General features: G+C 65.4%; 16 protein-coding genes (1 of these 16 running past the window's edge). 2 read left to right on the top strand and 14 right to left on the bottom strand.

Going from position 1 to position 57671, the window contains the following annotated elements:
* The 5 genes from AB0J47_RS05250 to AB0J47_RS05230 form a co-directional block, all read right to left on the bottom strand.
* Positions 1-525: the 5' portion of an ABC transporter permease gene (locus tag AB0J47_RS05250; protein ID WP_364340774.1), read on the bottom strand. It extends 336 nt beyond the left edge of the window; the window shows 525 of its 861 coding nt (coding positions 1-525); the start codon lies at positions 523-525; its stop codon lies off the left edge, out of view.
* Complete coding sequence (locus tag AB0J47_RS05245; protein WP_364340772.1) at positions 522-710, bottom strand: hypothetical protein; 189 nt, start codon at positions 708-710, stop codon at positions 522-524. Before AB0J47_RS05245 ends, AB0J47_RS05250 begins: the two co-directional genes overlap by 4 nt.
* Entirely contained in the window at positions 710-934 is a 225-nt protein-coding gene (locus AB0J47_RS05240) for a hypothetical protein (RefSeq protein ID WP_364340770.1), read from the bottom strand. The genes AB0J47_RS05245 and AB0J47_RS05240 overlap by 1 nt, the downstream gene beginning before the upstream one ends.
* Before the next feature lie 473 nt (positions 935-1407).
* Complete coding sequence (locus AB0J47_RS05235) at positions 1408-2301, bottom strand: NAD-dependent epimerase/dehydratase family protein (protein ID WP_364340768.1); 894 nt, start codon at positions 2299-2301, stop codon at positions 1408-1410.
* A 207-nt stretch (positions 2302-2508) separates the two neighbouring features.
* Positions 2509-4281, bottom strand: a complete 1773-nt coding sequence (locus tag AB0J47_RS05230) for an FAD-dependent oxidoreductase (RefSeq protein WP_364340766.1) — start codon at positions 4279-4281, stop codon at positions 2509-2511.
* 447 nt (positions 4282-4728) lie between these two features.
* On the opposite strand from AB0J47_RS05230, the gene AB0J47_RS05225 reads away from it, so the two are divergent.
* Positions 4729-5535: a carboxymuconolactone decarboxylase family protein gene (locus AB0J47_RS05225; protein WP_364340764.1), complete on the top strand. Its 807-nt coding sequence runs from the start codon at positions 4729-4731 to the stop codon at positions 5533-5535.
* Between the two features lie 65 nt (positions 5536-5600).
* Here the strand turns inward: AB0J47_RS05225 and AB0J47_RS05220 are convergent, their stop codons facing one another.
* Entirely contained in the window at positions 5601-5789 is a 189-nt protein-coding gene (locus AB0J47_RS05220) for a hypothetical protein (protein WP_364340762.1), read from the bottom strand.
* Positions 5790-6051: 262 nt separating this feature from the next.
* Here AB0J47_RS05220 and AB0J47_RS05215 point away from each other — a divergent pair, with 262 nt between their 5' ends.
* Entirely contained in the window at positions 6052-7392 is a 1341-nt protein-coding gene (locus tag AB0J47_RS05215) for a helix-turn-helix transcriptional regulator (RefSeq protein ID WP_364340760.1), read from the top strand.
* A 57-nt stretch (positions 7393-7449) separates the two neighbouring features.
* On the opposite strand, the gene AB0J47_RS05210 is transcribed toward AB0J47_RS05215, so the two are convergent.
* The 8 genes from AB0J47_RS05210 to mftA all read right to left on the bottom strand — a co-directional run bounded on the left by AB0J47_RS05210 (position 7450) and on the right by mftA (position 57208).
* Positions 7450-7668 (bottom strand): MbtH family protein, encoded by a 219-nt coding sequence (locus tag AB0J47_RS05210; RefSeq protein WP_364340758.1) that lies wholly within the window; start codon positions 7666-7668, stop codon positions 7450-7452.
* A 25-nt stretch (positions 7669-7693) separates the two neighbouring features.
* Positions 7694-32911, bottom strand: coding sequence for a non-ribosomal peptide synthase/polyketide synthase (locus AB0J47_RS05205; protein WP_364340756.1), 25218 nt, complete (start codon positions 32909-32911; stop codon positions 7694-7696).
* Positions 32911-50553, bottom strand: coding sequence for a non-ribosomal peptide synthase/polyketide synthase (locus AB0J47_RS05200; RefSeq protein ID WP_364340754.1), 17643 nt, complete (start codon positions 50551-50553; stop codon positions 32911-32913). Before AB0J47_RS05200 ends, AB0J47_RS05205 begins: the two co-directional genes overlap by 1 nt.
* Positions 50554-50984: 431 nt before the next feature.
* Complete coding sequence (locus AB0J47_RS05195; protein WP_364340752.1) at positions 50985-52340, bottom strand: GAF domain-containing protein; 1356 nt, start codon at positions 52338-52340, stop codon at positions 50985-50987.
* A gap of 126 nt (positions 52341-52466) precedes the next feature.
* Positions 52467-53897, bottom strand: coding sequence for a mycofactocin system GMC family oxidoreductase MftG (mftG, locus tag AB0J47_RS05190; protein ID WP_364340750.1), 1431 nt, complete (start codon positions 53895-53897; stop codon positions 52467-52469).
* A 42-nt stretch (positions 53898-53939) separates the two neighbouring features.
* The gene (gene mftF, locus AB0J47_RS05185) at positions 53940-55340 is read right to left on the bottom strand and encodes a mycofactocin biosynthesis glycosyltransferase MftF (RefSeq protein ID WP_364340748.1); all 1401 of its coding nucleotides are present in this window, start codon (positions 55338-55340) and stop codon (positions 53940-53942) included.
* Positions 55341-55571: 231 nt separating this feature from the next.
* Positions 55572-57119 carry a mycofactocin radical SAM maturase gene (mftC, locus tag AB0J47_RS05180; RefSeq protein WP_364341341.1) on the bottom strand — a complete coding sequence of 516 codons (1548 nt, stop codon included), beginning with the start codon at positions 57117-57119 and terminating at the stop codon, positions 55572-55574.
* Between the two features lie 14 nt (positions 57120-57133).
* Entirely contained in the window at positions 57134-57208 is a 75-nt protein-coding gene (gene mftA, locus AB0J47_RS05175; protein ID WP_245720762.1) for a mycofactocin precursor MftA, read from the bottom strand.
* Positions 57209-57671 lie beyond the last annotated feature (463 nt).

The following is a 57671-nucleotide window of genomic DNA, read 5'->3' as shown; positions in this document are numbered from 1 at the left end:
GACCAGAATCGCGGCCAGCAGTCGCGGCGCGACCAGTCGGCGCACCGGATCGACACCCATCACCATCATCGCGTCGATCTCCTCGCGAATGGTGCGAGAGCCGAGATCGGCGCAGATGGCCGAACCGACCGCACCCGCGATCATCAGCGAAGTGACAAGTGGCGCACCCTGGCGGATGATGCCCAAACCACTGACCGCGCCGATAAAGCTCGTCGCGCCAACCTGATTCACCAGCGCACCGACCTGGATCGAGACGACAACCGCCACCGGAATCGCGACGAATACCGTCGGCGCCGCGGAAACGCTTGCCATGAAAGCGCACTGCTTGATGAACTCGTGGAATGGGAAGCGGCGCACAAACATCGCGCGCAGCATCTCGACGAAAGCATCGCGCATGAGCCGAACCTGGCGACCCAAGGTTTCCAACGAGCGCTGTGGATGCCGTTGCCACAGTCCCTTCAGGTCCTCCACGGCCCGCTCTAGATCTGTTGGCTCAGTGGAACTTTCAGTGGCCCGGGTGCTCATGCCGACTCGCTGAGTTGATGCTGCAGCAGGACGAGGAGATACCCGACCACGGCGATACCGGCGACGGCGGTGCTGAGCACTGCGAGCCAGAGCCCGATCCGCAGCACCGGATTGACTTTCATGCGCCCCCCGAGGATCTTGACGCCGATCACCAAGATGTCGATGAGCCAGACCAAGATCATCATCAGGTCATGCACACATTCGAGAAGGTGAGCACCGGCCAGCACACGATCGAGCCGAGGAAGGATATGACCACGTCGATGCCTTGCATGCGGTGCAAATGGCTGGTGTGGGTCAGCGTCCAGATGAGTCCGACGAGCCCGTATGGAATGGCGAGAATGATGATGGTGCCGAGGAATTCGGAGACCTTCATCTCGTAGCTGAATATTCGATCCAGCTTCTTGAGCATGCGCCTATGTCCTTTCCCCCGCCGCCTGAGCGGCACAGCCGGACACGCGCCGGGCGAGGCATCGCTGCGGTGCGAGTGCGGCCGATCACGCTGCGATCGGTCGGGTATGAGTGCGTATGTTACGCACAATTCCTTCGGATACGGAAGAACTTGAGAACACTTAGTTCGATGAATCTCAAGAGAGAACCCAGTACAACCAGCTATACTTTGCTCGTATCGTTGAGAATCTTCAGTAACATAACTGATGGCCAGCCTACTATCGGCCGGTTTGATGGCAGGAGCGTTCGATGACGAGCAATGCGGCAATCCAGGCCACCCACCACAGCGACACCAACGAACCGATGGCCGATCTGCGCCACATCCGCAAGAACGTGCTCCGAGACGTCGAGCCGAGTCGAAACACGATTGCGGACAGTCGAGCAGTACCACCATTCGCCTCGGCTCGACGGACGCCCGCCACTTCGAGACAAGACTTAGCCGGAGTAGGCGTGCCACATCTGGTCGACGATCGCCGCGATATCGGAATGCTTTGGTACCCAACCTAATTGGTGCAGCGCCTTGGCTGGATCAGCGACCAGCGAACTCGGCTCCGGCACCGCGGGGCGATGAGTGAGCGCCACACGTCGTCCCGATACATTTTCGACAGCGGCAACCACCTGGCGGACGCTCGTGCCCCGACCGCTACCGATGACATATCGCTCGGTCGCGCCCGGCGGTGGCAGGTGTTCGAGCCCGGCCACGAACGCATTCGCGGCATCGGCCACGTGCACATAGTCGCGGACCGTCGTGCCGTCACCGTTGACCTCCAACGGTTCATTCCGTGCCGCAGCGCCGAGCACCCTCGGGATGAGTCGGGTGGGGTCCGGATCGCGACCGCCCGCCACATTCGTCAGCCGAAGAACGACAGTGGCGCCATGGTGCGCTTCGACGGCTGATTCGGCCGCCAGCTTGCTGCTTGCGTAGGGGTGCGGCGGGCTATCGGACAGATCCTCGGTGATCGGTCGGCCGCTCACATCGCCGTAGATCGCGCCGGTCGAGGCGAATACGAGCCGGGGCACCTCGACGGCCGCCATGGCATCGAGCAGGGTGATGGTCCCGACGGTATTGACTCCGAAGTACCGGAGGGGGTCGGTCATCGACTCCCGCACCCGGGTCAGCCCGGCCAGATGACACACCGCATCCACGCCGTCGACAGCCCGTCGAAGTGCGATCGGGTCGAGCAAGTCGGCAATGCGAATCGCGCTGGCATGCACGATGTCCGGTCGCTGCGCGCGCACCATGCCGACAGCCTCGTGCCCGGCCTCGGTCAAGGCCGAAACGACAGCTCTGCCGAGGTAACCCGCCGCTCCCGTGACAAGTACGCGCATGGCGCGAGCCTACGAAAGGCCGCCACAGCGACCGTCACCGGCGGCGAATCATCACGGTCGCACCCACCACGGCGCTGTGGTGCAGCACATCATTCGCGGCCGCTGCAGTGGGTGTTGTTCTGGTGGGCCGAGGTTGGCGCGTCGCGAGCGTGGCCGAGAAGGTGGGCGTCGACGCACACGAACGTTCCGCTGTGGATGGAAGGTCGGCTACCGGATCGGGTAGCGACGGTCGATGAGGTCGAACATGTTGGGCTGGCCCGCTTTGTAGAGTTCGCGGTCGATTAGTTTGAGTGGCTCCCAGAGGGGCATGGTGTAGCGAGGTGTGACGGTGGCCAGCCCGGCCGACGAGCCGGAGGCGTGCAGGACGGCGTTGGCGGCAAGGCGGCCGCCTTCATTCGCGCCCTCCATACAGGCGACATTCATACCGGTCTTGATCCAGTCGCCTGCGAGGAAGAGGTTGTCGATCGCGGTAGCGGCGTCGGGGCGGTCGGACCACGAGCCCGGGTTCTGGATGAAGATAGCGTCGTCGTAGGCGATTTCGGGCGTGCCCGCGTCGGTGAGGGCCGGGTCGATCATCCAGGAGTGCAGCATATCGTCGGCGAGCTGGATCTCGCCGTCGTCGTTGACGTGTGCCTTGATCTGCGCCCAGGTTTCGCGGGCGATCTCCTCGGGGGTGCACTGCTTGGCGGTCTTGCGGTTGAAGGTGCCCGGCTCTTCCCATTCGGAGATGATGGCGGACAGCACGTCCTGGACCGCACCGTCACCGTAGGTGGTCAGCGGCCGTCGCCAGAATTGGGCCTCGCTGATCGAGGTCAGGCCCCAGGGCGCGTCGTTGTAGCCGACGTGGCCATTGGCCAGGTCCACGCGTTTGCGCAGGAAGAATTGGATACCGACCATCCAGGCGGCCTGCAGGTTTCGGATGCGCTCGAGGTTCGGATCGGCCGCCGCCATACCGTCGGTGAGCACGTCGGGAAACTTGTCGAGCGGGATCGCGGAGAGGTAGTAGTCGGCCTCCACCCGGTGACGCGCGCCGCCCTGGTCGGTGACAGTGGCCGAGGTGAGGTGTGCGCCATCGCTGTCGAAGCCCGAAAGACGCTGGCCCAGTTCGAAAGTCACGCCGATCGAGCGCAGATAGTCGATCCACGGATTGATCCACGCCTCGCTGGTCGGCCCGTTGAGCACGCGGTCATTGCCCTTGCCGTCACTGTCGTTATTGAGGTTCAGCAGCGACCACACGTACTCCTCGCCTACCAGACCGATCGAATGTGCGCTGCAGTTACGGGATTTGGTGGCGACGAGCTCGCGGATGAAGCCGTCGCCGAGGAAGCGGTTGTATTCCCGAGACGAGTTGTCCAGGCGCGCGAAATCGGTCCAGGTCATCCGCTCCCACTGCCCCAACTTGCGCTCGGTGCTACTGGAGACGTAGACGGCCATGCGCTCCGCGGCGAAGACCGCCTCGGACAGCGGCAGCCGGAACAGCGATTCGAAGACCGACGCGACGGAGTCGATGAATCCCTTCGGGGTCATGGGGAATTGGGACAACGGCAGCGGGAACGGCAGCGGGACGGTGAGATTGTGCCGGTCCATGCCCGCGATCATTGCCGCATTGAGGCGGACCAGGTTGTCCCACACGCCGTTCGCGTTGCCGGGAAAGGGGATTCGGCGCAGCGTATCGGGCAGATTGTGATAGAAGCCGAAGAAGCTGCGGAATCCGTGTTCGCCGGGTAGGTCGTCGGCATAGATGCTGCGGGTTTTGCCGCCGAAGGTGCCGAGCTTTTCGTACACCGTGACCGCGAAGCCGCGTTCGGCGAGTTCGTGTGCGGCGGTCAGGCCTGCGGGACCCGCACCGAAGATCGCCACTGATCGCCCCGGCTGGGCGCCGGCCCGACCGCCGGTAGGCGCCAATGTCATGGCGGCGGCGACACCCCCGGCCATGGCGGCGTTCTTCATGAATGTTCGTCGCGACTGCTTGGTCCGCATGCTGAATCTCCCGACCATCCGGCCTGCCACGTCCACGTGAGCCGCGCACAGGCGCCCTGCGATGTCGCAAGATGTTACTGACTATTCTTCACTCAAGTGGATGTTTCGGCGATGTGGTGTGCACCAATTTCGTGCCCATATATTCCAAGATCACCCGTTCACGACGGCCGCAACGAGCGGGCACGATGTTTCTAACGATTCTCCACATAGACCAAGCGCGTGCGAGAGTATCGTCGTCAGATCGGGACTGGCCTGCGGCGATCGAGGTCGCGCACATCGAGTGAACACCGCACATAGGTTGCGACTTGTGCGAGCAGGTCGCCAGCTGTGCGACAGCCTTGCCGAGCTAGGGCTTCACACCGCGGTGCGTCACGATCCCGAGGCACAGCACAGTCGCTACGGGTCAAAGCTTGCGTTGGAGCACACTCCAACTTTTAGAGTTCGGGCATGACCAACACACAGGCCTCTAGCAGCAATGATCGTTTCGAGCGCGGACTGGAACTGCTTCGGCAGGTCGGTGGGCAGGAGCGGCCCGCGGTGCTGGACAGTCTCGCGGATATCGCACCGGACCTGGGGCGGCTGACCGTCGAATTCGGGTATGGCGACATACTGTCGCGGCCGGGGCTGACGTTGCGGCAGCGGCAGTTGGCGACGGTGTCGGCGCTGGCTGCGATGGGAAATGCCGCCCCGCAGTTGCGGTTCCACATCGACGGGGCGCTGAATGTGGGGTGCACGCGGGAGGAAATCGTGGAGACGCTGATCCATGTCAGCGTGTATGCGGGATTCCCTGCCGCGCTGAACGGGCTCGGTGCGGCGCGCGAAGTGTTCGACGCCCGTACCGATCTCCCCACACCGGCCGACCCGGCGCCGGCACCGACGGGTGACCGGTTCGAGCGCGGGAGCGCCAAACTCGCCGAGATCGACGGGCACGCGGGCGAACAGGTCATCGCATCCCTGCGCGATATCGCACCGGATCTGGGGCGCTACATCATCGAGTACTGCTTCGGCGATATCTACTCGCGTCCCGGCCTGGACCTGAAGACCCGTGAAATGGTCACTGTCGCAATGTGCACCGCACTCGGCACCGCGGCGCCGCAACTGGGCGTGCACATCCACGGCCTGCTGAATGTCGGCGGTACCGAGACCGAGGTCGTCGAAATCATCACGCAGATGGCGGGTTATGCCGGTTTCCCGGCCGCCCTCAACGGAATCACCGTGGCACGCAACATTTTCGCCGAGCGGACACAGCACTGAGCACTCGAACCCGTTGCGGCGCTGCGTAACCGAGCGCCGCACCAAGCCCCTCGTCAAGGTAGTGGCTACTTATCGGCGGCGTACCGGAAGCAGTATGCGGAGGCGGCCAGATACTGTCGGCAGTGGGCACCGTGCCCGGCGTGCACGGACAGAATGAAGCGCGCTCGGTCATAGGTCAGTCCCACCGGCTCTTGATTGCAGTCGCGGCTCTGCACGAGCCACAATTCCCGCATATCCGAATGCAAAACGTCCATTGTTCACCTCCACCGAAGAGATAAGTGCACCCAGCACCGGCGGCCCCACCGGAACCCGCCGTCAACGCTGTGGATCGCCGACAGCGTCGGGACCGTGCGTCGGGCTCCGTCAGAGCCGGCACCCCCGAAAGGGTTTGGGGCACAAAACCGGTGCCGGGTACCGCTTCAGCGTGCACGTTGCGATTCGGTGGATAACAGAGCCGAATGCGATAAATGCGAGTAATTTTCGATTGAATCAGCCTGGTACAAGGGAGCGGGACCTATGGTTGAGGTCGACTGGACCGGCGAAGACGTACTCGCTCTTCGCGTGGCGATGAAGCGAAGTCGCTATGAGTTCGCGCGCCTGGTGGGCGTCACCCCGCGCACCGTGATCTTGTGGGAGAACGGCCGGACAACCCGGATGCATGCCGCAAGCAGGCGTTTGCTCGATCGAGTGCTATCGGAGGCCGATTCGGTTGTCGTCGCGCGATTCGAGCGGGCGATCGCGGGCCCGACGGCGGCCCGCGATACCGAAGATACGAGCGTGGCGCTCGATCGGATACAGCTCGGTAGGGACATCGGGCTCGACAAGGAAGTCGAGGATGACGACGTGAGAAGGCGATTGTTATTGGCCTGCATCGGCGCTGGCGTGGCCGGTCAGGCGGCTGAGATGGTCGCGAGCGAACCGGAGAAGATGCTCGCCACCCTGGATGCGGGTTCGATGAGCGAACGGCGGCTCGGCCTGCTCGAGCAATCCGTCGAGGCGCTCGGCGCCCGCGTGGTGCAGGTCCCGCCGCACGAGTTGCTGCATAGCACGCTCGACCAATTCCGGGCGGTCCGCGGCTGTCTCGCGGAGCGACAGGCGACCCATCATCAAATCCGACTGGTCCGTACCGCCGGGCGCCTGGCGAATGTGGTCGGTGAAATTCTGTTCAATGAGGGACATTTCGGTCAGGCCCGATTGTGGTACACCACCGCAATTCATGCCGCCCAGGACATCGGAGATCGCTATTCCGAGGACATCGCACTGGCAGGATTGGCGTATTTACCGACCTATAGCGATAATCCAAAGGAAGTTTTGAACCTACTCGCCCCGCGTCTCGAAGAAAATCCGGGCCACGGTCCGGCGGCGGCCTGGCTGTGGGGAATGGCGGCCCGCGCGCACGCCAGCCTCGGCAATTTCGACGGCTTCGTCCGCTGCATCTCCAGATCGGAGCAGGCGCTGGAAAATATGCCCGCGGAACAACTCTCGATCGGCATCTTTTCCTTCCGCCCGGAGAAGCTCGCTTTCTATCAGGCCATCGGCTACTCCCGCTTGGGCCGCGCCGAGCAGACCGCCCTGGCATCCGAGCGAGCTATCGGACTCTACGACCCCAGCGAGACCATGGAACCCGCGCTGGTCCGCTTCGAACACGCCACCGCCCTGCTCGCCTCGGGCGAGGTGGACGAGGCGTGCGCGGTGGCGACCTGCGCGATCACCAATGGCCACACCTACGTCGGCCTCACTGTCACCAAGCGCGCCAAACAATTCGATACCGCGCTGTCAGGTTTCCGAGGTCGTGCCGTCGCTGATTGGCGCGAGCAGGCCCGGATGGTCGTCGATACTGCACGCACCCGGGCATGAGGGGGCAGGGCGCACCGGTCGGCAGGGGGGATGTACGAACCGGCGCGCCCTACCTATTCAGTTGGCATCGGGTTGCATCGCGGTAATCAGCGAATTCGGACGCATATCCAGCCAGTGGGATTCGACGTATTGCAGGCAGGACCGGCGCGCGGCCGCGCCGTAGGCGACCGTCCAGCCGCCGGGGACGGCGGCGAAGATCGGCCACAGGGAGTGCTGGCCCTCGGCATTGATCAGGACGTAGAACTGGGCGTCATCGTCGTCGAAGGGGTTGGTCATTGATCGGCCTTCCTGGTGGGAGCATTCAGGCCCGCTCGGCGTGCGCCATGACATTGGTCAGGACGTGGCCGATGCGGGCGAGGGCGGATTCGGAGGTCATGCGCCAGTGCGTGGCCTGAACGGCGTGGTTGTGCACGGTGCCGTCGACTGCGTCGGACCAGCTGGCCGCGCCGGTGGCCCCGGTCGGGTCGTCGAGTGCGGCGGTGAAGTAGACGAGATTGCCTTTATAGGGCCGTGGGCGGTAGCGGGTGATGAGCTCCAGTGCGTGCGTGCCCGCGTCCAGCAGACGGTCGAGCCGGTCGAATCCGAAGGATGCGAACGGTTCCGGGAGTTCTGCGATACGGCGGGCGAGCTGGGTGCGATCGAGTTCGGTGTCGATATCCTCGGCTTGTTCGCCGAGCAGGCCGCCGAGCAGATCCGCCACCGGAACGCTTGCCGTACCGTCCACCGTTGTGTGCAGCGGGCTGTCCATCATGGCCAGCAGCGCGACATGTTGGCCCTGGTCCCGCAATTGGTTCGCGACGGCATGTGCGAGTACACCGCCGAGTGACCAGCCGAGCAGATGGTAGGGGCCCTCGGGCTGTACCGCGCGGATTTCGCGGACATAGTGTCCCGCCCAGTTCTCGATGGAATCCGGCAGCGCCGCCACCGAATTCAGCACCGGCGACTGGATGCCGTAGATGCCGCGTTCGGAATCAATATGTGCGGCCAGGCCCGCGAACGACCACGCGACACCGCCGACGGGGTGGATGCAGAACACTGGTTCGCGAGATCCGCCGGGGCGCAAGGGCAGTAGGACATCGAAGGCGGCTTGCGCGTCGACGCGGCCGCGGCCGCAGTGGTGCAGTTCCAGTTGGGTGATCAAGTCCGCAGGTGTCGGCGCGGCGAACAGCCACACCACCGGGATCTGTTCGGCGAGTGCGATACTCAGCTGGGTCGCCAGTCGCGTGGCCAGCAGAGAATTGCCGCCGCGTTCGAAGAAGTTGTCGTCCATGCCGATTCGCTCGACCGCCAGCGCTTCGGCGAAGACGGCGCAGACCAGCAGCTCCAACTCTGTTTCCGGAGCGCGGAATTCCCGTATGCCCAACTCGGGCTCCGGGAGTGCGGTCCGGTCGAGCTTGCCGTTGGTGTTGAGTGGCAGGGCATTCAGTTGGATCAGCACGGACGGAACCATGTAGCTCGGCAGCGTCTCGGTCAGGGCGGATCGCAGCGCATTCGGATCGATCGCCTCGGTGGCGGTGAAATACCCGACCAGCAGGTCGCCGCGATGGGCGATGACGACGGCCTCGGCGACCGCCGGACGTGCGCGCAGCGCATGCTCGATTTCGGCGAGTTCGATTCGGTAGCCGCGTATCTTCACCTGAAAGTCGCGGCGCTCGACGTACTCGAGGTTGCCGTCCGCACCCCAGCGGACCATATCGCCGGTTCGATACATCCGGGTGCCATATGCGCCGAATGGGTTGGCCACGAACCGCTCCGCGCTCAGGTCGGACCTGCCGTGGTAGCCGCGGGCCAGCTGCGCGCCGCTCAGGTACAGCTCACCGGTCACTCCCGCCGGCACCGGATGCAGTCGGTCGTCGAGCACATAGACCTGGTTTCCGGGTTCCGGTGTGCCGATCGGGACCACCGTCTGGCGGATACCGGCCTCGGTGCGGAATCGGGTCACCGAGACCGCTGCCTCGGTGGGCCCGTACAGGTTGTCGATGCGGGCGGCGGTGCGGGCGCCGATCCGGTCGACGGACGCGGCGGGCAGTGCCTCGCCGATGACGAGTAGTCGCCGCAGCGATCTCGGCAGTCGCTGATCACCGCTGACCTCGGCCAACATGGCCAGCAGCGATGGCACCAGCGTCAGCGTGGTGACCGAGGCGCGTCGGATCAGATCCACCACGCCGGCCGGGTCACGTTGTGCGCCTTGCGGTGCCAGTACTACTCGCGCACCGGTGCGCAAGGCCCACCAGAACTCCCAGACCGAGAGATCGAAGGCCGCCGAGGTCATCAGTAGCGCCGCGTCATCGGCGTGCAGTTCGTATTCCGTTTGCAGCCAATCCAATTGGTGCGCGACCGCCGAGTGCGTGACGGCGACGCCCTTGGGCGTTCCCGTCGACCCCGAGGTGAAGATGACATATGCCGTGTGCGCTGGAGTGAGTGTGGACAGCCGCTCCTCAGCACGAATCGGACTGTTGTCGAGAACGCCTGCGGCAACCGAGATATCCAGCACCGAATGGTGGTCCGCCATCGATTCGGGCAGCACCGGCCGTTGCGCCGAGGTCAGCACCAGTGCCGGGTCGGCGGCGGCGAGTACGCTCGTGGTCCGGTCGAGCGGGTGGGTCGGATCGAGCGGAACATACGCACCGCCCGCTGTCACCACCGCGTACATGGCGACGAGTAGGTCGACACTGCGCGCAATGGCCAGAGCCACCAGCGAATCCGGGCCGATGCCACGGCCGATGAGGGCACGGGCGAGCCGATTCACCCGCGCGGCCAATTGGCCATAGGTGACAGTTACGGCGTCATCGACGATTGCCACCGCATCGGGCGTCTCGACGACCTGTGCTTCGAAGGCGGCAATGAGGGTGGCCGGAGCGAATTCGTGTTCGATCCGGTTCCAGGACAACAGCATCCGATCGCGTTCGGCGGTGTCCAGTAGCGGCAGATCACCGACCGGCAACTGTGGTTCGGCACAGATGGCGGACAGCAGACGCTGCAGTCGACCGGCGAAGCCGGCGACCGTGGCTTCGTCGAACAGCGCGGTCGCGTAGGTGATCGATGCGGCCATGCCTGCCGCATTCCCATCCGGGTGGTAGCGATCTGTGACGACCAGATGCAGGTCGAATTGCGCGACCTCGGAGTCGAAATCGACTGCGGTGGCAGTCAATCCGTCCAGTACGAATTCCGCCTCGGCCTGGTTGTGGAAGGAGAAGCCGACCTGGAACAGCGGATGCCGCGCGGTCGAGCGCTCCGGATTCAGCACCTCGACCAGCCGCTCGAAGGGTACGTCGGCATTGGAGAAGGCGGCGACATCCGCGGCGCGTACCCCATCCAGGAGTTCGATGAAGCCGGTGGCCGCGTCCACCTGGGTACGCAGCACCAAGGTATTGACGAACATACCGACAACATCGTCGAGTTCGGCCGCACCACGACCCGCGACGGGAGTACCGACGGCGATATCGGCGGTGCCGGAAAGGCGGGCCAGCAACACCGCGAAAGCGGCGTGCACGACCATGAACAGTGTCGCTCCGCTGTTCCGGCCCAACTCCGCCAGCCTCGCCTGCAGGTCGGCGTCGATGCTGAAATCGACATGGCGGCCGCGGGTGGAGACCATGGCAGGTCTCGGGCGGTCAGTCGGGAGGGTGAGTTGTGCGGACAGGCCCGTGAGGGCTTCGATCCAGAATCCGAGTTGCTGGGAGATCAGCGAATCCGGATCGTCCTCGCTCCCGAGCAGATCCCGTTGCCAGCGGCTGTAATCCGCGTATTGCACCGGCAGTGGGATCCATTCCGGCGGCATGCCGTGCCGACGTGCGGCGTAGGCGGTCATCACGTCACGTGCCAGCGGAACCAATGACGAGCCGTCCGCTGCGATGTGGTGGACGACCACTACCAGCACATATTCGCCGAGGCCTGTCGGACCTGCCACCGGACAGAACAACCTGGCGCGCAAGGGAACCGAGTCGGTCACATCGAATCCGCCGGCTACGAAATCTGCGACCGCCGAGGTCAGATCGTCGACGGGCACCGGAATCGGGGCGAGCACCGGCGCGCCCGCATCGGCCATCGGCAATACCACCTGTACCGGGCCGCTTTCGTGCTGCGGGTATACCGTGCGCAGCACCTCGTGGCGTTCGACCACGTCGGTGATGGCCGCATTGAGTGCGGCGATATCGAGATCACCGATGAGCCGCACTGCCAGTGGGATGTTGTATGCGGTCGACTGACGGTCGAGGCGGTTGAGGAACCACATGCGCTGCTGTGCCAGCGAGAGCGGTATCGGATCGGTGTCGGTGCGTCGAGTCAAGGCCGCACGTGCACGCGTCGCAGTGGTGTCGAGGGCAGCGGCCAAGGCCGATACGGTCGAGTTCTCGAAGACGAGTCGCACCCCGACCGTCGTGTCCGATCGAGCGCCCAACCGCGCGACCAATTGTGTTGCGGTCAAGGAATTTCCGCCGACAGCGAAGAAATCGTCATCGAGGCCGACGACGGCCAGGCCGAGCACCTCGGCGAAGACCTCGGCCACGATTCGCTCGGCGGCCGTCTCGGGCGCACGGAAGGTCGCGGTACGGAACTCTGGTGCGGGCAGTGCCTTGCGGTCCAGCTTGCCGACCGGGGTCAGCGGGATTTCGTCGAGCACCATGATGGCGGCGGGCACCATATAGGCGGCCAGTGAGCGCGCCGCGAAGGCCGTGAGCTCAGCGGTGTCGATCGCTCCGTTCGCGACGACATACGCGACCAGCGAAACCGAGCCCGTGGCATCGGTTTGCCCGATGGTCACGGCGAATTCGACGCTCTCATGGGCCGAGAGGACCGCGTCGATCTCACCGAGTTCGATACGCATACCGCGCACCTTCACCTGATGGTCGGCCCTTCCGACGTACTGGATAGCGCCGGATACGGTCCAGCGCACCAGATCACCGGTCCGGTAGAGCCGCCCGCCCGCCACCCCGTAGGGATCGGCGACAAAACGATCCGCCGAAAGTCCCGGCCGCGCGTGGTAACCGCGCGCCAGGCCTGGTCCGCGCAAGTACAGTTCGCCGGTCACCCCATCCGGGACGGGTTGCAATCGGGTATCGAGCACCACCGCGGACATGCCGTGAATGGTGCTGCCCAGATCGAATTCGCCGGGCCGCAGCGGTGCGCTGATATTGGTGATGATCGTAGTCTCGGTCGGGCCGTAGGTGTTGTGGAATGCCCGCCCGGTTCCCCAGCGTCGCAACACATCCGGGCCGTACGACTCGCCACCGACGGTCAGGTGGGTGAGTTCGGGCAGTTCGTTCGAATCCAGCGTCCGCAGCACGGCCGGGGTGATGAAGGCGTGGGTCACCCGCCGATTCCGGATGAGCGCGGTCAATTCCGCGCCACCGTAGACACCTGCGGGTGCGATCACCAGTGCGGCGCCTGTGGGTAGGGCGAGCAAGAGTTCGAGCATGGAGGCGTCGAAACTGGGCGATGCCACATGCAGGACGCGGGATGTCGCGTTGACCTGGTAGCGATCCCGCTGCGCACGCGCCACTCCCGCGAGTCCGCCGTGGGTGGCAACTACGCCCTTCGGGGTGCCGGTGGAACCGGAGGTGTAGATCATCCACGCGGGATTGGCCACGCGCACGGGACGCGTCAGCTCATCGGGCGCGAGAGGTGCCGCGCTCGAATGCCGTATGCGGGCCGCCGTGGCAGGTGCGTCGAGTGCCAGCCATTCGGCGGTCGCGGGCAATACCGAGCGCCATGCGGTGAGCGTAAGACCGACCGTGGCACCGGAATCCGACAGCATGTGGGCGATTCGATCTGCCGGGTAGGTCGGGTCTACGGGTACGAAGGCGGCTCCGGTCTTGGCCACCGCCCAGACCACGAGGATGGATTCGGCGGAACGCGGGATGGCCACGGCGACGAAGTCTTCGGCACCGATACCGTGTCCGATCAGCATTCTGGCCAGGCGGGACGAGTGCTCGTCCAGTGCGCGGTAGGTCAATTCATGGTCATCCGAAATCAGGGCTAGCGCATCGGGATTCATCGCGACGGCCGCAGTCATCAGCTCTGCGAGGGTGCGCGGCGGAACCGGTTCATCGCCGCGCCTGCCGAGCAGTTCGGTACGTTCGGCCGGAGTGAGCACATCGATGGTGCCGATCGGCGCGGACGGATCCGCGGTGAGTGCGCCGAGGACACGACCGAACCGGCGCAGCAGCCCGGCGGCGGTAGCCTCGTCGAAAAGATCTGTCGCGTAGTCGAGTTCGATCGGCAGGCGACCTTCGGCGTCGAGTTCTGCCGCCACGGTGAACTGGAGATCGAAGCGCGCCGCCGGCTCGTCGAATTCGACGGCAGTCAGTTCCAAGCCCGCCAGCGTGAACTCTGCCGCACCGGCATTCAGATAGCTCAGCGCGACGGTGAACAGCGGGTGTTTGGACTGCGATCGTGCGATGCCCAGTTCATCGACGACGCGCTCGAACGGGACCGTCGCATGGGCGAATGCGGCCAGATCGTTTGTTCTGGTCTCGTCGAGCAGATCGATGAACGAGCAGGCCGGATCCGGATGGGTGCGCAGCACCAAGGTGTTCACGAACATGCCGACCAGGTCGTCCAATGCCGCCGCGCCGCGACCCGCTATCGGGGTGCCGATGGCGATATCGGCGGAACCCGACAGCCGGGACAGCAATACCGCAAGTGCTGCGTGCACCACCATGAAAGGTGTTGCATTGTGGGCCGCGGCGATTTCGTGGATACCGACCCCACTGCCAATGCGGGCACGCACCGTGCCGCCACGCTCGGACGCGATGGCGGGACGTGGCCGATCGGTGGGTAATGCCAGTTCTTCCGGCAGATCCCGCAGCGCTTCGGTCCAGTACGTGAGCTGTTCGGCCGCGACCGAATCCAGCTCGGCCGTCTGCCAGAGCGCGTAATCGGCGTACTGTGCGGCGAGTTCCGGCCAGACCGGGGGCCCGCCGACAACCCGGGACAGGTAGGCCGACAACAGGTCTCGCAGCAGCGGCCGCATCGAATGGCCGTCCGCCGCGATGTGGTGCAGCGCGGCGACGAGCACGTGGCTCGCCGCGTTTTCCCGCAGCAGAATCGCGCGCACCGGCACCTCAGTGGTGACATCGAAACCAGCACTGAGGAATTCGGCTATGCGCTCGTCCACCGAGCTGGGGGTCTCGACCACCAGGGATACCGGTGCCGGTTCGGCAGGCAGGATCACCTGGTGCCCGATGCCATTCGCATCGGCCGGGTATACCGTGCGCAGCGCCTCGTGACGCGCGATCACATCCGTGAACGCGGCACACAGTGCCGCCTCGTCCAACTCGCCGCCGATGCGCACCGCGACCGGGATATTGTGGGCCGCCGAGTCCGGGTCGAGCCGGTTGAGGAACCACATGCCGCGCTGCACCGGTGCCAGCGGAACGCGCTCGGGGCGTGGACCGGCGATCAGCGGTACGACCTGGTCGCCCGCTTGGGCGGCCAGGCGTGCCGCAAAGGCATGCACGGTGGGGGCCTCGAACAGCAACCGCACAGGCACACGACCGATCCGCTCGCCGAGCCGCGCCAGGACCCGGGTGGCGATCAGTGAATTGCCGCCCAGGTCGAAGAAGTTGTCGTCGGCACCGATCGGCGACCGTGCCAGTACCGCCTCGAATGCCTCGGCCACCAACCTTTCGGCCGGAGTGACCGGCGCACGATAGGCGACGCGGTCGAATACCGGCTCCGGCAGTGCCTTTCGGTCCAATTTGCCGGAGGTATTGAGCGGGAAGGCGGCCAGCACGACAATCGCCGACGGAACCATGTATGACGGCAAAGCATCCATCGCGGCCGCCAAAACTGTAGCGCGTAGGTCGCTTTCACCCTGTGCATCACTGACGACGTAGCCGACGAGTTGATCGCCGGTATGCGTGGCGACCATGCTGGCGGCGGCCTGCGAAACACCTGGCACGGCCGCGAGTACGCCCTCGATCTCGCTGAGCTCGATGCGCTGGCCGCGGAACTTCACTTGGAAGTCGGTGCGGCCCAGGTACACGAGTTCCGGGGTCACGCCACTGGTATCCCAGCGAACCAGATCGCCGGTGCGGTACATGCGCTCACCCGCAGGTCCGAATGGGTTCGCCACGAAGCGATCCGCCGTCAAATCAGGCCTGCCGTGATAGCCACGGGCGAGTTGGGTGCCCGCGAGATATAACTCCCCCGCGACGCCGGGCAGCGTCGGTCGCAGCCGGGAATCCAGCACGTATACCCGGCTGTTCCATTCCGGATTGCCGATGGGCATGACGGTGCGCTCGATTTCGCCCGTGACATCGCGGTAGGTGATGCTCACCGCGGCCTCGGTCGGGCCGTACAGGTTGTGCAGGCGCGCGGAACTCAGTGCGCCGAAGGCCCGGACGGTCTCGGCGGGCAGTGCCTCTCCGATGATGAATACCGTGTGCAATGTGTCGAGATCGGCCGTTTCGGCCTGTCCCGCGAACTCACTCAACATCGACGGCACGAAATCGGTGACGGTTATGCCGTATTCGGCGATCACCTCGGCGAGGTATCCAGGTTCGCGGTGGCCGTCCGGGGTGGCCAGCACCAGCGTCGCACCGATGCGCAGCGGCAGGAAGTAACCCCACAGCGAGACATCGAAGGTGGTCGCCGTCTTCTGCAGGTAAACATCGTCGGCGGTCAGCCGGTATTCCGACTGCATCCAGGTCATCTGGTTCACGATCGCGGCGTGGGAAACACTGACGCCCTTGGGTTTTCCGGTCGAGCCAGAGGTGAAGATCACGTAGGCCGGGTTCTGCGGATGGATCGGCGCGCTCCGCTCGTTCGCCGCGATCGGATCGTCGGCATGGTGAGCCAGCGCGATGGTATCGACACACACTGTCGCACCGGCATATCCGAAGTCCTGACGATCACGCTCGGTGGTGAGCAGTGCGATAGGTGCGGCGGTGTCGATGATGTGGGCGATGCGCTGTGCCGGATGGTCCGGGTCGATCGGGACATAGGCGCCACCCGCCTTGAGCACCGCGTATATCGCGACCACCAATTCGCTCGAACGTCGAATCGCCAATGCCACCAATGACTCCGGACCGACACCGGTCGCGATCAGATGCCGGGCAAGCCGGTTGGTTCTGCGGTCCAATTCGCCATAGGTCATGGTGGTCGCGTCGAAGACCAAGGCAATATCGTCCGGTGTCGCGGCAGCCTGCTGCTCGAATTCGTCGAGCAGCATTTCCGCGACGAATGCGGTGTGCGCGGAGTCGTTCCACGCGGTCACCACCCGTTCCAGCTCACCGGTCGCGAATAGATCGATATCGCCGACCACCTGTTCGGGATCGCCGATCACCGCACCGAGCAGCCGGACGAAGCGCGCGGCGAAGGTCGCGATGGTCGACTCGTCGAAGAGGTCGGTGGCATAGGTGAAGCGCAATGCATCGTCGCCGACAGTCAGTTGCAGATCGAAACGTGTTGTGTCGTAGTCGATCTCGTATTCAGCGATGGCGATACCCGCCAGCTCCACCGTTACGGGTGCGAGATTCTGGAAGAACAGCGCGATTTGGAACAGCGGATGCCGTGCCTGCGATCGCGGCGGATCCAACACCTCCACCAGCCGCTCGAACGGCACATCGGCATGGGCGAAGGCGTCCAGGTCACCATCGCGGACGCGGCGCAGCACGGCGGCGAAGGAGTCCGAGCCCGCCACCTCGGTGCGCAGCACCAGCGTGTTGACGAACATTCCGACGAGATCGTCGAGCTCGGCGGCACCGCGGCCCGCGATCGGCGCGCCGATGGCGATGTCGGCCATGCCGGACAGTCGAGCGAGCAAGACGGCCAGTGCGGCGTGGACGACCATGAACGGGCTGACGTCATATCGCACGGCGATGGTGGCAATGCCGTCGCGTATCGCGGCGTCGAGTCCGATGGTGGTGCTCGCGGCGGCGTGGCTGGCAATGGCGGGACGTGGCCGATCCGAGGGCAGATCGAGCTGAGCGGGCATCCCGCGCAGTACGCGGCTCCAATAACGCAGTTGCCGTGCGGCCAACGATTCCGGATCGTCCTCGGCTCCGAGGATCTCCCGTTGCCACAGGGCGTAATCCGCGTACTGCACCCGGAGGTCCGTCCACGTCGGTTCGACATCGGCGGCACGTGCCGCGTATGCGGTGGCGATATCGTCGGCCAGTGGGGCCATCGAGAAGCCATCCGCCGCGATGTGATGTACCACGACGGCGAGTAGGTATTCGCGATCCGACAGCGTGGCCAGACCGACGCGCAGCGGTATTTCAGTGGTGACATCGAAAGGCGTGGCAACCAGGTCCACGAGGGCCGATGAATCCAGCGCGACGATTTCGGGCACGTGCGCCGCGTCCAGAATCCGCTGGTAGCCGACGCCATCGACATCCGGGTATACGGTGCGCAGGGTTTCATGCCTGGCGACCACGTCGGCCAACGCGGCGGCGAGCGCATCGGTGTCGATATCACCGGTGAGCCGGATCGCGACCGGAATATTGTTGACCGTTTCGCCGGGATCGAAGCGGTTGAGAAACCACATTCGTTGCTGTGCCGGCGAGAGCGGAATCAGGTCCGGGCGTTGACGCGCGGTGAGCTCCGGGCGAGCTCCGGTGCCGGTCAGCCGAGCAGCGCGGGTCGCCATTCCAGCGACTGTCGGTGCCTCGAACACCATCCGCACGGGGACTTCGGCATCCAGTGCAGCACCGAGCCGCGCGGCCAATTGAGTGGCGATCAGTGAGTTTGCGCCGAGTGCGAAGAAGTTGTCGTCGGCACCGATTCCTTCGATGTCGAGCAGTTCACCCATGATCTCGGCGACGGCTTGTTCGGTCTCGGTAGTGGGGGCACGGTAGGTGACGGTCTCGAAGACGGGTGTGGGCAGCGCCGTGCGATCGAGCTTGCCGGCGGCATTGAGCGGGAAGGCGTCCAGCACGACGAAGGCCGACGGCACCATATATGCAGGTAGTACGGCATCCAGTTCGGCGCGCACGGCATCGATATCGACCGAGGGGTCGGCCACCAGATAGGCCACCAACTGATCGCCGAGCCGCTCGTCGGTACGCACCACAACGACGGCCTGATCGACGACATCCTGTGCGGTGAGCGCGGATTCGATCTCGCCGAGTTCGATGCGCAACCCGCGCAGCTTTACCTGGAAGTCGGTGCGGGCCAGGTACTCCAGCTCACCGTTCGTATTCCAGCGGACAAGATCACCGGTGCGGTACATCCGCTCCCCCACGCCGCGGAGCGGATTCGCGACGAAACGTTCAGCCGTCAGCTCCGGACGACGCACATAGCCGAGTGCCAACTGCTCACCCGCAAGGTACAACTCACCGGCCACACCCACCGGCACCAGGCGCATCCGTGCATCCAGCACCAGCAATCGGGTATTGAATACCGGCTTGCCGATCGGCACCGACTCCACATCGGCATCGGTCACCTCGTGGAAGGTGACATCGACCGCTGCCTCGGTCGGCCCGTACAGATTGTGCACGCGGGCACCGGTCAGCTCACGGGCCCGCCGCGCGGTTGACGCAGGCAACGCCTCACCTGAAGCGAATAGCGCTCGCAGCGTGACACATTCGCGCGCATGCGGTTGCGCAAGGAAGACCGCGAGCATCGAGGGCACGAAATGCGCGACCGTGATTGCTTCATCGACGATCAAGCGCGCCAAATAGGCCGGATCTCGATGACCATCTGGCCGCGCGAGTACCAGCCGCGCGCCGATCCACAACGGCCAGAAGAACTCCCAGACCGAGACATCGAAGGTCACCGGGGTCTTCTGCAATATCGCGTCGTCGGCGTGGAGCTCGTAGTGGGTCTGCATCCACACCAGCCGGTTGACAATCGCGGCATGCGATACCGCGACGCCCTTCGGACGGCCGGTCGAACCAGAGGTGAAGATGACATACGCGGTGTGGCCGGGCAACAGCACACCGAGCCGATCCATCGTGGTCAGCGGCGCGGGCGAATATCTCGTCAGCTCCAGACGATCGATTCGAACCTGCCGTGCTGCGACAGTTTCCAGATCAGCACCGGAGGTCAGCACCCACATCGGCCGCGCTGTCTCGAGTACATAAGCGATCCGGTCGGCCGGATGGTCGGGATCCAGCGGCAGGTACGCCCCACCGGCAACAGTGATCGCGTACATCCCGACCACCAAGTCGAGCGAGCGCCGCATGCCGAGCGCGACCACCGAATCCGGGCCTACGCCATGACCGACCAGCCATCGCGCAAGCCGATGTACCCGGCTTGCGAACTCGGCATATGTCAGCGTCGCGTAGCGACTCGATGAGAGGTGGGGGTCGGGCGACGGGTGGACCGGACTGCGCCCCTCGAATGTCACCGCGATTGCGTCGGGCGTCCGCAGCACCTGTTCTTCGAACAGCGAAACGAGAGTCTGCGAGCCGTCTAACGCGAACGAGGTGTCGTTCCATCGATCGAGCAGGGACAGCTCGTTGCGATCCAGCAGCTCGATATCGCCGACACGTATGGCGGGATCGGCCACGACCGCCGCGAGAAGGCGCACGAAGCGCGCCGCGAACGATTCGATCGTCGCCCGGTCGAACAAATCCGTCGCGTAGCGCATGGCCGCACGCATCGCGGTACCGTCGCCCTCAGCGAGTTCCAGCGCGAGGTCGAACTGCGCGACCTGGTTATCGATCGGATATGCGGCTACCTCGAGGCCTGGTAGGCGCAGCACCGTATCGTCGCGGTGCTCGAAGGTGAGCAATATCTGCACAATCGGCGAATGAGCCTGTGAACGAATCGGATTCAGCTCATCGACCAGCCGCTCGAACGGCAAGTCGGCATGCGCGAAGGCCCGTACGTCGGTGGCACGAACCTGCCGGAGCAATTCGGTGAAGGTCGCCTCGGCCGCCACCTCGGTGCGCAACACCAGGGTGTTGACGAACATGCCGACCAGATCGTCCAGCGCCGCCTCGGCCCGGCCCGCGACGGGGGTGCCGATCGCGATATCGTCCACCCGGGCCAGGCGGGCCAGCAATGCCGCGTAGGCGGCGTGCACCACCATGAACGACGACACCCCGTGTTCGCGTGCCAGACCGGCGATCGCGGCCGTCAGCTCCGAGGTGATGGCGAACTCGACCGCGGCGCCACGACCGGATGCCACGGCGGGGCGCGGCCGATCGGTGGGCAATTCCAGCACCGGGGCGAGTCCGTCGAGTTCGGTGCGCCAATGCTCGATCTGGCGGGCCAGTACGGAGTCCGGATCGTCGGCCGAGCCGAGCACCTCGTGCTGCCACAGTGTGAAGTCCGCGTACTGGACCGGCAGTGGCTGCCACTGCGGTGCTACACCTTCGGTGCGCGCGCTGTATGCCACCATCAGATCCCGCGCTAGCGGACCCGTTGAGACACCGTCGGCGCCGATATGGTGCACCACAACGACCAGCACATGATCGTTGGGAGCGACCCGGAACAGCTCGGCACGCACCGGTATCCGACTGCGCAGATCGAACCCGACGCCCGCGAAGCCGACAACCCCTGCGGCAAGATCGGATTCGGTGATCTCGACCCGTCGCAGCTCCAATTCGAGCGATTCGGTCACCACCTGCGCGGGACCGAGGTGGTCCGCAGGGAACACGGTGCGCAGCGACTCGTGCCGAGCGACGACGTCGCCCAGCGCGGCGCGCAAGGCGGCTTCGTCCAACGTACCGGTCAGGCGAATAGTGATCGGAATGTTGTATACGGCCGAATCCGGATCGAGCCGGTTCAGCAGCCACATCCGAGTTTGCGCCAGTGACAACGGAATACGGTCCGGACGATCCCGTGCCACCAGCGCCGGCCGCACGACATCAGCGCACGTCACCCGCAGAGCCAATTCGGCAACGGTCGGTGCTTCGAAGATCTCACGCACGCTCAGCGCACTACCGAAGGCAGCGTTCGCCCGTGCGACCAGCCGCATGGCCAATAGTGAATTGCCACCGCGCACAAAGAAATCGTCATCCGCGCCGATCCGCGGCCCGGCGATCAGATCGGCCATCAATGCGGCGAGCACCGATTCGGTGCCTTCCTGCGGTGCACGGAATTTCGTTGCCGCACCGGCGACTTCGACCGCTGGCAGCGCCGCGCGATCGAGTTTGCCGACCGTGGTGAGCGGCATCTCGTCGAGCACAACCAGGTGCGCGGGCACCATGTATCCGGGCAGATGCTCACGCACCTGCGTGAGTACCGAATCCGGAGACAATTCCGCCCCACTGATGTAGCCGACCAGGCAGTCGTAGCCGGAGGTGTCGCGGGTCGATATCACCGCGGCATTCGTCACGCCCGCGACCGCGGCCAGGACTGACTCGATCTCCCCGAGTTCGATGCGCTGACCACGCAGCTTGATCTGGAAGTCGTTGCGGCCCAGGTAGATCAAGTCGCCGACGCGGTTCCAGCGCACCAGGTCGCCGGTGCGATACATCAACCGCCCGGGCACACCGAACGGATCGGCCACGAAGCGCTCGGCGGTCAGTCCGGCGCGTCCGTGGTAGCCGCGGGCCAGTTGGTCGCCAGCGAGATACAGCTCACCCGTGACACCGATCGGAACCGGCCGCAGCCGTGTGTCCAGGACATAGGCGCGGGTGTTCCAGCACGGACGTCCGATGGCGACATCACCGCCGTCGGCGTCGGTGAATTCGTGATAGATCGCCGATATCGCCGCCTCGGTCGGGCCGTAAGCGTTGTGCACCGCGCCACCGACATGTGCGCGGATTGCCGCGAGCAGGTCCGGGGTGAGCGCCTCACCACCGCAGTGCAGATGGCGAAAGGAGCGCAGCGCATCACCCATCCCCTCACCGATGAGTGCCGCGAGTACCGACGGCACGTATTCGGCGATGGTGATGCCGTGTTCGCGTAGCAGCCCGGCAAAATACGCGAGGTCGAGATGGCCACTCGGGCGGGCGATTACCAGCGGCGCACCGACGGCGATCGGCAGGAAGCACTCCCACACCGAGACATCGAAGGTCAGCGGGGCACGCTGCAGGATGCGGTCGGCCGCGGTGACGCCGTAGCGGAATTCGAGCCAGCGCAGCTGATTCATGATGGCGCGGTGGGTCACCGCGACGCCCTTCGGCCGCCCGGTCGAGCCGGAGGTGAACAGCACATACGCCGTGTTCTCGCGGTGTAGCGGTGCTCTAGCGATCGGCGGGGCGTCGAAACCGCTGAGGTCGGTGAGATCGACCACGCGGACGTCACCGACGTCGGGCAGTTCCGCGCCGCCTACGGTCAACACCAGAGCCGGTGCGGCACTGTCGATCACCTGCGCGATCCGGTCGGCCGGGTGGGTCGGATCCAATGGCAGGTAGGCTCCGCCCGCGCGCACGATCGCGAATATGGCCACGAGCATGTCGATCGATCGCAGCGCGGCGAGACCGACGATGGCTTCCGCGCCGACGCCCACCGAAATGAGCCAGCGCGCAATGTGGTTCACCCTGGCTTCGAGTTCCGCGTAGGTCACCGAGTTGCCTTCGAAGATCACCGCAACCGCATCGGGTGTCGCAGCCACGCGGGCCGACAGCAGATCGTCGAGGGTCTCGGAAGGCAGTAGCCGGGCGGTGGCATTGCGATCCGACAGCAGCAGTCCGCGTTCGGCCACCGACATCAGCTCGACATTGCCGACGAGAGTGCGCACGTCATGGACCATGGCGCGCAATACCCGCTCGAACCCCGCCAGGAACCCGTCAACGGTTGCCTTGTCGAAAAGGTCCAGCGCGTAGTGCAAATGCACATCAATGCCGTCAGCCGCACCGTCGCCGTCGTAACGGTCGGTCAGGGTCCAGTCCAGATCCAGCTGGATCGGCGCGGGGCCGATATCGAGCGCGGCAATATTCAAACGGTGCAGTTGGAAATCCGGCTTGGACTGGTTCTGCAAGGTCATCGCCACCTGATACAGCGGCGCATGTGCCTGCGAGCGAACGGGATTCACCACATCGACGAGCTGTTCGAAGGGCACGGCGGCGTGCTCGAAGGCGGCCAGATCCGCTGTGCGGACCGTGGCCAAGAGCTCACCGAGCGTAGCGTCGGCGCGAACCTCGGTCCGCAGCACCAAGGTATTGACGAACATGCCGACGAGTTCGTCCAGGGCTTCGTCGCCGCGACCGGCGACCGGCGTACCGATGACGATATCGTCGCTCGCGCTCAGGCGACTCAGCAGTACCGCGAGCGCGGCGTGCAGCACCATGAACGAGGTCACACGATGCGCGGCCGCCAACTGCTGGATGCCCTGGTGCAATACCCGATCCAGATGGCCGGTAATGGCACCACCTCGGTTGGAGGCGATCGCGGGCCGCGACCGGTCCGCGGGCAGCGTCAACACCTCGGGAACGCCCGCGAGCCGACCGGTCCAGTACCGCAGCTGATGGGCCAGCAGCGAACTCTTGTCGTCGGCGCGGCCCAATGCATTGCGCTGCCAGATCGCGAAGTCCGCGTACTGCACGGTCAGCGGACTCCACGAAGGCGCGACATCCGCGCAGCGGGCGACGTAGGCAGTAGCCAGATCCCTGGTCAGCGGCGCGAACGACCAGCCGTCGGCGGCGATGTGGTGCACCACGAACAGCAGTACGTACACCTGCTGACGGGACCTGATGCCGGAGTCACCGTCGTCGAGCCGCAGAAGTCGGACGCGCAGCGGAACTTCGGTCGTGACATCGAATCCGGTCTGGGCCGCCGTGGCGATGAGTTCGGGCAACTCCGCTGTCGACACCGCACGAGCGACGAGTTCCACCAACCTGGTCCGTGCGGGCAGTACGACCTGTGTTGCGGCCCCGTCGTGTTCGGGATAGATGGTGCGCAGTGTCTCGTGCTTGGCTATTACATCGGCGATCGCACGTTCCAGCGCGGGCACATTCAGCACCCCGGTGAGGCGCAGCGCGAACGGAATATTGTATCCACCGCTCGTGGCGTCGAATCGGTTCAGGAACCACATGCGCTGCTGGGCGATCGACAGCGGAATCGGCTCGGTGCGATCCTGAACCGTCAATGGCGGCAAGGCCGGAGGTGTCGACTCCTGTTCGACCGTGATTCGACGCGCCAACTCGCGCACGGTCGAGGCGTCGAAGATGGTGCGCACGGGTACGTCCGCGCCGGTCGCTTTGGCCAGCCGGGCCGCGAGTTGCGTGGCGATGAGGGAATTGCCGCCGAGGGCGAAGAAGTCGTCATCCGTGCCGACCGGGTCGACGCCGAGCAGCACGGTGAATGTCTCGGCGACAAGGGTTTCCGCGAGATCGCTCGGCGCACGGTATTCGATATCGGTAAAAGCCGGTGCGGGCAAGGCTTTTCGGTCCAGCTTGCCGGAGGCAGTGATCGGGAATTCATCCAACACGACAAATACCGACGGAACCATATAGGCGGGCAGTCGACGCGCGAGCACGGCTCGAACGCCGTCGGTATCGAGTTCACCGTCCGCCATCAGGTAGGCGACCAGTCGGCCACCGTGATCGTCTCGAACCAGGACGACGGCCTGAGCGATTCCGGCAACCGACAGCAATGCCGATTCGATCTCACCGAGTTCGATCCGCAGGCCGCGGACCTTCACTTGGAAGTCGGTACGGCCGAGGAATTCCAGCACACCCCGCTCCCGCCAGACGACCAGGTCGCCGGTGCGATACATCCGGGTACCAGCCGGACCGAATGGATCGGCCACGAATCGCTCACCGGTCAGATCGGCCCGACCGAGGTAGCCGCGAGCCAACTGCGCTCCGGCCAGATACAGCTCCCCGGGCACACCGACAGGCGCCTGACGCAACCGCGCATCCAGCACATACGCACGGGTATTCCAGATCGGCCCGCCCATCGGCAGCGCACCGCTATCGGCATCCGTCACCTCGTATGCACTGACCTCGACTGCCGTCTCCGTGGGCCCATACATGTTGTGCACACACGCGCCGGTGACAGCCCGCGCTCGCTGCGCGATTGTCACGGGCAGCGCCTCACCCGAGCAGAACACGTGCCGCAGTGTGGGCACGTCGATATCCTCCGCGACGAAGACCGCAAGCATGGACGGCACGAAGTGCGCGATCGTAATCGACTCGCGCCGAATCAGCTCCGCCAGATACACCGGATCCTGATGACCATCCGCACGAGCCAGCACCAGCCGGGCACCGACCTGCAACGGCCAGAAGAATTCCGGCACCGAAACATCGAAGGTCACCGGCGTCTTCTGCAGCAGCGCATCGGTGCCGTCGAGCGCGACATGCGCAGACTGCATCCACAACAACCGGTTCACAATGCCGCGGTGGCTCATCGCGACCCCCTTGGGCCGACCGGTGGAGCCCGAGGTGAAGATGACATAGGCAGTATTGGCTGCCCGCAGCGGCGCGCGCCGATCGGCGTCGGTAATCGGCGCGGCCGAATACTGGGAAAGGTCGAGCCGATCGATACGGACCTGCGTGGCCGCGATATCCAAATCCATGCCTGCGGTCAGCACACAGAGCACAGCAGCGGTATCGAGAATGTGGCCGGTGCGTTGGGCCGGATGATCCGGATCCAGTGGTACATAGCCACCGCCCGCCACGATAATCGCATACGTGCCGACCACCAGATCGACGGAACGGCGCATACCCAGTGCGACAAGGGAATCCGGTCCGACGCCCTGTTCGATGAGCCATCGCGCCAGCCGGTTCACCCGTCCGGCGAATTCGGCATAGGACAGCGTTGTGCCCTCGAAGGTAAGCGCCGGTGCTTGTGGGGTACGAGTGACCTGCGCGTCGAATAACGAAGCAAGCGTCGCGGTTTCGTCAATTGCGTGTCCGGTTTCATTCCAGCGGTCCAACAGAGACCGCTCGTCGGCGGCCAATAGCTCGATATCGCCGATCCGGATCTGTGGCGCACCCGACACGGTGGCGAGTAGGCGCCGGAAGCGGGTGACGAACGCGGCCACGGTCGACGCATCGAATAGATCGGTGGCATAGCGCAGACTCCCGGTGAGCCCGTGATCACCAGCACGTTCGTGCACAACCATGTGCAGATCGAATTTCGCCGTGGGATCAGGTGATTCGAGTGGTTCCACCGCCAGCCACGGCACCTCGAGTGCCCGACTGCCCGCGACGATCCGCGGTGCCGTACCGAAGCTGAACATCACCTGAAACAGCGGGTGCGCGCCGGTGCTCCGGTCCACCGCCATGGCGTCGACAAGCCGCTCGAACGGCAGATCGGCATTGGCGAAGGCCGCGAGATCGCGAGCACGCACGCCCGCAAGGAGTTCGGCGAAGGTAGCCACGGCATCGATCGGGGTCCGCAGTACCACGGTGTTCACGAACATGCCGATGAGCGCGTCGAGTTGACGTTCGCCGCGACCGCCGACGGGTGAGCCGATCGCCACGTCACCGGTGCCGCTCAGCCTGGCGATCGTCGCCGCGAAGGCCGCGTGCAGCACCATGAAAAGAGTTGCGCCGCAGCGATGTGCGAGTACCCGAAGGGCGGCGGCCAACTCCGGCTCGATCTCGAAATCCACTGCGGCACCGCGATTGGAGGGCAGCGCCGGACGGGGCCGGTCGGTCGGTAGTGCGAGCAGGGTCGGCATGCCGTCGAGGGCGGCGCGCCAGAATCGCAACTGCTGATATGCCGGATCGCCCGGCTGCTCCTCAGAGCCGAGCAGTTCGCGATGCCAGAGACTGTAATCCGCGTATTGCACCGGCAGCTCGCGCCAATCCGGCCTCCGGCTCGTCAATCTGGCGAGATAGGCGTGCACCAGATCGGTGATCAGCGGCGTCATCGATAGCGCGTCGGCGGCGATATGGTGGACGACGAAGACCAGCACGTATTCGTCACCGGATATGCCGCGCCGGTCGTCGACCCGATCGACGCTCAATAACGCTATGCGCGACGGGAGTTCGGTTGTCACATCGAATCCGGCGGTCGTGATCGCGATAATGGCAGCGGTCAGATCGGCACGTTCGACTGGTACCGGATTGAGGGTCAGGCCGATATCTGCTGGGCGAAGAATCGACTGGCATGGACCGGATTCGCTGTCCGGGTAGATGGTGCGCAGAGATTCGTGTCTGGACAGCACATCGAGTACCGCACGCTCGAGCGCGCTGACATCGAGTCGGCCGGTGAGCCGGAGCACGACCGGGAGGTTGTAAACGCTCGCGCCGCCGTCCTGGGTTTCGATCCGGTTGAGAAACCACAGCCGCTGCTGGGCGGGCGAGAGCGGAATGCGCGCAGGACGCTCGCGGCGCACCAGCGGCCGTGCGGGCGCACCCGCCCTGCTGCGTGCGTCGACGGCGGCGGCGAATCCCTCGACCGTGGAGGCATCGAATAGCGCGCGTACCGGGATGCGCGTGCCGATGGCCTCCCCTGTCCGCGCGGTGACCTGGGTGGCGTCCAGCGAACTGCCGCCGAGCGCGAAGAAGTCGTCGTCGAGGCCGATGCGTTCCACCCGCAGTACCTCGGCGAATACTGCGGCGACCAGCCGTTGTGCCGCATTGGTCGGTGCACGGAAACTCTGCTGCCGCAGCACCGGCACCGGCAGCGCCGTGCGGTCCAGCTTGCCGCTGGTGTTGAGCGGGAATTCGGTCAGCTCGACCAGCGTGGTCGGCACCATATATCCGGGCAGACGCCGGGCAAGCCCGGCCTTGACGGCATCCAGATCCAAAGCACTGCCTGGCGTACGAATCACGTATCCCGCGAGATAGTCGCCATCGATCAGCCGCACCGCGGCCTGACTCACCTCCGGCACCGCGAGTAGCGCGGACTCGATCTCGGCGAGCTCGATGCGTTGGCCACGGAACTTCACCTGGAAGTCCATCCGGCCCAGGTAGACGAGTTCCCCATCGGCGCTCCAGCGCACCAGATCCCCGGTGCGATACATCCGCGCACCCGCTCTGCCGAAAGGGTTGGCCACGAAACGATCCGCGGTCAGGTCGACCCGGCCGTGATAGCCGCGAGCCAGCTGGTCACCGGCCAAATACAATTCGCCGGATACCCCGATCGGCACCGGATGCAGTCGCGCATCCAGCACATAGACCTGGGAATTCCACTCCGGCTCGCCGATCGGCACCAGCTCGTCGTCGACCGTGACCTCGCGATAGGTGATGGATACCGCCGCCTCGGTCGGGCCGTACAAGTTGTGCAGCGCGGCATCGCTCACCGCATGGAATGCCGCGACGGTCTCCGGCGGCAACGCCTCCCCGATGACGAAAACATCGCGCAGCGAATCGAGTTCGCTCGCATCGGCATGGGCGGCGAATACCGCGAGCATCGATGGCACGAAGTCGGTCAGTGTGACGCCATGGCTGGCAATGGTTTCCGCGAGGTAGCGCGGATCGCGGTGGCCATCGGGGGCGGCGAGTAGCAGGGTCGCGCCCGCGCGCAGCGACAGGAAGTAGCCCCACAGCGAAACGTCGAAGGTGGTCGCGGTCTTCTGCAGATAGACATCGCCGACGCGCGGCCGATATTCGGCGTGCATCCAGGCGAGTTGGTTGGCAATGGCGCGGTGCTCGACCGATACGCCCTTCGGTCGGCCCGTCGAGCCGGAGGTGAAGATTACATAGGCGGGGTGCTCGGGCCGCAGCAACGCACGGCGCTCGCGATCGGCGATCTTCGCCGCCGAGTACTCGGATAGGTCCAGTTCGTCGATATGGTGCAGGTGCACGCTCGGGGGCACGGTCGCGGGGAGAATGAAACCGGTACCGCGGGTGCTGAGGACCGAATGCGGCCGAGCGGTATCGAGGATGTGCCAGATGCGTTCGGCCGGATGCTCGGGATCCACCGGCACGTAGGCGCCACCGGTGCGCAGCACCGCGTACATCGCGACCACCAACTCGATCGAGCGCGGCATCGCGAGCACCACCAGCGATTCCGGGCCGACGCCGGTGCTGATCAGCAGGCGCGCGAGGCGATTGGCTTGCTCGGACAGTTCGGTGTAGGTGAGTTCGGTGGTCTCGGAAACCAGGGCAACGACGTTCGGTGTGCGGCGCACTTGGCTGTCGAGGCCTTCGTGCAGAAACCGATCGGCGACCTTGTGCCCGCTGGCGTTCCAGCTGGCCGTGACGTAATCGAGTTCGCCCGCGTCGAGGAGTTCGATATCGCCGACCGCGATATCCGGATCGGCGGTCGCCGCGCGCAGCACCCGGAGAAACTTGACACCGAAGTCACGCACGGTCGCGGTGTCGAACAAGTCAGTGGCGTAGGTGAATTCGGCGCGGTAGCCGCAGTCGGTATCGGAAAGTGTCAGCTGCAGATCGAATTTGGCGAAGCCGGGATCGAAATCGACCAGCTCCGCGTCCAGGCTGGGCATCGTCAATGCGACCGGCCCGATGTTCTGCATGAACAGCGCGACCTGAAACAGCGGATGCCTGCCCTGGGAACGCGCCGGATTCACCACCTCGACCAGCCGCTCGAAAGGAATATCGCTGTGCGCGAAGGCATTCAGATCGCGCTCACGCGCATAGGCGATGAGGTCGGCGAAACTCAGCTCGCACCGCACCTCGGTACGCAGCACAAGCGTATTGACGAACATGCCGACGAGATCGTCCAGGGCACGATCGCCACGGCCGGCGACCGGTGTGCCGATGGCGATATCGCAGGTGCCCGACAGCCGCGCGAGCAGGACCGCGAGTGCGGCATGGAGCACCATGAAGGGCGTGGCGCGGCTGCGGGCGGCAACCCGGTCGATCGCTTCACGTAGCTCGGCGTCGATGGCGAACTCATGAGTCGCCCCGCGGTAGGACGCGACCGCGGGGCGGGGCCGATCGGTGGGCAGATCCAGCTGTGCGGGCAGATCGGCCAATTCAGCGGCCCAGAACCCGAGCTGGCGGGCGGCCACCGATTCCGGATCGGCCTCGTCGCCGAGCACCTGCCGCTGCCACAGCGCGTAGTCCGCGTACTGCACCGGCAGTGGCGGCCAGTCCGGTCGGCGTCCGGCGCGACGGGCCGCATAGGCGGTGACGAGATCACGCATCAGCGGGCCCATCGAGACACCGTCGGCGGCGATATGGTGCACCACCAGGACCAACGTGTGGTCCTCGGGTCCGCTGCGCAGCAACCGCACCCGGACCGGGATCTCCTCGGCGACATCGAATCCCTGTACCGCGCTGGCCAATACAGCGGCGGCGAGTTCGGTCTCGGGCATATCGCTCGGCGACAGGTCGAACACGGCATGCACCGGACGCACCACCTGAGCCGGACCGTCGGCGGTCTGCGGGTACACCGTGCGCAGAATCTCGTGCCTGACAACGAGATCGGTGATCGCCGCGGACAGGGCGGTGACTTCGAGTGCACCGCGTAGCCGAAGTGCGACCGGGATATTGTCCACAGCGGCGGTATCGAAGACGTACGCGGATTCGGTGTGCGTGCCGAACCGGTTGAGAAACCACATGCGCCGCTGCGCCGGAGACAGCGGAATGTGCCGCGGTCGTGCGGCTGCCGTGAGGGCCGGTCGTGCGGCTCCGGTCCGTGCCAGCCCGGCCAGTGCCGCTACCGTCGGGCGGTCGAAAAAATCGCGGACGTCGACGGTAATGCCGAGCGCGGCCCCGATTCGGGCAATGGCGCGGGTGGCAATGAGCGAGTTGCCGCCGAGCGCGAAGAAATCGTCGTCGGCGCCCACCCGATCCGTCTGCAGCAGTTCGCCGAAGATCTCGGCGACGGCCACCTCCGTCTCGGTCGATGGTTCCCGGTATGCGGCCGATCCGAATACCGGTTGCGGCAGTGCGCGCCGATCGAGCTTCCCATTGGCATTGATCGGCATTTCGTCGAGGACGACCACCAGTGACGGCACCATGTAGTCCGGTAGGTGCCGGCGCGTGGATTCCAGCACGCTGGCCGGATCGACGGTGACGCCGCGGTCGGCCACCACGTATCCGACCAGGTGATCGCCGCCCGCATGCCGATGCAGCAGCACCGCGGCCTGCGCGACGTGCTCATTGCGCAGCAGCGCCGCCTCGACCTCGCCGAGTTCGATCCGCAGCCCACGCAGCTTGACCTGGAAGTCGATGCGACCCAGATATTCCAGTTCGTCCGGGCCGCCGTCACCATCGGTGCGCCAGCGGACCAGGTCACCGGTGCGATACATGCGGTCACCAGGTGCGCCCTCGGGATTGGCCACGAAGCGGTCGGCAGTCAGGCCCGGACGGGCCACATAGCCGCGGGCCAACTGCACACCGGCGAGATACAGCTCACCGACGACGCCACTGGCCACCGGCCGCAGATTGTCGTCCAATACCAGCAATTCGGTGTCATCGGCGGGCGCGCCGATGGGCACGGTCGTGCTGTCGGCGGCGGTGACTTCGTGCGCGGTGACATCGACGGCGGCCTCGGTGGGGCCGTACAGGTTGTGCAGTGTCGCGCCACTGATATCGCGGAAGGCGGCCGCGGTAGCCGCGGGTAGCGCCTCGCCGGAGGCGAATACCCGACGTAGCGTCCGTGCCGCACTTTCGATCTCCGGTTCGGCCACGAATACCGCGAGCATCGAGGGCACGAAATGCGCGACGGTGACACCACGTTCGGCGATCGTGCGCGCCAGATATGCCGGATCACGATGACCATCCGGTGCCGCGATCACCAGCCGCGCACCGACCTGCAACGGCCAGAAGAACTCCCACACCGAGACGTCGAAGGTGAACGGCGTCTTCTGCAGCACCACATCATTGCCGCGTAGTCGATACAGCCGCTGTCGCCACCGCAGGTTGGCCATGATCGAACGATGTGATACCGCAACACCTTTCGGGCGGCCGGTCGATCCGGAGGTGAATATGACGTAGGCAGTATTGTCCGCCGACAGCCGCGGCCGGTCATCGATCGACGCTTCTTCCGCTACAGTGTCGAACTCGTCGATTCGCAGTACCGGGATATTCGGTCCGAGTTCCGGCTGATCGTGGGTCGTGGTGAGAACCAGGACCGGTGCGGCGACCTCGAGCACGTAACCGATGCGTTCGGCTGGATGCTCCGGATCGATCGGCACATACGCACCGCCCGCCTTGAGGATCGCGTACATGCCGACCAGCAGGTCGAACGAGCGCCGCACGGCAAGCCCCACCAGGCTGTCCGGGCCGACACCCAGGTCGACCAGCCGCCGGGCAAGGGCGTTCACCCGGCCGTCGAACTCCGCATACGTCAGCGTCGCGTAGCGACTCGATGAGGGGTGGTGGTCGGGCGACGGGTGGGCCGGCGTCGCACCCGCGTATTCGAGGGCAATCGCGTCCGGCGTCCGGCGCACTTGCTCCTCGAATTCGCTGACCAGGGTCTCGATCGGTGCGAATATCGACGGCAGCACATGGGCCGCCGCCGCCAACGCATCATCGAGCAGTTGCTCCAGCACAGTGCCGAGTGCACCGTCTCCGGACTCCAGCAGGGCGGGCAGTTGACTCGAGACGACGACCGATACCAGTGCGTCAGCACCGAGACCGCCACCCATCGCCTCGTCCAGCACCATGATCTCGGTGGCCAGCACACCGTAGGTGATGGTGGTCCGGTCGTACCGCAAGGCGACCCGCTCCGGGTCCAATTCGGCGACCTTATCGATCAGAATGGGTAAATCGTCGAGTCCGTACGCTCGGCGCAGTGCCGAATGATCGTAGGCGGCAATACGATTGCCGAGTTTGCTGGATGCGACCGATTCTGCCTGGGACATCAGCTGATTCCTTCCGAATCGATTTCCGAACCAGAGTTGGCGAGTACGGCCCGCGCCTCGGTGCGCAGGGTCCGCAGGACTGTGGCGAGACCACTGCCGCCGAGGGCGACCAAAAGGCCGGGTACCAGCCCGGCGAGGGCAACATTGATGAGCGCTTCCGGTTTCGCGGTCGCGCCCATGGCCTTGGCGACCGTCGCGAGTTTGGCGGCCAATTCGCCGAAGGTCACCGTATGTACGTCGTGAGTGAAAGCGACGGCACCGGAACTGATTTCGGCGGCGGCGGTGATCAGCGTGGGCAGGGACGCCTGTTCGTCACGTGGCTGTTCACCGCGAATGTCTATGGCGCGGATGATGGTGGCGGGGTCTTGCGCGATTACCTCGAATATGCAAAGTAGCCGCTCGGCGAACAGTCGGACCGTCGCGGCATCGAAAATGTCGGTCGCGTAACCGAATCGCATATCCAATCCGGCCAGGTCGCCGGCGGCATCGAACAACTCGATGCCGGTGAGCTGCAGATCGTATTTGGCCTCGACCAGCGCCAGATCGAGCACCTCGACCCCGAGCCCGGGCAGCGCCACTCGGCCGGACGGCATGTTCTGGAAGGTGAACATCACCTGGAACAGCGGCGTATAGGAACTGGACCTGGTCCGGCCCACAGCATCGACAACCCGCTCGAACGGCACGTCGGCATGTGACAGCGCCGCGATATCGCGATCCCTGGCCTGCCGAAGCAGATCCGCGAAGCGGGCGCGCGCATCGATCTCGGTGCGCAGCACAACGGTATTGACGAACATGCCGATCAGATCGTCGAGCGCGCGTTCGCCGCGTCCCGCGACCGGTGCGCCGATGGCGATATCGGGTGTGCCCGACAGCTTGGCGAGCAGGACCGCGAACGCACTGTGGATCAGGGTGAACAACGTAGTGCCGTGCGCGCGGGCGACCGCTTCCATCCGCCCGGCAAGTACTGCGTCGACCTCGAAACCAACGGTGGCACCACGCATATCCCGGCGCGCCGGACGCGGTCTATCGGTCGGCAATGGAAGTACCTCGGGCAGGCCCGCCAATTCCGTCGTCCAATAGCCGAGTTGCCGTGACAGCAGACTGCTCGGATCGTGGTCGGAGCCGAGCACCGCGCGTTGCCACACGCTGTAATCGGCGTACTGGATCGACAACGGCTCCCAGTCGGGCGCATTGCCCGCGGTCCGGCTGACGTAGGCACGCATGAGATCCCGCGTCATCGGTGCGACCGAATAGCCGTCGGCGCTGATGTGGTGCAGCACCACGACAAGCACGTGCTCATCGTGGTCGGTGCGGAACAATACGGCGCGGACCGGTGGTGCTGCGGTGATATCGAAACCGGCGGCGACGAATTCAGCGATGCGTGCGTCGATTTCATCCTGTGCCAACAGGATCGGTTGCAGGTCGACATCGGCAACGTCCAGCACTTGCTGCACCGGCTCGGGTTCGGCATCCGGGTACCGGGTACGCAGGGTTTCGTGGCGTTCGATCACGTCCTGGATGGCCGCGCGCAGGACAGCGATATCCAGTGCACCGGTCAGACGCAGCGCTGCGGGGATGTTGTAGGCCGAGGAATCGGGAGCCAGCCGATTGACCACCCACATCCGCTGCTGTGCCAGCGATAGCGGGGCGGGTGTGGTACCGCGACGTCGGGTAAGCGCGGGCCTGGCGTCGCCGAGTTCGGCCAGTCGCGCGGCGAGCAACCCGACAGTCGGCGCGTCGAAGACCGCGGCCACCGGGGCCCGCACTCCGAGTGCGGAACCCAGCTGCGCCGCAAGCCGGGTCGCCAGCAGCGAATTGCCCCCGAGCGCGAAGAAATCGGTATCCAGCCCGACCGATTTCTCGGCCGCCCCGATTACCTCGACAAAGGTGGCCGCGACCAATCGCTCCAACTCACTGGTCGGCGCGCGGAAAGCAGCCGTGGCGAATACCGGCTCGGGCAATGCGGCCCGATCGACCTTGCCATTGGCATTGAGCGGCAACGACTCCAGCACCACAATCGCGGCGGGCAGCATGTAGGTGGGCAGCTCGGTAGCCACCGCAGTACGCAACGCACCGGCCAAATCCGCCGTCGAGTCCGGCACCGCGACATAGGCGACGAGCCGAGCTCCGGCGTGATCGTCATCGCGCGCCACCGCGACCGCGGCCCGCACCTCGGGCAGCCGCAGCAGCGCGGCCTCCACCTCGCCGAGCTCGATCCGGAAGCCGCCGATCTTGACCTGGAAGTCCGCCCGCTCCAGGTATTCCAGCACGCCCTCCGAACGCCAGCGGACGATGTCGCCGGTCCGGTACATCGTGGCACCCATGGCGAAGGGATTCGCGACGAAACGGTCGGCGGTCAGCGCGGGCCTGCGTTGATAGCCGCGCGCCAATTGCGCACCGGCCAGATACAACTCGCCGGGCACACCCACCGGCACCGGCTGCAACCGTGCATCGAGCACGTAGACCCGACTGTTCCAGACGGGTGCGCCGATCGGGACGAGATGGATCGGGTCCGCGTCGACTTCGAAGGCCGTGATCGATACGGCCGCCTCGGTCGGGCCGTACAGGTTGAACAGTCGCACGCCGGCCCGACGGCGGAATTCGATCGCGGTGGCCAAAGGCAGCGCCTCACCGATGGCGAGCACCTGCCGCAGTGAATTCGGCAGCGGCGCATCCGATACCGCGAGCAGCATGCCGACCAGTGACGGTACGGCGTGCAGCACCGTCACCCCATATCGTTCGATCAGGTCCAGCAGTCGGTCGGGGTCGCGCTCAGTGCCGGGCTCGGTCACCACCAGGCGACCGCCGGTCGTCAGGACCGACCAGAACTCCCACACCGACAGGTCGAAGGTCGCCGGAGTCTCGAGCAGCGCGCACTCGCTCGGCCCGAGCGCGAATCGGTCACGCAGCCAGGCCAATTGGTTGACGATCGCCGCATGCGAAACGGTGACGCCCTTGGGTAGTCCGGTCGACCCGGATGTGAAGATCACATATGCCGGATGCTCGGGCCGCAACGGTCGGGCACGTTCGTCGTCCGCGATCGGAGTTGCGGCGTAGTTCGTCAGGTCGAGGTGATCCACTTCCATCGCGGAAAGCGGTGTTTCGATTGGCAAGCCATCGCGTGAGGTAGTGAGCACACACACGGGCGCGGCAGTCTCGAAGACATACGCGATCCGGTCAGCCGGATGGTCCGGGGCGATGGGCACATAGGCGCCCCCGGCACGTACCACCGCGTACATGGCGACGACCAACTCGACCGAGCGCCGCATGGCGAGCACGACGGTCGCCTCCGGCCCGACCCCGTCCGCGATCAACTTGCGCGCCAACCTGTTGACCGCAGCGTCGAATTCGGCATAGGTGAGCACTGATTCGGTGGCCGCATCGATCAACGCAACGCCCTCAGGGGACAGCGCCACCTGGGCGTCGATGAGATCCGCCAACGTCGCCGAAGCAACCGAATGCGCGGTCCGATTCCACTCTTCGAGCAACCGCGCACGCTCCGCGCCCAGCAGATCCAACGCACCGACAGCCGTATCCGACTGAGCGACAACAATTTCCAGCAGCCGCAAAAGCTGCTCACTGAACCGCTGGGCACTGGTGCGCTCGAACAGGTCCGTTGCGTAGCCGAGCGCGATATCGATACCCTCAGGCGCGCCATCCGCACCATAGTGATCGACAGCGAACAAGTGCAGATCGAATTGCGCTACCCCACTGTCGAATTCGAGCTCACTCACTTCGAGCCCCGGCAGCTTCAGTTCACCGCGCTCGTGATTCTGGAACGAAAGTCCGACCTGGAACAGCGGATGCCGCGCTGTCGATCGTTCCGGGTTCAGCACCTCGACCAGGCGCTCGAACGGCACATCCGCATGCGAGAATGCGGCAATATCGGCCGCCCTGGCCCGCCCGAGCAGCGCATCGAAACTGTCTGCGCCATCGACCCGAGTCCGCAACACCAGCGTGTTCACGAACATGCCGATCACATGGTCGAGTTCCGCATCGCCGCGACCCGCGATCGGCGTCCCGACCGCGATATCCGAACTGCCGGACAGCCGAGCGAGCAGCGCGGCGAATGCGGCATGGACAACCATGAACAGCGTTGCGCCACTGCGTCGTCCGAGCGCGACGAGCGCGCTGTGCAATCGCGCGTCGATTGCGAACTCCACCTTCGCGCCACGCAAACTCTGCCGGGCGGGCCGCGGGTAATCGGTCGGCAGGGACAGCTGATCAGGCAGTCCATCAAGCGTCCGGGTCCAGTACGCGATCTGCTGTGCCGACAGCGATTCGGGATCGTCCTCGCTGCCGAGCAGTTCACGCTGCCACAGTGCGTAATCCGCGTACTGCATGGCGGGCGGCGTCCAACCGGGTGCGCTGTCATCCAAGCGTGCGCGGTAAGCCAACATCAGATCACGGACAAACGGCGCGAGCGAGGATCCGTCGGCGGCAATGTGATGCAGCACCGCCGCCAATACGAACTCCGCGCGCCCCCCGATCCGGAACAGCCGCATCCGGACCGGGATATCGACGGTCACGTCGAAGGTAGTGGCGGCCAGCTCCCGAACGCGTTCCGACAGGGTGTCTTCGGCAATATCGATCGGATACAGCGACGGAATCGCCTGCGCGACGGGCACGATCAGCTGAGTCGCCGCACCGTCGATCTCCGGGAATCGAGTCCGCAGCGACTCGTGGCGACCGATCAGATCCGCGACCGCGGCTTGTAGCGCCGCGATATCCAATGCGCCGGTGAGCCGCAGCGCCACCGGAATGTTGTAGGCAATCGAGTGCTGATCGAACCGGTTGAGCAACCACATCCGCTGCTGTGCCGGGGAAAGCGGAATCCGGCCCGGACGTGCCCCCGCCACCAGTGCGGGCCTGGGCGCAGCCGGATCGCTCGTGCCGACCGCTGCGGCGAGGTCGGCGACCCGCGGCGATTCGAACAGCGCACGCACCCCAACGGTGCGCCCGAGCGCCGCGCCGATGCGGGCCGCGGCCTTCGCGGCCAGCAGGGAAGAACCGCCGAGGGCGAAGAAGTCGTCATCCGCACCGACCAGACCGCCCTCGGCCATCCCGAGCACATCCGCGAAGACGCCCGCGACAATCTCCTCGACGACCGTCCCCGGCTTGCGGTAGGTCGACGCCTCGAACTCCGGTGCGGGCAGCGCGGCCCGATCCAGCTTCCCGTTGACGGTCAAGGGAATTCGTTGCACCCCCACGATCGCGGCTGGCACCATATGCTCGGGTAACCGCCGCGCGAGTTGTTGTCGCAGGTCAGCGGCATCGATCCCAGCGAAGCCGACCACATAGGCGACAATGCGCGGCTCATCCACCAGATCGCTGCGCACGACCACCGCCACCTCGCGCACCGTTGCGCTCGCGTCCAGTAGCGCTGCCTCGATCTCTCCCAACTCGATGCGGAACCCGCGCAGGTTCACCTGCTGGTCGGCCCGGCCCAGATACTCCAACTCACCGTCGACGGTCCACCGTGCGAGGTCACCGGTCCGATACGCCAGGGCACCGTCCCCGGCGTACGGATCGGCAACGAACCGGCTCGCGGTGAGCGCGGGCCGTCCGAGATAGCCGCGGGCCAACTGACCACCCGAAACGTAGATCTCGCCGGGCACGCCGACCGGCACCGGCCGCAGCCGCGCATCGAGCACCCGCACGACCAATCCGGGTATGGCCCCACCGATCACACTCGCCGAACCGGTACCGACCTCGATCGGCCGGTAGGACACATGCACGGTGGTCTCGGTGATGCCGTACATATTCACCAGTCGCGGCGAGCGCGGATACCTGGCGAACCAGGCGCCGAGCCGCTGCGGTTCCAGCGCCTCGCCGCCGAAAATCACATAGCGCAAGCTGAGTTCGGCGGGCGGCGGGGCAATCAGTTGATAGAAGGCCGACGGTGTCTGGTTCAACACCGTCACCCGTTCCTCGGCAAGCAGTTCCAGGAACTGCTCCGGTGAGCGCGAGGTGTAGTAGTCGACCACCACGAGCGTGCCACCATGCAGCAGTGCACCCCATAGCTCCCAGACCGAGAAGTCGAAGGCGTAGGAGTGGAACAGCGTCCAGACATCCGAGGGTCCGAACTCGAAGTGGCACTGGGTGTTATCCAGCAGGCGCAACACATTGCGGTGCGGGACGACCACGCCCTTCGGTTGCCCGGTGGATCCGGAGGTATAGATGACGTAAGCCGTATGCGCCGGATTCAGCGGCCTACGTCGCTCCGCCTGGCTGATAGCGGTCGAACGCTGATTCCCGGCCGCGATATCGATTACCGGCCCGCCGAACCAGCCGGGTGCCAATCCGGTTCCGGCGCTGGTTATCGCACAGATCGGGCGGGCATCATCGAGTACGTATTCGATCCGATCGGCCGGATAATTCGGATCGATCGGCAGATATCCGCCACCCGCCTTGATCACCGCGACCAATGCGACGACGAGTTCCACCGACCGCGGCAGCGCCACCGCCACCAGCGCGTCGGGTCCGACCCCGGCCGCGATGAGCCGCCGCGCCAGCCGATTCGACCAGGCGTCGAGTTCGGCATAGGTCAACGATCGGGCGTCTGCGCGGACCGCGACGGCCGTCGGATCGATCGCGACGGCCAGCGCGAACCTCTCGGCGAGCGTGACCGTCGCGGTGACATAAGCCCTTGTCGGAGTGGACCATTCGTGCAGCGCGCGGTGCTGTTCCTCAGCGCTGAGCAGTTGAATATCCCCGACCACCACCGTGGCATCCGCGGCGATGGCGGCCAGCACCTGCGTGAACCGACGACCCAAAATCGCGATTGTGCCCGCATCGAAAAGGTCGGTCGCATAGGTGATCTCGATGTCCATGCCATCGGCACGGCCACCGGCGTCATCGGATTCGACCACCGTGAACTGCAGATCGAATTTGGCTGCCGCCGCATCGAATTCGACCGGGCGCACCACGAGATCGGGTAGTTCGAGCGACGCAAGCTTGAAGTTCTGAAAGGTCAACGCCACCTGGAACAGCGGATTCCGATTCTGCGCCCGCGCCGGCGCAATGACCTCGACCAGCCGCTCGAACGGCACATCCGCATGCGACAGCGCCTCGATATCCTGTGCGCGAACGGTATCCAGCACCGTCTCGAAGCGCGCCCTGGTGTCGATGTGAGTGCGCAGTACCAGGGTGTTGACGAACATCCCGACCAGCCCATCGAGCGCTGCGTCACCGCGACCGGCGACCGGCGTGCCGATTGCGATGTCCGCACTGACCGACAATCGGGACAACAACACCGCGAGCGCCGCATGCACTGTGCTGAACAGCGTCGTTTCCCGCTTGCGGGCCAGTTCGCGCAGTTCACTGTGCAGATCGGAGTCGATGCGGAGCCGGTGGGTGTCGCCGCGATATGACGAGACTGCAGGTCGCGGCCGATCGGTGGGCAGCTCCAACTGTTCGGGCAGACCCGCCAGCGCACACCGCCAGAAGGCGAGCTGCCGGTGCGCCTGCGACTCCGGATCGGCTTCATCGCCCAGCGTCTCGGCCTGCCAGAGTGTGTAGTCGGCGTATTGCACGGGCAATGCCGGCCATGCGGGCGCGGTGCCGGCACGGCGCGCGGCGTAGGCGGTCATGAGATCGCTGGCGAGCGGTCCGAGCGAGAAGCCGTCCGCCGAAATATGGTGCAGCACAAGCGCAAGCACGTGTTCGTTGCCAGCCGTGAACAGTCGGGCCCGCAGTGGCACCGTCGTGGTCAGATCGAAGGTGGTCGCCGCGAATGCGGAAAGGTTCGGTTCGAGTTCCGCCTCGGTGACAAGCTCGGGCCGCAAAGCCGCAATAGCCTGCGCCGCGGGGATGATCACTTGCACCGCGCCATCGAGGCTTTCCGGGTAGATCGTCCGTAGCGTCTCGTGCCGAGCGACCACATCCGCCAGCGCGGCGGACAATGCCGCCACATCGAGATCGCCGGTGAGCCGCAGCGCCACCGGAATGTTGTCCACGGCATCGCCCGAATCGTCGGCAAGGAATCGGTTGAGGAACCACATACGCTGCTGAGCCGGTGAAAGCGGAATCCGCGCTGGGCGCGAGCGCGGGCTCAACGCGACATATCCGCGCCCCTCATGCGCCTCGGTCGCGGTCGCCAATGCCACAACCGTGGCTGCCTCGAACAGCATTCGCACCGGCAGCCGCATATCCAGCGCCGCGCCCAAACGGGCCACGACCTGCGTGGCATTCAGTGAGTTTCCACCGAGGGCGAAGAAGTCGTCGTCCAGCCCGACCAGTTCGACATTCAGCACTTCAGCGAAGGTCCGCGCAACGATTTCCTGGGTCGCCGTGACAGGGGCGCGGAAAACAGCAGCCTCGAATACGGGCGCCGGCAAGGCCTTCCGATCCAACTTTCCGGAGGCATTCAGCGGAAAGTCATCGAGTACGACAAACGCCGCCGGCACCATATACGCGGGCAGTTGCATGCTCAGAGCAGATTTCAGGGCATCGGAATCGACCTGCGTTTCCGCGACGACGTATGCGACCAGTTGCTGCTCATCCCGCAGCACAACCACCGCCTGCGCAATCGAATCCATCGCGGTCAGCGCGCTTTCGATATCACCGAGCTCGATCCGCAGACCACGCAGCTTGACCTGGAAATCCGTGCGACCCGAATACTCGAGCACCCCATCCGCACGCCAGGTCACGAGATCCCCGGTGCGATACATCCGCGCACCATCGCCGAACGGATTCGCAACGAACCGATCACTCGTCAGATCCGGTCGTCCGATATATCCGCGCGCCAATTGCGCACCGGCCAGATACAACTCGCCCGCAACCCCCACCGGCACCGGACGCAACCGCGCATCGAGCACATAGACCTGGGTGTTGAATACCGGCCCACCAATCGGCACGGTATCCACATCCGCATCGGTGACCTCGTGGCCGGTGACATCCACCGCTGCCTCGGTCGGACCGTACAGATTGTGTACTGCCGCACCGGTCAGCTCACGCAATCTATGAGCAGGCTTGGGGGCCAATGCCTCCCCTGACACGAATACCATCCGCAGCGAATCACACTCAGCCACAGCCGGTTCCGCGACGAACACCACCAACATCGACGGCACGAAATGCGCGACGCTGACCCGCTCGCGACGAATAACCCGCGCCAGATACGCCGGATCACGATGCCCATCCGGCCGCGCCACCACCAACCGCGCCCCGACCTGCAATGGCCAGAAGAACTCCCAAACCGACACATCGAAGGTGGCGGGCGTCTTCTGCAGCACCACATCAGCACCGGTCAGCGCGTAGGTTTCGCGCATCCACACCAGACGATTGACGATCGCCGCATGCGAAACCGCGACCCCCTTCGGCCGCCCCGTCGATCCGGAGGTGAAGATCACGTACGCGGTGTTGCCCGGCACCAAGGGGCCGAGCCGATCGTCGTCGGTTAGGGGCGCATCCGAGTAATCGGAGGTGTCGAACAGATCCACGTCGAGCACCGCCCACGCACGGTCGGTGCCTAGATCCAGCCCATCCTCCGAGCGGGTCAGCACACACCCCGGGCGCGCCATCCGCAGCGAATGGCCGACACGCTCGGCCGGATGCTCCGGATCCACCGGAACATACGCACCGCCCGCCGTGAGCACCGCGTAAATCGCCACGACCAGATCCACCGACCGCCGCATACCGATGGCCACCGTGGTCTCCGGACCAACCCCGATGGACACCAGCAGCCGCGCGAGCCGATTCACCCGACCCGCGAATTCCGCATACGTCAGCGTCGCGGAGCGACTCGATGGGGGGTGGTGGTCGGGCGACGGGTGGGCCAGCGACTCGCCCTCGAAGGTGACCGCAGGGGCATCCGGAGTCCGCGCGACCTGCGCCTCGAACAGCGATACCAACGTTGCATCGACATCCACCGGATGTGTTGTCGCATTCCAGGCGTCGAGGATCAGCGCGCGCTCATCGTCGGCGAGCAGATCGATATCACCGATCCGCACGTGTGGATCGGCGACCGCATCGAGCACGCGCTGCAGTCGAGTCGCGAACGAAGCGACCGTCCGCGCATCGAACAGGTCGGTGGCGTACTCGAAAGTTGCTGCCATATCGGCTGCGTCCGCCGACAGCGTCAGTTGCAGATCGAATTTCGCTGTTCGCGTATCGATATCGAGCATCGAGGCGGCTAGACCGGCCAACTCCAGGCTGGTCTGCGCGGTGTTCTGGAAGTCGAGCATGACCTGGAACAGCGGATGCCGTGCCGCGGAACGCTCCGGATGCAAAACCTCCACGAGCCGCTCGAACGGCACATCGGCATGTGCGAGGGCGCGCAGATCACCGTCGCGAACCGCCGCGATCAGCTCGGCGAAAGTCAGTTCGGGCCGCACATCGGTCCGCAGCACAAGGGTGTTGACGAACATGCCGACGAGCCCGTCCAGCGCGGCCGCACCGCGCCCGGCGACCGGAGTCCCGATCGCAATATCCTGCTGCCCAGCGAGTTTCGCCAACAGCGTGGCGAATGCCGCATGCAGCACCATGAACAGGGAGGCGTTCGCGCCCTCGGCCACATCACGCAGCCGATGATGGGTCGCGGCATCGATAGTGAAGGCATAGCGCGCACCACGCCCCGACGCGACCGCCGGACGGGGCCGATCCCCCGGCAGTGTCAACACATCCGGCAGATCGGCCAATTCGTTCGACCAATACCGGATCTGTTCGGCGATCAGAGATTCCGGATCCTCCTGCGCACCGAGCGTTTCCCGCTGCCACAGTGTGTAATCGGCGTACTGCACCGGCAGCGGCACCCAGTTCGGCTCCGAACCCACGCGACGTGCGGCATACGCGACCATCAGATCCCGAGTTAGCGGCGCGATGGACCAACCGTCCGCACTGATGTGATGGATGGATACAACCAGCACATGCTCGGTCCCAGTGCGCAGCAGCGTGAGCCGAACCGGCGCCTCACGGTCGATCGCGAAAGGCATCGCCGCCAACGCTCGAATCCGATCAGCCAATTCCGTGGCATCAACCGGTTCCGGCGCCAGCGAAACCGCATCCACCGGCAGCACTTCCTGACGCGGAACACCGTCAACCGCTGGATACCTCGTGCGCAGCGCCTCATGCCTGGCGATGACATCGGCAACCGCATCGGTCAACGCACCGAGATCGAGCGCGCCGATCAGTCGCACCGCAGCAGTCAGATTATTCGCAACCGAGGCGGCATCGAACTGATTGAGGAACCACATCCGCTGCTGCGCATAGGAAAGCGGCACCACATCGGGGCGGGTCTGGGCGACCAACGCCCGTCGCGCAGACCCTGAACCGGGCAGATGCGCGGCCAAGGCGACCACCGTCGAATGCTCGAACAACAGCCGCACCGGAATATCGGCATCGACCACCGTCCCGATCCGCGCCGCAATCTGCGTGGCCACCAGGGAGTTTCCGCCGAGCGCGAAGAAGTCATCGTCCAGCCCGACCCGATCGAGACCGAGCACCGCCGCGAATACCTCGGCAACCGCATGCTCGGTAGGGGTGACAGGCGCACGAAATTTTCCGGCGGTCGGCACCGGATCCGGCAATGCCTTGCGATCCAACTTGCCCGAGCTGGTCAGCGGCATTTCCGCCAGTCCGACATAGGCCGTCGGCACCATGTAGGAGGGCAGCACAGCGCGCAGCCGCTCCCGGAGCACCTCGGCCAGTTCTGTCTCCGGAATTGCAGCGACCACATAGGCGACCAGCAGCTCACCCGCGGCATGCGAAAATACCCGCACAGCCGCGGAACGCACATCGTCGTTAGCGACGAGCACCGCCTCGATCTCACCGAGCTCGATCCGCTGCCCCCGCAGCTTGACTTGAAAGTCACCGCGCCCCAGGTATTCCAGATCCCCGGCCCGATTGCGTCGCACCAGATCACCGGTCCGATACATCCGGGCACCGGCCGGGCCATACGGATCGGCCACGAACCGCTCGGCGGTCAATTCCGTCCGCCCGTGGTACCCGCGCGCCACCTGAACGCCGGAGAGATATAGCTCGCCGACGACCAGGTCCGGCACCGGCCGCAACCGGGCGTCGAGCACCAGCAACTGACTCGAACGAACCGGCCGACCGATCGGCACCGGCCCTGACATGCCGGCATCGACGGCCGCATAAGTGGCGTGCACCGTGAATTCAGTTGGGCCGTATAAGTTGTGCAGTTCGGCTCGGCACACCGCGGCAAAGCTCGCCGCGGCTTCACCGGTCATCGCCTCACCCGCTACGAAAACCGCACGCAACGAGGCGATCTCGGCAATACCGGTGGCATCGGCGAATACCGACAGCATCGATGGCACGAACGAGGTCATCGTCACGCGGTGCGCCGCGATGGTCGCCGCAAGATAAGCACTGTCCCGATGCCCGTCATGCGCGGCGACGACCACGCGCCCACCGCGCGCCAATGGCGCGAACAGCTCCCACACCGACACATCGAAGGTCGACGGAGTCTTGAACAGAACCACATCGTCCGCGCCGATGCCGTATTCGTCGGCAATCCAGTCGATCTGATTGACCACCGAGGCATGCTGCACCGCAACACCTTTCGGCGCGCCGGTGGATCCGGAGGTGAAGATGACGTACGCCGTATTCGTCGCGCGCAAAGGACTCAGCCGGTCCGAATCCAGCACGGGCGCATCCGAATAGCCGGAGCAATCCAGTGCATCCGCCACCCGGACCGAAGGCCCGGTCGACCACCCGTCACCCGCCCGAGTCAGCACACAGACCGGCTGAGCCGAGGAAACGACCTGTGCCCGCCGCGCCGCTGGTTGATCCGGATCCACCGGCACATACCCGCCACCCGCGGTCAATACCGCATAGGCCGCGACAACGAAGTCCGCCGACCGCCGCATACCGAGCACGACCAGCGTCTCGGGCCCGACCCCGGCGGCGATCAGCCGCCGAGCAAGCCGATTCACCCGCCGCGAGAACTCCGCATACGTCAGCGCGCTATCCCCGTCGACCACCGCGACGGCCTCGGGCGTCCGCCGTACCTGCGTCTCGAATGAGGCCAGCAGTGTCGCAACACGACTCGACGACTCCGCGACTCCGCACTCGATCGCACGCTGCCGTCCCGCCATATCCAGCAGCGGCAGATCCCCCACCGCTAGCTCGGCATCGACAACAATCGCCCGTAGCAACCGAACCAACCACTGCGCGTAGTCCGCGATAGTGGATTTGTCGAATAGATCTGTGGCGTAGGTGAACTCCGCCCGAACCCCCGCCGATGCCGGACCTTCCCCGAGTCCGGCACCGGCGAAGCCTTCGGTGACCGTGAGCTGGAGATCGAATTTGGTCACTCCGGTGTCCAGCCTACTGGTGCAGGCCGACAAATCGGGGAGTTCGAACGCGATGTCCGCGGCATTGTCGAAAGCGAGCAATACCTGGAACATCGGATGCCGCGCCTGCGAGCGCGGTGGGTTAATGGCATCGACCAGCTGCTCGAATGGCAATTCGGCATGACCGAAGGCGGCGAGATCGGTCTCGCGCACCCTCGCGAGCAGCGCCGAGAAGGGCGCGGCGGTATCGACTACGGTTCGCAACACCAGGGTGTTGACGAACATGCCGATGAGATCGTCCAGCGCCCGTTCACCACGTCCGGCCACCGGCGTGCCGATCACGATGTCGTCGCTGCCCGACAGCCGCGAAAGCAGCACGGCGAGCGTGGCATGCAACACCATGAAGTTCGAAACACCCTGGGCACGAGCGAGTTGCACGACTCCGGCGTGCACCTCGCTCGGAATTTCGAATCCGAAGACCGCACCGCGTCCGGATGCGACGGCGGGCCGGGACCGATCGGCGGGCAGCTCGATCAGATCGGGCGCACCGGCGAGCGTGGCGGTCCAGAACTCCAGTTGCCGGGCCAGCGCAGCGTTCGGATCGGACGCGGAGCCGAGCAATTCATGCTGCCAGAGACTGTAATCCACGTACTGCACTGACAGCGGTAACCATTCCGGCACAACACCCGAATGCCGGAATCCGTACGCGGACATCACATCTCGTGCCAATACCCGCATCGAAAAGCCGTCCGCGGCAATGTGATGCAGCACCAGTGCCAGCGCACAGCTCTCGTCATCGACCAGGAAGATCCGTGCCCGAATGGGTATTTCGCGCCCCAGGTCGAATCCGAGCGCCGCGAACCGAGCCAGCTCTTCGTCCAGTTCGGCCACACCGATCGATTCCGGCTCCCCCACGACGACAACCTCGTCCGTGGACAGCACGACCTGCTGGGCCGCCACGCCGTCCGATACCGCGGGAAAGATCGTGCGCAGCACCTCATGCCGATCGACCAGATCGGCCAAGGCCAGCCGCAGCGCCGAAATATCGACCGAACCGCGCAACCGCACCACGAACGGCATGTTGTAACCGGCACTGGAAGTCTCGAACCGATTGAGGAACCAGATCCGCTGCTGCGCCGGAGATAGCGGAACCAGCGGCGGCCGGTGTCGCGCCCGCAGCTGCGCGAGCACCGGCACGCCACTGGATCCACCCGCCCGCTCGATGAGTTCGGCGAGTGCGGACACCGTGGTAGCGGTGAACAATTCGCGAACCCCGAGCCGACAGCCCAGTTCGGCGCCCAAACGCGCCGCGACCTGGGTGGCCACCAAACTATTGCCGCCGAGGGCGAAGAAATCGTCATCGCGCCCGAGGTGATCGTGTCCGAGTACCGCCCCGAATACCCGCGCGACCACAGCTTCTACCGGTGTCGTGACCGCGGTGTATTCGACCCGCTCAGGCGTGGGCAGCGCGGCACGATCCAATTTGCCGGAGGCATTCACCGGCAGCGCGTCCATCACCACGAACGCGGCAGGCACCATATACGCGGGCAACGCGCGCAACGCCGCGGTGCGCAGTTGGCCAGCAGACACGGTGCCGGGCTCGGACTCGACCACATAGCCGACCAACTGTTCGCCCACCCCGGCGTCATCGCGCACCACGACCACCGCGCGCACCACCGAATCGACGGTTCCGAGCACGGCTTCGATCTCACCGAGTTCGATCCGCAGCCCGCGCAACTTCACCTGAAAATCGGTGCGGCCCAGGTACTCCAGCTCACCGTGCGTAGTCCAGCGCACCAGATCACCGGTGCGATACATCCGGGTAGCCGACCCGAATGGATCCGCGACGAACCGATCGGCGGTGAGCCCGGGGCGGCCGATATAGCCACGGGCGAGCTGTACCCCCGACAGATACAGCTCACCCGCAGCCCCGACCGGTACCGGCCGCAGCCGCGAATCGAGCACATAGAGCCGGGTATTGAAGACCGGCGCGCCGATCGGCACCGAGAGGGTATCGGTATCGGTCACTTCATGGAAGGTGACGTCGACCGCCGCCTCCGTGGGACCGTACAGGTTGTGCAGCCGCACACCGGTCAGCACCCGCAGCCGCTGTGCCAGCGCGGCGGGCAGCGCCTCTCCGGACGCGAAGACCCTTCTCAGTGCCGTACGTCCGGTGCACTCCGACTGTGCCAGAAACACTTCCAGCATCGACGGCACGAAATGTGCTGTTGTCACATTATATTCGGTGATCACCGCCCGCAGATAGGCCGGATCGCGATGACCGTCGTGCTCGGCGAGCACCAGCCGCGCCCCGATCTGCAACGGCCAGAAGAACTCCCACACCGACACATCGAAGGTAGCGGGCGTCTTCTGCAGTACAACATCATCGGCCGACAGCCGATACTGCTGTTGCATCCACACCAGCCGGTTGACGATCGCCTCGTGGGTGACGACCACCCCCTTCGGCCGCCCGGTCGACCCCGAGGTGAAGATCACGTACGCGGGCTGACTCGGCCGCAGCGCGGCGGTACGTTCCCGATCCCAGACCGGACCATCCGCATAATCGGCGAGATCCAGCCCATCGAGACGGATCACCGGCACTCCGGCAAGGTCGGTGGCCTCAGTCGTCAGCACGCATGCCGGTCGCGCGGTCGCCAGAATGTGCGCGGTCCGCTCGGCCGGATGATCCGGATCCAGCGGCACATACGCCGCCCCCGCGGCAAGCACGCCATACATCGCGATCACCAGCTCCGGCGACCGACGGATGTTGAGCGCGATCAGCGTCTCAGGTCCGACGCCGAGGTCAATCAAATGCCGTGCCAGCCGATTACTGCGCGCCGCGAGTTCTCGATACGTCAGGTCCGGCACACCCGCGAACTGCACCGCGACCGTATCCGGCGTCCGCGCGACTTGCGCCTCGAACATCGAAACCAGTGTCGGCGCACCGGCGAGCGCCGCGGGCACATCGAAGCCGGTCGCATTCCAGATCCGGGTGCTGACCTCGAGTTCCAGTTCGGTCGCCACGGCCACCGCCGACATCGGCGTATCGACCTCGGTGGCCAGCAACCGCTCCAGATACCGCACGAACCGCGTCTGATGGCGCGCGATGTCATCGGCCGCATAGAGATTCGGATTCGCCTCGAAATCGACGTGCACGCTGTCGCGCTCGCCGTAATAGACATTGAGGCTCATATCCTCCACCGGCCCGGTGGACAGTACGTGGTACCGGCCGACCGCATCGCCCAGCGTCAACTCGCTGCCGAACAGCATGATGTTGGCCAGCGGACCGAACAGCGCACGGCGCGCTGGCCGCCCGTCGTGCTCGGCGTCGCGGCGGATGTCCTCGTGCCGATACCGCTGGTGCCGCAGCGCACCCGCCACCTCCACGCGGGTGGCCCGCAGCAGATCCCCCCAGGTGCCGTCGACCGCGAGCCGCAGCGGCACGATATTCGACAGCATTCCGGCCGACTGCCGCATGAGCGCGGTGGTGCGCGCCGTCACCGGCAGACTCAGTACCGCCTCGTCCCGATCGGTGAACCGCCCGAGATATCCGGCGAAGGCCGCGAGCAGCACCACCGCGATCGTCGAATCTTGGTTCGCAGCAAGCGAATTCATCCGATCGATCAGCGCGTCCGGCAATACCCGGCGCGCGATCAGATTGGTCGCCGAACGCGGTGCGCTCCGCCCGTCCAGGCTGGTCGCAGCGTCGAGCCCGGCGACCCGTTCAGCCCAGTGCGCACGGTCGGTTTCGAAGCGAGAGCTATCCCGGTAGGCGCGTTCACTGTCGACCAACTCGGTCAGCGCACCCGGCTGGACCGCCTGCGGGTCGTTGCCGAGCACGCTGGCGGTATACAGCTGCGCCACCCGCTGGGTATTGGTCAGCGCGCCGAATCCGTCGAGCACGATGTGATGCGCCCGCAGATACCAGAAACACCGCTGGTCAGCGACGCGCAGCACGGCACCGGCGAACAGCGGATCGGTCAGCATATCGACCGGCGCGCTCGCATCCGCGCGCATCCATTCGTGTGCCGCGGCCACCGGATCGGCATATTCGCGCAGGTCGATCACCTGGATATCGACGGAATTCGCGGGATCGACGCACTGGTACGGCATGCCGTCGGATTCACCGAGGCGCACCAGCACCGATTCGTATTCCCGCGCCGCGATGACCGTCACTTCCTGCAGGATCGCGGGATCCAGCACGCCCGGCACATCGACGTATTGGGCCACATTGATCGGCACGTCGGGATCGAGCAACTGCGCATACCAGACCCCCAGCTGCGCCGGTGCGAGCGGAAACGGCTGGTTGTCCGAAGCCTCCGGTAAGCAGTCACTCGCCGGGCGCGCGGCCTCGTCCGGTCGCGCCCCACCCAACTCCGTACCGTGCACCAGAGCCTCCTTGTTCGGCGTAAAACAGCTGGCCGAACGATTTCGGGCAGCACGAATAAGCCGCTGCGGCAACGCTGTTCAGTGTTGTCACATGGCTTCGACGCCACCACAAGACGATTCGGCGAATGCGCGGGGCAGGACGACACCCGCGCGGGATCGAAACAGATTGCGCCCCGCTCGCGCCTAGCTCTTGATCGCTCCTCCAACGTCGCTGCCGCGGTGCGGGCGCCGCGGCGGTGTCAGCTACATCACACGGATGTGATCCGCATTGCGAAGACTAGGCGCTTCGTTAATAAAAAGGAACTTTTTGCACTAAAAAAAGTTGGTCGGCCGTCCAGTGCGCTCAACTGGGCCTACGCAGCTGGGCAAAGCTGTGTTCGCGACCACAATTCGATCGCGAATGTGAGCCACAGCACTTTCGGATCTGCAGACTATGAGCGCGAACGTTGCATCCGCGTTGCATCGGCGCCCAGCCGCCGATCGAGCACCCGAATCTTGGCCTCGATCTGCGCATAAAGCGGCGAATCGCGATCTATGGTCGCCCGATAGGCGACCCAGGACGCGGCATCGTCGCGCCCCTCCGCACATGCGGTCCACCGACGCAGCACCGCGGCCTCACCGGAACCGAGCACCGCGGCACGCAGCCGGACCCGAAGTTCATCGCGGATATCAATAATTCCCGGCGCCGTCGAGCGCGGTAGCACCGGACCCGCGTACAGCCGTAATGCGGTATCGACATCGCCGGAATCGAGCGCCGCACCCAGCGCCTCGATATCGGTTGCGATATGCACCCGCAACCGATAAGGGCGCGAACCGAATACGTCCGGCCCGACCACCGCGCGCAACCGCGACATGGCGGCGCGGATGGTGCCGTTATCCAGGTCCGTGTCATCGAGCAGCAGTGCGAGATGATCCGCGCCCAGTCCCTCCGGATGTTCGGCGAGCAGCAGCAGTATCTCTGCGTGCCGCTGCGACAACGGAACTCGATCACCGGCGACGGTCAGTAGTGGCTGTCCCAACCCGAGTACATCCAGACCCAATCGAGCCGCCGCGACTTCACCGGTCGAACTCCCCGCCCCGCGCTGACCCGCGCGCATCGCGGTGAGCAGCAGATCCATTTCGGCGGCAGTCGAGGTCGCCTTCACCAATGCCAGAATCTCCGGCTTGGCCACCCGCACGCCCCCGGCGATCATCAGCACCCCGACCAACCTGCCGTCAGGATCGTGCACCGGCGCTGCGGCACCGGTGATCTGATGCATCCGGTGCAGAAAGTGTTCGGGCCCATGGATCCACGCGGCCCGGCCGGTGCGAACCACGAGGCCCACGGCATTCGTGCCGATGCGCCGTTCGCTCAGATCATCGCCCGCGCGCAGCCCGATTTCGGCCGCGGCATCGATCTGATCGGGATTGCCGTGCACCCACAGCACGCGGCCGAACTGATCGGCGACCGCGACGATCAAACTCGTTCTGGCCGTGTCCTGTACGAGCAATTTGTCGATCAGCGGCATCAATGTGGCAATCGGGTGCGCGTCGCGGTAGCGCTGCAGATCCGCACCGCGCAGCCCGCGCCCGTCGAGCGGATCCATCGGATCGACGCCGCCGCGCACACTGCGCAACCAGGATTCGAGCACAACGGGACGCAGCAGACCGGCAAGCTGCGACAGCTGCTCGCCACCCGCGCTAAGATATCCGTGTGCTTGTGCGGCATAGGCTTCCAGTGCGCCGAGCTGAGTGCCGGGTTCGACGCTGTGCCGTGGGGGCCGCCCACCTGCAAGATTGCTGACCATTTGCCTTTCTTTCCGCCCCGAACTGTACCGGCGCTCATAACCCGGGTAAGGGCGGTTGCCTTCGTTTGTCCGCCAGCTCACACCACGTTCAGACCTCGTACAAATGTGACCTACCCATCTTCCAGATCACTGGCTGAGGTATTCGGCGGCGCGTTCGGCAATCAGTACAGTCGTCGCCTGCGGACCGCGACTCAGCGGCACCGGAACAACGGAAAGATCCACCACGGACAAACCGGTCGTGCCGTGCACGCGGCATTGCTCATCGACCACCGCACGCTCATCATCGGCACGGCCCATTCGGCAGGTGCCCGACAGATGTTGCGAAGTAGCCAGATTCGCGTACTGCCACCCGTCGTCCGGTATCGATTCCGGCGTGCGCACCATCGGTATCGCATGCAATATCTCGCGCGCCGTGCCAACCCCTTCCTGTAATCGAAACCGATCCGCGGCCTCCGATAAGTAGCGGTAATCGATGTGCGGCGGCACAGTCGGATCGGCGGAGCGGAGTCGGAGCACGCCTTGGGAACGTGGGCGCATGAGCGCCACACCCAAACGTCGGGTATACGGGGTAAACGTTACGGCGTACGGACGGATTTCGACATCCTCGAGTTCCAGCACATATTCCAGCGGGATGCCCTCGGCAGTCGGGTCCGACGGCTCGAAGCGGTAGTCGATGCCGATCTCCGGATGATCGCTGAACCCTGCGCCGACGGGCGCGGGACGCACCACCGGAATATCCAGCGCCCGAAGCTGTTCTGGATCGCCGATACCCGAGCGCAGCAGCAGCGCGGCGGATTCGATTGCGCCCGCACACAACACGATCCGACCCGCATCGAGCGCGCCCGCCTTGCCGTCGTGCACGTAGTCCACCCCGATGGCGCGCGTGCCGTGGAAACGGATGCGGGTCACCAGCGTCGCAGCGGTCACCGTGAGATTCGGGCGCGCGAGGGCGGGCGCAAGATAGGCCGACCCGGTGTCGACCCGCCTGCCGTGCTCGATATTGCACGGCACCGGCCCGAAACCATCGGCCGAACCCGCGTCGGGCAGTGCGTTCAGATCAGGTATCAGCGCAAGGCCGAGTGCCGTGCAGGCCGAGGCGAATTCGCAGCTCAGGGGTGCAGGCGCAGTGGCACGACGCACCGGTATCGGGCCCGTCGCGCCGTGTCCCGGCTGATCGCCGAAATCATGGTCGCGCTCGAGTCGGCGATAGGCGGGCAGGACCGCATCGAAGGACCAGCCGTCGAGTTCCTTGCTCCACGCGGCGAAATCCGCGGCCGTCGCCCGCACGAAGTAGCCGCCGTTGACCGCACCCGATCCGCCGATCACCTTGCCGCGCACGATATTCCCGGTAACCGCACCAGCCAATGTCACGGGATACCGCCACACCCACGGTGATTCGGGTCCGATCGGCATCCGAGTCGCATCGAGCAGCGTCGCCGAATCGGTCGACACCGGACCCGCTTCCACCAGCCGCACCCGATGGTCCGGATCCGCGCTCAGTCGGGCCGCCAGTACACACCCGGCCGTACCACCACCGATGATCAGTGTGTCGATCATCTACATCAGCTCATCGGGTGGTACAGCCATTACACGTTCGATTCAGCTCCGGGGCGTACTCGGCTTGAGCGATTCCAGGCTGCGCGCGCGGAATGCGCCGAGCCACAGGCCCGTTCCGTAGGCGAGATCGTCCATCCGCTTGTAGGCCACGTAGCGGAACGGGTCGAGCCCGCCCGCGTCACGATGGGTGAACCAGTCGGCCAGACCATCCGCGACCGCCATGGTGACCGCGATGCGCCGGACCCGCCGGGACAGAATCATCGCCAACATGGTGACCGGCCAATAGTGCCGACACATTGCCGAGGCCAGTCGCCAGATACCCGCGAAATAGCCGCGTGCCAGATAGATCGCAGCGATCCGGGTCGGGTTGTCCAGTCCGATGAACACCCGGCGTAGTCGGGCCAGCGCGGTCACCAAGGTGATGAGTCCGCCGAGCAATCCCCACTTCGTCAGCGTGGCGAACAGCATGGTCGCGACGACCGTCCAGAACGGCACCGACAGCGGCGTAACCATGCCCGTGTGCCGCTCGCCGAGTGGAGCGGCACCGGTGCCATAGAACAGCTTGCGACCGAACCAGGCGCGGAACGAGATTCGATGATCGTGCGCGACGTGCGCCGCCGGCTCATAGCGCAGTCGCCAACCCGCCTGCTCGAGCCGCCAGCACAGATCGACGTCCTCGGCCACCTGCATCGTCTCGTCGAACCCGTCCTGCGCGAGCAGCGCCCTGCGGCGCACCAGCATGGCCGCGCTCGGCACATAGGAGACCAGTCCGCGCGACTGCACGGCCGATTCGCGCCGTCCGAGATCGAGCGAGGAGCGGGTGTGTTCATAGCGCGCGAGCGCGTTCGACTCCGGATCCAGCGCAACGATCCGTGGCGCGACCAGCGCGACCTCCGGATCGCTGAAGTGTCCGAGCATCACCTCGAGCCAGCCGCTGCGTGGGACCACATCGGAGTCCAGGAAGGCGACGAAGTCGGTTGTCGCGGCCCGCAAGCCGGCATTGCGCGCGGCGGCCGGGCCCTGTCTGCGGTCGTGGCGCAGCACGGTCACCCGGCAGCGGGTGCCGCGGTTGCGCGGGATCTCGACCGGCTGATCCGAACCGTCGTCTACGACGATCACATTGTGTCCGCGCAATACCGCGAGCAATCGGGCAAGGCCGTCGGCATTGTTGTGTAGGGGCACGATCACGGTCACATCGTCCAGGGACGGCAGCAACCGGGGACGCGGATTACCGACGCCGGAGTCGAGCAGCCGTCTGGCAACAACGGCGGACTTCGGGCCGGTGACCTCGAGGTACCCGTCGCCGATCATCTCGGCGGCCTCCGGGGCAAGTCGCAGCAATCGGGCGGGTGAACCCCCGATCAGGATGCGTCCCCCGGAGTATGCGCGTACCCGTGGATCGATCCGCACCCCGAATCCGTCGGGCAGGCGATCATGGCGCATTCCTGGCATGCTAGGCGGTGATTCGCGCATTGGCACCATCAGTCCGGAAAAAAGGACGGAATTCCGCACGAATCCGCCCGTGCGGCGCGAGAACTCCCGCCGAATCGGTTCTTCGGCGGGTCGCAAGCGACCCGCCGAAGATAGCTGGCAACACAAGAGCAATCATTGATTTGCCACTCGATAGCCATCGTCGATCAACGAGATAGCGCATGGCTGGCTACCGGCCCGACATCAGTTCAGCGGACTCTCGTCACAGGCCCGCGAAGGGCGTCGATCCGGTGACAGGCGTTCGGACGCGGGCCGAGATACCGACAGCGTCAGCGGAATCGGGCCCGACTTACGCGAGCCGGGTCGGCTCGGCGCAATGCGCCGGGAGTGGTCCACCGACGAACGCGGGATCATCCGCCCGGCATCGGCCAGCGCCGCCTCGCCGTAGCCCTGGACGCATTCCGGATCCGGTCCGTCGGCGGGCAGCCCGGTGAAGAACTTCGCCGCCATGCACCCGCCGCGGCAGGAGTCGTAGTGCGCGCAGCCGGAGCACGCGCCGCCGCCGCTCGGCTCGCGCAGCTCGGTGAAGAGCTCCGATTCCTGCCACACGGTGCGGAAACCACCGTCCACTAACACATTTCCGGCGAGGAACTTGTCGTGAATGGCGAAGGGGCAGGCATACACATCACCGACCGGATCCACCAGGCAGACCACTCGGCCCGCGCCGCACATATTCAGTCCGGGCAGCGCCTGACCGAAGGCGGACAGATGGAAGAACGAATCACCGGTGAGCACGCCTTCGCCGTTGCGCACCAGCCAGTCGTAAAGCACCCGTTGCTGTTCCGGCAGCGGATGCAGTTCGTCCCACACGTCGGCGCCGCGTCCCGAGGGCCGCAGGCGGGTCAAACGCAGTGTGGCGCCGTACTTGTCGGCGATCGCCTTGAACTCGTCGAGCTGGGCGATGTTGTGCCTGGTCGCGACAACGGAGAGTTTCGCATCCGCGAATCCCGCGGCCGCGAGATTCTCCAACGCCTTGATCGCCATCGCGTAGGAACCCGGCCCGCGCACCGCGTCGTTGACCTCGGCGTCCGCACCATCCAACGAAATCTGTACGTCCACGTAGTCACTCGCGGCCAAGCGCGCGGCGACCTCGGGCGTGATGCGAACTCCGTTGGTGGAGAACTTCACTCCGACATGGTGCGCGGTCGCGTAGTCGACCAGCTCCCAGAAGTCCGGGCGCACAGTGGGTTCCCCGCCACCGATATTCACATAGAAGATCTGCATGCGCTCGAACTCGTCGATAAGCGCCTTGCACTGCTCGGTGCTCAGCTCGCGCGGATCGCGGCGGCCCGAGGAGGACAGGCAGTGCACACATGACAGATTGCAGGCGTAGGTCAACTCCCATGTGAGGCAGATCGGTGCGGCCAAACCGTTTTCGAACTTGTCGATCAGTCGCCCACCCGTGACGGCGGACGGTTGCCCGGCCAGCGGCAGCGGCGCGACCGCGGGTGTCGCAGCGCTGCCCGGCGCGGCCTGCCTGATCATGTCGGAGTCGGCCAGCTGATCCAATGCCCGAACGTACTGTCCGGCCAAGTCATCCGTGACGCCCGCGGCACGCAGTGCCGCACGTGCCGAGACGTGCGCGGGCAGCGACCGCACGATCTCGAGTATCCGCGGACTCTTCAGAAATGAGAGCTTGCGGGTGCCGAAGTGGTAGAGCAGCGCGCCGAAGGACTCCGGCCGCAGCGCCACCCGCGGATGCAGTTCCCAACGGGTATCGAGATCGAGCATGGTCGCCGCGCCCGTCAGTAGACGCCGCACATACCGTCGATGGAGACCTCTTCGATGAGGGTCTCCTCGACCAGCGGCGCTTCCTCGATCGAACGGGACTCGGCCGCCCCGATCCGTCCGGTGTTGTCGGTATCGGTGTGTCCGATGGATCCGTACTCCGGCATGCCTACCTCCGAGATGTGACCGGGTTCCGCGGCCACTGGTGTAGCCGTCATCACACAATAACGTCATGAACTGACAAAATGGAACAGGTGATGCGGAGCTCCCCCTCGGCGGCCGCGCGGACGCACACCGACCGAGTCACAGCCGCGGGCTCTAGACTGCGGGTGGCAAGCAGCTGAACAGGACGTGACGGGCGATTCGACCCGCGGTGGTAGAGGTGGCATGGGAGTCGGACGAATGCAGACGAGCGGCTGCGGCGGCAATACCCCGCAGTGCGAGCTCGAGGCCCCGGAGGCGGCAGCATGCGTAACCACGTAGGGCCTGGGAGCACCGCGAATCGAACCCCGCGGTGCGAGCGCGAGGCCCGGAGGCGGCAGCATGCGTAACCAC

The sequence above is a fragment of the Nocardia sp. NPDC049737 genome, assembly GCF_040674755.1.
Taxonomy (GTDB): domain Bacteria; phylum Actinomycetota; class Actinomycetes; order Mycobacteriales; family Mycobacteriaceae; genus Nocardia.
This window is presented reverse-complemented; position numbering and strand designations above follow the sequence as displayed.

What these genes read in the sequence shown, in the direction of transcription:
- AB0J47_RS05245 (WP_364340772.1), bottom strand. Translation starts at nt 710, where the DNA reads ATGATGATCTTGGTCTGGCTCATCGACATCTTGGTGATCGGCGTCAAG.
- AB0J47_RS05240 (WP_364340770.1), bottom strand. Translation starts at nt 934, where the DNA reads ATGCTCAAGAAGCTGGATCGAATATTCAGCTACGAGATGAAGGTCTCC.
- AB0J47_RS05235 (WP_364340768.1), bottom strand. Translation starts at nt 2,301, where the DNA reads ATGCGCGTACTTGTCACGGGAGCGGCGGGTTACCTCGGCAGAGCTGTC.
- AB0J47_RS05230 (WP_364340766.1), bottom strand. Translation starts at nt 4,281, where the DNA reads ATGCGGACCAAGCAGTCGCGACGAACATTCATGAAGAACGCCGCCATG.
- AB0J47_RS05225 (WP_364340764.1), top strand. Translation starts at nt 4,729, where the DNA reads ATGACCAACACACAGGCCTCTAGCAGCAATGATCGTTTCGAGCGCGGA.
- AB0J47_RS05220 (WP_364340762.1), bottom strand. Translation starts at nt 5,789, where the DNA reads ATGGACGTTTTGCATTCGGATATGCGGGAATTGTGGCTCGTGCAGAGC.
- AB0J47_RS05215 (WP_364340760.1), top strand. Translation starts at nt 6,052, where the DNA reads ATGGTTGAGGTCGACTGGACCGGCGAAGACGTACTCGCTCTTCGCGTG.
- AB0J47_RS05210 (WP_364340758.1), bottom strand. Translation starts at nt 7,668, where the DNA reads ATGACCAACCCCTTCGACGACGATGACGCCCAGTTCTACGTCCTGATC.
- AB0J47_RS05205 (WP_364340756.1), bottom strand. Translation starts at nt 32,911, where the DNA reads ATGTCCCAGGCAGAATCGGTCGCATCCAGCAAACTCGGCAATCGTATT.
- AB0J47_RS05195 (WP_364340752.1), bottom strand. Translation starts at nt 52,340, where the DNA reads ATGGTCAGCAATCTTGCAGGTGGGCGGCCCCCACGGCACAGCGTCGAA.
- mftG (WP_364340750.1), bottom strand. Translation starts at nt 53,897, where the DNA reads ATGATCGACACACTGATCATCGGTGGTGGTACGGCCGGGTGTGTACTG.
- mftF (WP_364340748.1), bottom strand. Translation starts at nt 55,340, where the DNA reads ATGCGCCATGATCGCCTGCCCGACGGATTCGGGGTGCGGATCGATCCA.
- mftC (WP_364341341.1), bottom strand. Translation starts at nt 57,119, where the DNA reads ATGCTCGATCTCGATACCCGTTGGGAACTGCATCCGCGGGTGGCGCTG.